Source organism: Beijerinckia sp. L45 (genome assembly GCF_009765775.1).
GTDB lineage: Bacteria > Pseudomonadota > Alphaproteobacteria > Rhizobiales > Beijerinckiaceae > RH-AL1.
On sequence record NZ_LMUU01000216.1, the window covers coordinates 12,555 to 58,660 of the forward strand.

At 64.0% G+C, this 46,106-nt stretch carries 46 protein-coding genes and 1 tRNA gene; 17 read left to right on the plus strand and 30 right to left on the minus strand.

Features of this window, described 5'->3' with window-relative positions:
• The 3 genes from GSQ79_RS22850 to GSQ79_RS22860 form a co-directional block, all read right to left on the minus strand.
• On the minus strand, positions 1 to 402 hold a 402-nt coding region (locus GSQ79_RS22850), incomplete at its 3' end, for a hypothetical protein (protein ID WP_158811086.1).
• Positions 399 to 698, minus strand: a complete 300-nt coding sequence (locus GSQ79_RS22855) for a hypothetical protein (protein ID WP_158811087.1) — start codon at positions 696 to 698, stop codon at positions 399 to 401. The genes GSQ79_RS22855 and GSQ79_RS22850, both read right to left, overlap by 4 nt.
• 78 nt (positions 699 to 776) lie before the next feature.
• Positions 777 to 1,001 carry a helix-turn-helix domain-containing protein gene (locus GSQ79_RS22860; RefSeq protein ID WP_246725518.1) on the minus strand — a complete coding sequence of 75 codons (225 nt, stop codon included), beginning with the start codon at positions 999 to 1,001 and terminating at the stop codon, positions 777 to 779.
• Between the two features lie 122 nt (positions 1,002 to 1,123).
• On the opposite strand from GSQ79_RS22860, the gene GSQ79_RS22865 reads away from it, so the two are divergent.
• The 5 genes from GSQ79_RS22865 to GSQ79_RS22885 all read left to right on the plus strand — a co-directional run bounded on the left by GSQ79_RS22865 (position 1,124) and on the right by GSQ79_RS22885 (position 4,341).
• A complete protein-coding gene (locus GSQ79_RS22865) occupies positions 1,124 to 1,549 on the plus strand; it encodes a hypothetical protein (protein WP_158811088.1) in 426 nt (141 codons plus the stop codon).
• 151 nt (positions 1,550 to 1,700) lie between these two features.
• On the plus strand, positions 1,701 to 1,982 hold the full coding sequence (locus GSQ79_RS22870; protein ID WP_158811089.1) for a hypothetical protein: 282 nt from the start codon (positions 1,701 to 1,703) through the stop codon (positions 1,980 to 1,982).
• Positions 1,982 to 3,187, plus strand: a complete 1,206-nt coding sequence (locus GSQ79_RS22875; protein ID WP_158811090.1) for a tyrosine-type recombinase/integrase — start codon at positions 1,982 to 1,984, stop codon at positions 3,185 to 3,187. The genes GSQ79_RS22870 and GSQ79_RS22875 overlap by 1 nt, the downstream gene beginning before the upstream one ends.
• 104 nt (positions 3,188 to 3,291) lie before the next feature.
• Positions 3,292 to 3,747, plus strand: coding sequence for a helix-turn-helix domain-containing protein (locus GSQ79_RS22880; protein WP_158811091.1), 456 nt, complete (start codon positions 3,292 to 3,294; stop codon positions 3,745 to 3,747).
• A gap of 3 nt (positions 3,748 to 3,750) precedes the next feature.
• On the plus strand, positions 3,751 to 4,341 hold the full coding sequence (locus GSQ79_RS22885; RefSeq protein ID WP_158811092.1) for a PIN domain-containing protein: 591 nt from the start codon (positions 3,751 to 3,753) through the stop codon (positions 4,339 to 4,341).
• 121 nt (positions 4,342 to 4,462) lie between these two features.
• Here GSQ79_RS22885 and GSQ79_RS22890 read toward each other — a convergent pair.
• The 3 genes from GSQ79_RS22890 to GSQ79_RS22900 form a co-directional block, all read right to left on the minus strand.
• A tRNA-Lys gene (locus GSQ79_RS22890) sits at positions 4,463 to 4,538 on the minus strand.
• Positions 4,539 to 5,088: 550 nt separating this feature from the next.
• The gene (locus GSQ79_RS22895; protein WP_158811093.1) at positions 5,089 to 6,660 is read right to left on the minus strand and encodes a 2-isopropylmalate synthase; all 1,572 of its coding nucleotides are present in this window, start codon (positions 6,658 to 6,660) and stop codon (positions 5,089 to 5,091) included.
• A 252-nt stretch (positions 6,661 to 6,912) separates the two neighbouring features.
• A complete protein-coding gene (locus GSQ79_RS22900; protein WP_158811094.1) occupies positions 6,913 to 9,342 on the minus strand; it encodes a transglycosylase domain-containing protein in 2,430 nt (809 codons plus the stop codon).
• Positions 9,343 to 9,544: 202 nt separating this feature from the next.
• On the opposite strand from GSQ79_RS22900, the gene GSQ79_RS22905 reads away from it, so the two are divergent.
• The gene (locus GSQ79_RS22905) at positions 9,545 to 9,877 is read left to right on the plus strand and encodes a hypothetical protein (RefSeq protein WP_158811095.1); all 333 of its coding nucleotides are present in this window, start codon (positions 9,545 to 9,547) and stop codon (positions 9,875 to 9,877) included.
• A 214-nt stretch (positions 9,878 to 10,091) separates the two neighbouring features.
• Here the strand turns inward: GSQ79_RS22905 and GSQ79_RS22910 are convergent, their stop codons facing one another.
• Positions 10,092 to 10,679 carry a hypothetical protein gene (locus GSQ79_RS22910; RefSeq protein WP_158811096.1) on the minus strand — a complete coding sequence of 196 codons (588 nt, stop codon included), beginning with the start codon at positions 10,677 to 10,679 and terminating at the stop codon, positions 10,092 to 10,094.
• 121 nt (positions 10,680 to 10,800) lie between these two features.
• Positions 10,801 to 13,002, minus strand: a complete 2,202-nt coding sequence (gene purL, locus GSQ79_RS22915; RefSeq protein ID WP_246725519.1) for a phosphoribosylformylglycinamidine synthase subunit PurL — start codon at positions 13,000 to 13,002, stop codon at positions 10,801 to 10,803.
• A 235-nt stretch (positions 13,003 to 13,237) separates the two neighbouring features.
• Here purL and GSQ79_RS22920 point away from each other — a divergent pair, with 235 nt between their 5' ends.
• The gene (locus GSQ79_RS22920) at positions 13,238 to 14,233 is read left to right on the plus strand and encodes an SDR family oxidoreductase (RefSeq protein ID WP_158811098.1); all 996 of its coding nucleotides are present in this window, start codon (positions 13,238 to 13,240) and stop codon (positions 14,231 to 14,233) included.
• A 197-nt stretch (positions 14,234 to 14,430) separates the two neighbouring features.
• Here the strand turns inward: GSQ79_RS22920 and GSQ79_RS22925 are convergent, their stop codons facing one another.
• From GSQ79_RS22925 to GSQ79_RS22940, 4 genes are all read right to left on the minus strand, one after another.
• Positions 14,431 to 14,967, minus strand: a complete 537-nt coding sequence (locus tag GSQ79_RS22925) for a L,D-transpeptidase (RefSeq protein ID WP_158811099.1) — start codon at positions 14,965 to 14,967, stop codon at positions 14,431 to 14,433.
• A 235-nt stretch (positions 14,968 to 15,202) separates the two neighbouring features.
• Positions 15,203 to 17,167: an acetate--CoA ligase gene (gene acs, locus GSQ79_RS22930; protein ID WP_158811100.1), complete on the minus strand. Its 1,965-nt coding sequence runs from the start codon at positions 17,165 to 17,167 to the stop codon at positions 15,203 to 15,205.
• A 154-nt stretch (positions 17,168 to 17,321) separates the two neighbouring features.
• Positions 17,322 to 17,885, minus strand: a complete 564-nt coding sequence (locus GSQ79_RS22935) for a hypothetical protein (RefSeq protein WP_158811101.1) — start codon at positions 17,883 to 17,885, stop codon at positions 17,322 to 17,324.
• A gap of 213 nt (positions 17,886 to 18,098) precedes the next feature.
• Complete coding sequence (locus GSQ79_RS22940; RefSeq protein WP_158811102.1) at positions 18,099 to 18,839, minus strand: thioredoxin family protein; 741 nt, start codon at positions 18,837 to 18,839, stop codon at positions 18,099 to 18,101.
• 308 nt (positions 18,840 to 19,147) lie between these two features.
• On the opposite strand from GSQ79_RS22940, the gene GSQ79_RS22945 reads away from it, so the two are divergent.
• Together GSQ79_RS22945 and GSQ79_RS22950 are read left to right on the plus strand one after the other, a co-directional pair.
• A complete protein-coding gene (locus GSQ79_RS22945) occupies positions 19,148 to 19,750 on the plus strand; it encodes a LemA family protein (RefSeq protein ID WP_158811103.1) in 603 nt (200 codons plus the stop codon).
• A 26-nt stretch (positions 19,751 to 19,776) separates the two neighbouring features.
• The gene (locus tag GSQ79_RS22950) at positions 19,777 to 20,571 is read left to right on the plus strand and encodes a YgcG family protein (RefSeq protein WP_158811104.1); all 795 of its coding nucleotides are present in this window, start codon (positions 19,777 to 19,779) and stop codon (positions 20,569 to 20,571) included.
• A gap of 116 nt (positions 20,572 to 20,687) precedes the next feature.
• Here GSQ79_RS22950 and GSQ79_RS22955 read toward each other — a convergent pair whose 3' ends face one another.
• From GSQ79_RS22955 to ftsE, 3 genes are all read right to left on the minus strand, one after another.
• A complete protein-coding gene (locus tag GSQ79_RS22955) occupies positions 20,688 to 21,833 on the minus strand; it encodes a lytic murein transglycosylase (RefSeq protein ID WP_246725527.1) in 1,146 nt (381 codons plus the stop codon).
• Positions 21,834 to 22,052: 219 nt separating this feature from the next.
• The gene (locus tag GSQ79_RS22960; protein WP_158811105.1) at positions 22,053 to 23,030 is read right to left on the minus strand and encodes an ABC transporter permease; all 978 of its coding nucleotides are present in this window, start codon (positions 23,028 to 23,030) and stop codon (positions 22,053 to 22,055) included.
• Between the two features lie 9 nt (positions 23,031 to 23,039).
• On the minus strand, positions 23,040 to 23,702 hold the full coding sequence (gene ftsE / locus GSQ79_RS22965) for a cell division ATP-binding protein FtsE (RefSeq protein ID WP_158811106.1): 663 nt from the start codon (positions 23,700 to 23,702) through the stop codon (positions 23,040 to 23,042).
• Positions 23,703 to 23,867: 165 nt separating this feature from the next.
• On the opposite strand from ftsE, the gene GSQ79_RS22970 reads away from it, so the two are divergent.
• The 4 genes from GSQ79_RS22970 to GSQ79_RS22985 all read left to right on the plus strand — a co-directional run bounded on the left by GSQ79_RS22970 (position 23,868) and on the right by GSQ79_RS22985 (position 28,171).
• Entirely contained in the window at positions 23,868 to 24,554 is a 687-nt protein-coding gene (locus GSQ79_RS22970; protein ID WP_158811107.1) for an MJ0042-type zinc finger domain-containing protein, read from the plus strand.
• 81 nt (positions 24,555 to 24,635) lie between these two features.
• Positions 24,636 to 25,859 (plus strand): signal recognition particle-docking protein FtsY, encoded by a 1,224-nt coding sequence (gene ftsY / locus GSQ79_RS22975; protein WP_158811108.1) that lies wholly within the window; start codon positions 24,636 to 24,638, stop codon positions 25,857 to 25,859.
• Between the two features lie 218 nt (positions 25,860 to 26,077).
• Entirely contained in the window at positions 26,078 to 27,160 is a 1,083-nt protein-coding gene (locus tag GSQ79_RS22980; RefSeq protein WP_158811109.1) for a sensor domain-containing diguanylate cyclase, read from the plus strand.
• Positions 27,161 to 27,217: 57 nt separating this feature from the next.
• The gene (locus GSQ79_RS22985; RefSeq protein ID WP_158811110.1) at positions 27,218 to 28,171 is read left to right on the plus strand and encodes a sterol desaturase family protein; all 954 of its coding nucleotides are present in this window, start codon (positions 27,218 to 27,220) and stop codon (positions 28,169 to 28,171) included.
• Between the two features lie 73 nt (positions 28,172 to 28,244).
• Here GSQ79_RS22985 and GSQ79_RS22990 read toward each other — a convergent pair whose 3' ends face one another.
• Positions 28,245 to 29,600, minus strand: a complete 1,356-nt coding sequence (locus tag GSQ79_RS22990; RefSeq protein WP_158811111.1) for an L-serine ammonia-lyase — start codon at positions 29,598 to 29,600, stop codon at positions 28,245 to 28,247.
• 115 nt (positions 29,601 to 29,715) lie between these two features.
• Between GSQ79_RS22990 and GSQ79_RS22995 the strand changes: the two genes are divergently transcribed.
• A complete protein-coding gene (locus GSQ79_RS22995) occupies positions 29,716 to 30,396 on the plus strand; it encodes a septation protein A (protein WP_158811112.1) in 681 nt (226 codons plus the stop codon).
• Between the two features lie 380 nt (positions 30,397 to 30,776).
• Here the strand turns inward: GSQ79_RS22995 and GSQ79_RS23005 are convergent, their stop codons facing one another.
• From GSQ79_RS23005 to GSQ79_RS23035, 7 genes are read right to left on the minus strand one after another with little or no spacing between them, the layout of a single operon-like run.
• Positions 30,777 to 31,157 carry a type II toxin-antitoxin system RelE/ParE family toxin gene (locus GSQ79_RS23005; protein WP_158811113.1) on the minus strand — a complete coding sequence of 127 codons (381 nt, stop codon included), beginning with the start codon at positions 31,155 to 31,157 and terminating at the stop codon, positions 30,777 to 30,779.
• Positions 31,158 to 31,211: 54 nt separating this feature from the next.
• Complete coding sequence (locus GSQ79_RS23010; protein WP_158811114.1) at positions 31,212 to 31,790, minus strand: DsbE family thiol:disulfide interchange protein; 579 nt, start codon at positions 31,788 to 31,790, stop codon at positions 31,212 to 31,214.
• Positions 31,787 to 31,939: a heme exporter protein CcmD gene (gene ccmD / locus GSQ79_RS23015; protein ID WP_158811115.1), complete on the minus strand. Its 153-nt coding sequence runs from the start codon at positions 31,937 to 31,939 to the stop codon at positions 31,787 to 31,789. Before ccmD ends, GSQ79_RS23010 begins: the two co-directional genes overlap by 4 nt.
• Before the next feature lies 1 nt (position 31,940).
• Complete coding sequence (locus GSQ79_RS23020) at positions 31,941 to 32,711, minus strand: heme ABC transporter permease (RefSeq protein ID WP_158811116.1); 771 nt, start codon at positions 32,709 to 32,711, stop codon at positions 31,941 to 31,943.
• A 54-nt stretch (positions 32,712 to 32,765) separates the two neighbouring features.
• A complete protein-coding gene (locus GSQ79_RS23025) occupies positions 32,766 to 33,065 on the minus strand; it encodes a type II toxin-antitoxin system RelE/ParE family toxin (protein ID WP_246725520.1) in 300 nt (99 codons plus the stop codon).
• A gap of 9 nt (positions 33,066 to 33,074) precedes the next feature.
• A complete protein-coding gene (locus GSQ79_RS23030) occupies positions 33,075 to 33,332 on the minus strand; it encodes a type II toxin-antitoxin system ParD family antitoxin (protein ID WP_158811117.1) in 258 nt (85 codons plus the stop codon).
• Between the two features lie 19 nt (positions 33,333 to 33,351).
• Positions 33,352 to 35,316, minus strand: coding sequence for an alpha/beta hydrolase domain-containing protein (locus tag GSQ79_RS23035; RefSeq protein WP_158811118.1), 1,965 nt, complete (start codon positions 35,314 to 35,316; stop codon positions 33,352 to 33,354).
• 219 nt (positions 35,317 to 35,535) lie between these two features.
• Here GSQ79_RS23035 and GSQ79_RS23040 point away from each other — a divergent pair, with 219 nt between their 5' ends.
• Positions 35,536 to 36,159, plus strand: a complete 624-nt coding sequence (locus GSQ79_RS23040) for a hypothetical protein (protein ID WP_158811119.1) — start codon at positions 35,536 to 35,538, stop codon at positions 36,157 to 36,159.
• A gap of 210 nt (positions 36,160 to 36,369) precedes the next feature.
• Positions 36,370 to 37,197, plus strand: coding sequence for a hypothetical protein (locus tag GSQ79_RS23045; protein ID WP_158811120.1), 828 nt, complete (start codon positions 36,370 to 36,372; stop codon positions 37,195 to 37,197).
• A gap of 2 nt (positions 37,198 to 37,199) precedes the next feature.
• Here the strand turns inward: GSQ79_RS23045 and ccmB are convergent, their stop codons facing one another.
• On the minus strand, positions 37,200 to 37,868 hold the full coding sequence (gene ccmB / locus GSQ79_RS23050) for a heme exporter protein CcmB (RefSeq protein WP_158811121.1): 669 nt from the start codon (positions 37,866 to 37,868) through the stop codon (positions 37,200 to 37,202).
• On the minus strand, positions 37,865 to 38,602 hold the full coding sequence (locus GSQ79_RS23055; RefSeq protein WP_246725521.1) for a heme ABC exporter ATP-binding protein CcmA: 738 nt from the start codon (positions 38,600 to 38,602) through the stop codon (positions 37,865 to 37,867). Before GSQ79_RS23055 ends, ccmB begins: the two co-directional genes overlap by 4 nt.
• 113 nt (positions 38,603 to 38,715) lie before the next feature.
• Here GSQ79_RS23055 and acnA point away from each other — a divergent pair, with 113 nt between their 5' ends.
• Positions 38,716 to 41,445, plus strand: a complete 2,730-nt coding sequence (gene acnA, locus GSQ79_RS23060; RefSeq protein ID WP_158811122.1) for an aconitate hydratase AcnA — start codon at positions 38,716 to 38,718, stop codon at positions 41,443 to 41,445.
• A gap of 134 nt (positions 41,446 to 41,579) precedes the next feature.
• On the opposite strand, the gene GSQ79_RS23065 is transcribed toward acnA, so the two are convergent.
• The 5 genes from GSQ79_RS23065 to GSQ79_RS29815 all read right to left on the minus strand — a co-directional run.
• Entirely contained in the window at positions 41,580 to 41,882 is a 303-nt protein-coding gene (locus GSQ79_RS23065; protein ID WP_158811123.1) for a hypothetical protein, read from the minus strand.
• Positions 41,883 to 41,992: 110 nt separating this feature from the next.
• Positions 41,993 to 42,619: an RdgB/HAM1 family non-canonical purine NTP pyrophosphatase gene (gene rdgB, locus GSQ79_RS23070; RefSeq protein ID WP_158811124.1), complete on the minus strand. Its 627-nt coding sequence runs from the start codon at positions 42,617 to 42,619 to the stop codon at positions 41,993 to 41,995.
• A gap of 1 nt (position 42,620) precedes the next feature.
• A complete protein-coding gene (rph, locus tag GSQ79_RS23075; protein WP_158811125.1) occupies positions 42,621 to 43,334 on the minus strand; it encodes a ribonuclease PH in 714 nt (237 codons plus the stop codon).
• A 402-nt stretch (positions 43,335 to 43,736) separates the two neighbouring features.
• A complete protein-coding gene (locus GSQ79_RS23080) occupies positions 43,737 to 45,227 on the minus strand; it encodes an MDR family MFS transporter (RefSeq protein WP_158811126.1) in 1,491 nt (496 codons plus the stop codon).
• A gap of 92 nt (positions 45,228 to 45,319) precedes the next feature.
• Positions 45,320 to 46,106, minus strand: a 787-nt coding sequence (locus tag GSQ79_RS29815; RefSeq protein WP_246725522.1) for an RQC domain-containing protein, incomplete at its 5' end; no start/stop codon positions are given.

A 46,106-nucleotide genomic window follows, 5' to 3' on the forward strand; every position in this document is an offset into this window, starting at 1 on the left:
GCTGTTCTTGATCGCGGACATCAACCAATCGCCCTGAGCCTCGTGCGGCACGCCCTTGGTGATGGCGTTCAGGGCGTCGATGCCGGCGCGGGTGTATTTCTCGTAGGTGTCGTTGCCGGTTCTGCCGACATCGACGGCGGCACCGATCAAGCCTTGCGCGACGAAGTGGGGGGCGGTCGTTACCGGCCCGGTCCATGTCGTGACAACGCGGAGGCAATGACCGTAGGCCTTCTGTGTTGCGCGCATGAAATGACGACGGTCGCCGCGGTCAAAGCCGCAAACGACCATCAGGTCGTCAAGGCTATGACGTGGGAGTTCAGGGCGGTCGTCGGCGCTGCCGAAGAACCTCAAGGGTTTGCCGTTGATCTCGGCGACGTGGGCGGGGATGACAGCGGCGCTCATTGATGAGCCTCGCTCGGCATGCTTCCGACACATGCAATGCCGCGGTCCGCGAGCGTCGCGATGCGGTTCGAGAATGCCAGTTCGCAGACGAGCTGCGCGGTCGAAGGTGGCAGGCGGAAGCGTCGACGGACCCACTCTTCAGGTCGCGCCGGAATCGGAGTTTGTGCGGTGTATGCTGTGATCATGACGTCTCCAGGTTTGGGAGACGCCGCGGCAGGGAATTGTTGATTTCCACCGTGAAACAAGTCATACAGCGAGTGTCGAAGTCGCTTGTGGTCTTGTTTCGCGCCGTCCATCGGGAATTCCCGTGGGCGGCGTTTCTACGAGTGGGTGGACAATTCCGGGTCGGCGTAGACGCTGATCCGATGGGCCATTTACGCAGCCTCTTTCGGTTCGATCCCAAGCATCTTGCGAAGCGCCGTCGCCGGCACGCGGATCGAGCCGCCGACTTTGATCGTCGGGATGTCACCCTTCTTAGCGGCTGCGTAGGTCGAGTTTCGCGAGATGCGAAGGGCCTGGCCCGTATGCGGCCAGAGCGGCAACGACTGTTCATTGCGAATGGCGGTTTCCAGCTCGGCTGGCGAGATGTGCGCGTTCATAGTGGCAGCCTCATTATCGTTATGCTAACTAACGAATAGCAACCTGCCATGCTCAATCCCTGCTTGTCAAACTTTTCGTTATAGTATCTAACGATATTCGACAGCATGAACGGGGACGCAATATGACGGTTCTTAAGAGGAAGGGCCGGCCGCCTAAGTCCGACAACGGGACGGTGGTCGTCGGCGCGATGCGGATCGACGCCGAGGTCTACGAGGCCCTGAGACTTGAGGCTGAAGAAAATGGGCGGTCGGTCACCGCTCAGGCGGAGCGGCGCCTTAAGCAACGCGAGCCGAACGGCACCGACATCGGTCGAGTGATCGACATGGCGATCGACGCTATCCAGCACCGCGCCGAAGGGAAGACGTGGGCCGATGATGCTGGCGTTAGGCTTCAGTGCCGGGCTGCCATTGATCAACTCGCTGACCTGATGCTGGGAGAGCTCCCGCAAGGCGCGGCCGCCGCATTCGATCAAGACCAGATTGACGGAGCGATGACCGGAGACGAGACGCTGAGGTCCGTCAAAGGAACGACTTTCGAGTTTGATTGATGGATCCCTCACGCCCTCGTCACCGCTCACCATCTTCATCCGCCATTGCGTTAGCGCTACAATGACATTATTATGGTGGTATTAAAAGGTATCATATAGGACTGCTAGGCTTAACAGAGGAAGTTCGATGGGCAGACGACAGGAGAGCGTGATGAGAGAGGATGCTAACCGTCCGCGCACACGTCCGACCTGGCTGCCGATTGGTTGCTGGCCGGCCGAGATGCGAGCCGAGACCGCGGCCGGTTATGTCGACGAACCCTCCGTGAACTCCTTCATGGTGAAGGTTGAGCGCGGCATCTATTGCCAGCCCGTGCGGATGACCGGATGCCTTCCGAAGTGGAATCGCGAGAAGCTGGACACTGACCTACGGCGCCGCCACAATCTCATGGCTGTCGGCGGCGAGGTCGTCGAAGACATCTCGGATCTGATCTGATGCCGAAGCGCAAACCCGCCGGCTGGCCCAGGTACATGGTGCCCAAGCGTTTAGCCTCAGGAAGCGTCGCCTATTACTGGTCGATGCCGACTTGGGCGAAAAAGAATGGATGCACGATCGGCTCGCTCGCCCTCGGCGGCGACTACGGCGTAGCCAAAGCTCGCTGCGATGAGATCATCAACCCCCAGTTCGACGCTTGGCGTTCTAAGGGGGCATTTCCGGCCAACCCCGTCTCGAACCACGGCACATTCGATTGGATGGTCGGCGTCTACAAGCGCAGCCCTCAATACAAGAAGCTGAAGCCGGGTACGCGTGCCGACTACGATCGCGCACTTCAGGACGTCTCTCAGCTGCCCCTGAAGGACGGAAAGCGGCGCATTGGCGAGATGAGCCTCAAGAGCATAACGCCAGGCGGTGCGGACAAGATCTACGATCGCTTGAAAATCAATGCCGACGGCGAAGCGAGAGAACGCTCGGCCAAGGCATCGATCGTGTGCTGCAAGCTCGCTTGGACCACGGCGTGGCGCAGCGAACCGAAGGCGATCCCGTCCATCAATCCCTTCAAGGGTGTGAAGATGGATTACGTAGCGGAGGCAACGCGGCCGGTAACGCATGACGAGCTGTTGCGCTTCGTTGCCGCCGCCGATACGGAAGGCGAGTCTTCGATCGGCACCGCGGCCATGCTGGCGTTCTACTGGCTTCAGCGTCAGACCGACATCCTCAACGGCCTGTCTTGGGGGCACTACAAGCCGGACGGGAAGCCGATCGCCAAGATCTGGCACCACAAGACGGGAGCCGAGGTCGACCTTCCCCTCTTCGACGACGCCGGGCTGCCACTCTGGCCCGAACTTATGGAGCGCCTGGACAGCCTCGAGCGCCGCGGGACGCTGATTGTCATGCGCGACAACGAGGACCGCACCAGGAAGACGTTTCTGCCCTGGAAAGAGGACTATTTCCGGCATCGAGTGGCCGACATTCGCGCCGCCGCCGGGATAGACTCCGACGTGAAGTTCATGGGGCTGCGTCACGGCGGCAATACCGAGGGCGCCGACGCCGATCTATCCGACGCCCAGCTCCGCGCCTTAAGCGGGCACAAGAGCGCGGCTATGGTCCATCTCTACGCGAAGGCGACCATGAAGCAGCGGCGCGAGGGCGCCAGGAAACGGCGTGATGCGCGGGCCGAAGGCCGTTCCAGCGAAAAGTAGGGGATCGGCCACGCTATTTGTTGCGAATATCGCAACTTGCGGACACTGCGCTCGTTGCGTTTATTGCGAATACGTATTAGTTTCTCTGGCCTGGGGAGATAGCTATGACCGTGCCAGCCTTTGCCGAGAAGCTCGGTGATCGTCTGCCGTCCGAGAGCGAAAGGGCGGCTGCAAATCAGCTACGAAAGGTACTGGCTGCGCACGCAGCCGGTGCCGTGCTGAGCGTGCTGGACGAAGAAACCAAGAAGCCTTCTGAGATTACGCTAACGCCGGCCTTGTCCAATTTGCTTACCGAGTTGCTGCGGCATGTCGGGCGAGGCGATGCAGTCACGCTTGTGCCAGTGAGCCAGATGCTCACGACCCAGCAGGCTGCCGACATTCTGAATATATCGCGTCCGTTCTTGATCACGCTTCTTGAGAAAAACGAGATTGCGCACGTTCTGGTGGGCCGGCATCGGAGGATCAAGGCCGAACATTTATTTGCGTTTAAGCGCGCTCGAGACACCAAACGAAGCAAGGCTCTAGACGATCTCGCAGAACTGGACGGGGAGCACCTCTAAGTCTTGTTCGCCAATCGGTTCACGGCTTTCGTAGACGCCTGCGCCCTTACTGGGGCGCTGAAGCGAAACCTCCTCCTGACGCTAGCGGAAGCGGAATTCTTTCGCCTCCGCTGGTCTGGGAAGGTTTTGGACGAAACCCAAGCCGCAATCGAAAAGATACTGGTGGGCAAAGGTGCGCCGGACGCCGTCGTCAGGGCTGGCCGTGCTCGGAGCAGCATGCAGGACGCTTTTGAAGAAGCGTTGGTCGACGACTTCGATACTTTCATGTGCCTCTGTGATGGGCTTCCTGATCCGAACGACGTCCACGTCGTTGCGGCCGCACTCAAGACTCAGGCCGCGATGATCGTCACCGACAATTTGAAGCATTTCCCCGAATCCCTCATGAGCCCACTCAACATAGAAGCGCGATCGCCAGACGCGTTTATCGCGGACACGATTGCACTCGACCCAGGACGAGCAGTGGCCGCGATCAGCCGAATGCGACTGCGATTGAAAAGACCTGAAAAAACGCCCGATATGCTGCTGCTCGATATGGAAGCGTCAGGACTGATCGAAACCGTGGACGCGCTGAGGGCGCACGTGAGGTCCCTTTAACCCGACTTCGAATAGAACAAAGAAAGCCCGTTTGTCGGAATGACCCGCTGACCTCCTGTCGGAATACGACAAAGGGCGACCCGGAGGCCGCCCTTAAGTCTTTGATCTTGCTGGAAGAAAATGGTGGGCGCGCACAGGCTCGAACTGTGGACCCGCTGATTAAGAGTCAGCTGCTCTACCAACTGAGCTACGCGCCCAGCAAGATCATCCGCCGCTCGCGAAGACGTCCGCGGCGAAGGCGTGCCACATAACAAGCGGGGCGGGCCGTGTCCACCCTTGGCAGGGAAAAAGTCCGGGAAATCGCTAGGACGGCTTAGCTTCCGCTGTGACGCGGGCGAACCATGCGTCACGCGGCAGCGGGCGTCGCTGGCGCCCGTCACGATCGCGGGCGACGCGTGTCGAGCCCGGTTCGGCGCCAATGCGGTGGCGCAGACCGACGGCCACCGGACCGCTTGCGGGGGCAAACAAGTCTGTTGCGCCGATCGGTCCGGGCGGCGGGTCTTGCCTTGGCCCGGCGCGGCGCTCATCCTGGCGTGTCGCGACGGGATCGCAGGGCGCTGCAGGCGGTGACGCGTGACGCAGAGTGACACGAAAATGTCGAGTTTCGCGCCGCGGTTTTGCAAACAAGCCACACACGACGTGGCTGGATCCGGTGGGAGCCGCAAGCTGTGGCGCCCCTTGCACCGCCTTCGGCGGTCCCCCTCCCCGGCGCTGCGCGCAGGGGAAGATAAGAACCCCAGCCAGACGTCAACTGGCGAGGGTATCGGGGCGGAGCTTGGCGCGCTTGACCATCAGCTTGTTCAAGGCGGCGATGTAGGCGCGGGCCGAGGCCACCAAGGTGTCTGGATCGGCGCCCCGCGCCGTGACCTGCTTCTCGCCCTCCACGAGGCGCACGGAGACCTCCGCCTGCGCGTCGGTGCCCCGCGTCACCGCGTGGACCTGATAGAGGTCCAGCACGGCGTTGTGCGGCACCAGCGTGACGATGGCGTTGAAGATCGCATCGACCGGGCCGTTGCCCTCCGCCTTGAAGGTTTTGAGCGCGCCGTCGACGTCGAGGGCGATCTCGGCCGACTGCGGGCCGGTGGTGCCGGCGATCACGGCAAGGCTCGCCAGCGTGATGCGCTCGTTCTTGTGGCCGATTTCATCGTCGACGAGAGCCTCGATGTCCTCGTCGTAGACGATCTTCTTCTTGTCGGCCAAATCCTTGAACCGGGTGAAGGCGTCCTGAAGCGCGTTGTCGCCGAGGACGTAGCCCATGTCCTTCAGCTTCTCCTTAAAAGCATGCCGGCCGGAGTGCTTGCCCATCACCAGCGACGTCTTGGCGACGCCGACGCTTTCCGGGGTCATGATCTCGTAGGTCGAGGCATTTTTGAGCATGCCGTCCTGGTGGATGCCGCTCTCATGCGCAAAGGCGTTCCGACCGACGATGGCCTTGTTGTACTGCACCGGAAACGAGGTCACGGCGGAGACGAGCTTCGAAGCGCGCGTCAGCATGGTCGCGTCGATGCCGCTGGAATAGTGCAGCGCGTCGGGGCGGGTCTTGATCGCCATCACCACCTCTTCCAAGGCGGCATTGCCGGCCCGCTCGCCGAGGCCGTTGATGGTGCATTCGATCTGTCGGGCGCCACCGGCGACGCCGGCGAGCGAGTTGGCCATCGCCAGGCCGAGGTCGTCGTGGCAATGCACCGAAAACACCGCCTTGTCGGCGTTGGGCACGCGCTCGCGCACGTTGCGGAACATCGCCTCGTATTCGGCAGGCACGGCGTAGCCGACGGTATCGGGCAGGTTGATGGTGGTGGCGCCGGCCTTGATCGCGGCCTCGACGCAGCGGCAGAGGTAGTCGAGCGGGGTGCGGGTGGCGTCCATCGCCGACCATTCGACATCGCCGACGAGGTTGCGGGCCTGGGTCACCGTGCGGGAAATAATCTCCAGCACCTGCTCCTGGCTCTTGTTCATCTGGTGCGCGAGGTGGATCGGCGAGGTCGAGACGAAGGTGTGGATGCGTGGGCTCACCGCGTGCCGCACCGCCTCGCCGCAGCGGGCGATATCGCCCTCGATGGCGCGGGCGAGGCCAGCGATGGTGGCGCGCTTGGTGGCCTTGGCGATGGCCGAGACGGCTTCGAAATCACCTTCGGACGCGATCGGGAAGCCGGCCTCGATGATGTCGACGCCCATCGCGTCGAGAAGCGCGGCAACTTCGAGCTTGTCCTCGAAGGTCATGGTGGCGCCGGGGCACTGCTCGCCGTCGCGCAAGGTGGTGTCGAAGATGACGATCGGCGACTTGGCGTCGGCAATCGGCGGTTGGGTTGCGGTGGTCATGGAAACGATCCTGAAAGCGGAAGGGGATTCTGGTTGCGAAACAATCCCCTGAGCGCCCAGGCGAAACGCCCGGCCGGCCCTCAGGGGCGGCTAAGAAGCCCGCGCGCAAGCAGGCCGCCGGAGAGCAGGAACTGCTCCAGGACCAGACGGGCGTCGGTGGACGCCAGGATTTCGCGATTCATCCGCATGATGCTCATCATACGCCAGCAGGCGGCCTCAGGACAAGCCGGCTTTCGGCCCTGGCCGACGGACTCAGCGCCGCCGCCGCCAGATGCCGCGCCGCGCCGCCTGCGCGCCTTGCTGCGCCGCCAAAAGATCGGCCGGCGCGTCGTCGGTCGCCGGACTGCCGCCATTCGTCAGGATCGTCGTGGCGAGATCGTCGCCATCGACGGTGCAGCGGTAGGTCGCGCCGGCCGCCGGCGTGCAGACGACCTCGCGGCGGCGGAGGTAGCGCGCGAGACTGCGCACCGGGCGGCCCGTCACCGGCGCAACGCCCTGCAGGCGGATCGGACGGCCATCGATATCGAAGCTGGCCGTGTCCGTCACATCGGCGTCGCCGGTGATGGCGCCGGTCTTGTCCCGGTCAGCGTCCTTGGTCTCCGCCGCGGCTTCGACGATCGGCGCGGGCGCCGTCTTGGACGCGGCCGCCGGCACCGCGACGACGCTCTTTTTCGCCGCCGCGGTTCGGCGCGCGCCCAGGATCTTTTCCGCATCGGCGACGAAATCGTGCCAGATCTTGGCCGGGACGTCGCCGCCGGTCACGCCGTTCATCGGGCTGTTGTCGTCGTTGCCGGTCCAGACGCCGACGGTGATGTCCGGCCCGCTGCCGATGAACCAGGCGTCGCGAAAATCCTGGGTCGTGCCGGTCTTGCCGCCTGTCGGCACCGCGAGCTGCGCGGCGCGCCCGGTGCCCTCGCGGACGACGTCGGACAGCAATTCGCGCATCGCGAGTTTCGCCGCGTCGGGCTCCGTGTCGCCGGCATATTGCTGCGGCCGGTTGAACAAAACCTTGTCGCCGCTGGCGATGCGGCGCACGAGGAACGGCTCGACGCTGTCCTGGTCGGATGCCACGGTGGCGTAGGCGCGGGTCATTTCCATCAGGCTGATGCCGGCTGTTCCCAACGCAAGGCTCGGAACATTGGGCAGATCGGACGTGACGCCGAGCTCGTGCGCGGTCTTGATGACGGTGGGGATCCCCACCTTCTGGCCGAGCTGCGCCGCGACGGTGTTGAGGGAATGAGCGAACGCGAGATGCAGCGGGATCGCGCCGCGATAGCCTTTTTCGAAATTGTGCGGCTGCCAGTCGCCGATCTCGACGGGCTGATCGACGACAGTCGTGTCCGGCGTCGCGCCCTGGCGCAGCGCGGTGAGATAGACGAACAGTTTGAACAGCGACCCAACTTGGCGCTTCGCCATCGTCGCGCGGTTGAAGCCGCTGTCGTCGTAGTCGCGGCCGCCGACCATCGCGAGGATGGCGCCGTCCGGTCCGAGCGCGACAAGCGCGGCCTGGCCGATGTTCTTGCGGACGCCTTCGCCTTCGAGATAGCGATCGATGACCCGCTCGGCGAGCTCCTGCATCGCCGGGACGATGGTCGTGCTCGCGGTAACGTCCACGGCGGCATTGCCGACAAGCGCCTTGATGTCGCCGGCCGCGACGTCGACGGCATAGCCGGATCCCGACGGCGTTTCCGGCAGCACCTTCAGGGTCGCGGGGTGCGCGCGGGCGGCATCCGCATCGGCCTGCGACGCCACGCCTGTTTCGACCATGGCGCGGAGCACGAGGGTGGCGCGGGTCTGCGCCGCTTCGAGATTGCGATGCGGCGCCAATTGGCTCGGGGCGCGGACGAGCCCCGCCATCATCGCGGCTTCCGGCAGGGTGAGATCGCGCGCACTCTTGCCGAAATAGCGCTGGGCCGCCGCGTCGACGCCATAAGCCCCGGCGCCGAAATAGGCGGCGTTGAGATAGCGGCCGAGGATCTCCTGCTTGCTCAGGTGGTGCTCGAGCCAGAGCGCGATCATCGCTTCCTGGACCTTGCGCTTCAAGGTGCGGTCCGGCGACAGCAGGGTCAGGCGGGCCAGCTGTTGGGTCAGCGTGCTCGCGCCCTCCTTGCCGCGCCCGCGGAGGACGTCACGAAAGATGGCGCGGGCCATGCCATGCGGATCGAGCGCGCCATGGCTGAAGAACCGGCGGTCTTCGATGGCGACGATCGCGGTCTTGAGAACCTGCGGGATCTCGTCGGCGGTCAGCTTCTCGCCGCGGGGCGTGCCGCGGGTGGCGAGTTCGCTGCCATCCGCGGCCTGGACGAGAACGCCGCTGCCTGTCGCATCGCCGGACACGCCGCCGTCCGTCGGGATCTCGAAGACGCAATCGGCGAGATAGCCGAAGACCAGGATTAGCAGGACTACGGCAGCCGTCGCGACATGGGCGCGACGCGGGACGAGACGGCGTGCGGCATTCAGCTCAACAGAAGAACCCGTGCGTGGATTGATTGGCGCCGGACGCAGGCGCCGCCACACCGAAACGATCGGAACAGGAAGCACGACAGGGCCGAGCGAGCGCCTGCGTTCCCAAAGCCGCCGCCCCGTCGCCGAGAGCCAGGCCGCCATGCGCTCCAGCCAGGCGGCATCGATCAACCGGTCGACGGCGGATTCGTGAGATTCCGGTTCGAGTTGATCAGGCAACCGGCGTATCCATCGACAGGGCTGGACGTTTATTGCCAAGCTTACGGCCATGGAACGGCGGTGCCGCCTGCATTGTTCCAAATGTGTTTTTTTGAAATGCCGGGACGATCGCGTGCGTGATCTGTGAACGTCGCAAAGCAAGCGATACTCAAATGGTTCGCACCGGTCTAAACTAGGCTGATCTTGGGAGACCATCCGTCATATGACCCGCATTCTTCTTCCCCTCGCCGTCCTCAGCCTCGCCGCCATGCTCGGCGGCTGCAACGAAACCAATGGCGGCGCCGGTCCCGTTGTCTCCGCGCCAATCGGGCCGACCGCCTACAAGCTGCCGCCCGGCGCCGGATGCACCGGGGAGATCAACAAGTACCAGGACGTGCTTAGGGCCGATCTGGCGAGCGGCAACGTCGCGCAGAGCGTCTACGACGCGATCCAGCGCGATCTGACGCGCGCGGCGTCGGCCTGCGAGGCCGGGCGCGAGGGTGAGGCACGCTCGATCATCGCGGCGACGAAAGCGAAGCACGGGTACAAGGCGTAGGGACTTGAGGCTCAGTCAGATCTGCAGAGCTAAGCCCAATGCTGGCTGAGAGCGCCTTACTTTTTTCGTGCACAACAAATGTCCACTTTACCGCCCTTCTATATGCGGCGATAAACTGCCGTATTCAGAAGGTTCGATATCGCTGTTTTAAGATGCTTCACAGGCAACTACTGATCAGCATTTATATTCAATCCATCATTAGCCAATCACTGGTTTAGCCCGCCGAATCAATCATTCCATATCTTCGATTAGTTATACGCTCGAACTGTATACGCTGATCAGCAGGGTCAAGAATTTTCTGCACACAACCTACAAAGTGCCTCTTGGCTACGACAAGTTCGCGCCTGATATTCATGTTGTTTTTAGCATTCAGATAATCAATTTTTCCCAAGCATACATAGGCTTTGACCAAACCGTCTAAAACCTCATGCCGATAGCCCTTAAATCCTTCGTCTTTATCTTTACCATGATCATCAATTTCAATATTTGGAAAAAACCATCTACCTTTATCTACCATTGTCGACAAAGATATCCTTAAACGGTGACGGCGATCGAAATATGATTCTCCGCCAATTTTAGATGGGTCCAAATCGCACAAATGAATAGATTCAGTCAAATTATCAGCTACCTGATCCGCCCACTTTCTGAAATTATCAAAATATTTAATGCGCAAGTCAAACAGATCTCGTTCATCTTTTCGACTCGACAGTATCGAACTCACGATTGCTGATGCGAGCGCGACCATTGCGCTTCCTAGACTTACTAAAACCGTCGGATTTTCTAGTTCTGCTAGCCAGTTCATCCGTACTCAGGCTTGGCCTGTCCCTTGAAAGATTGGTAACGGCAACACCTTTGATTGCAGATCAGAAGTTAAGCAAGACGGCCGAACAACTTAAACCAGATTTGATTGGCCAAATGGCGGGCTAGTGCCCCGCCATATACCCCGGTAGCCATTCCTCGTGCGCCGCGCGGATGGCGGCGAGCGGGACGGCAGGCTCGGCGCCCAGGATCAGAAAATCCCCGCCGGTGCTGCCGATGCGCAGGAACGGCACGCTGGCGGCACCGGCTTCGATCAGCAGCGTCGCGGCCTCGGCCTCCGACGCCACCACGACGTAGCGGCCCTGGTCCTCGCCGAACAGCCAGGCGTGGGTGGCCACATCGGCCGGCACGTCGATCGACGCACCGATCTTGCCGCTCACCGCCATCTCGGCGAGTGCGATGGCGAGCCCGCCGTCGGAAATATCGTGCACGGCGCTGACCCGTTTGCCGAGAATCAGCCCGCGGACGAAATCGCCGTTGGCGCGCTCGGCCGCGAGATCGACGGGCGGCGGGGCGCCCTCTTCCCGGCCGCAAATATCGCGGAGATAGACGGACTGGCCGAGCCAGCCGGCCGTCGCACCGATCAGTAAAATGGCCTCGTCGGCGCGCTTGAACGAAGGCGACATGCTGAGCGCAACGTCACTTATGACGCCGACACCGCCGATCGAGGGCGTCGGCAGGATGCCCTTGCCAGCACTCTCGTTGTAGAGCGAGACGTTGCCGGAAACGATCGGGAAGTCGAGCGCGCGGCAGGCCTCGCCGATGCCTTGGATGCAGCCGACCAGTTGCCCCATCACTTCGGGCTTTTCCGGGTTGCCGAAGTTCAAGTTGTCGGTCGCCGCGCGCGGCGTGGCGCCGGAGGCCGTGATATTGCGCCAGGCTTCGGCCACCGCCTGCTTGCCGCCTTCGACCGGGTCGGCCTCGCAATAGCGCTGCGTCACGTCCGTGGTCAGCGCCAGCCCCTTGGGGCCGTCACCGATGCGGATCACCGCGGCGTCGCCGCCGGGGCGCTGCACGCTGTTGCCGAGGATGAGATGATCGTACTGCTGCCATACCCAGCGCTTCGAGCAGAGGTCGGGCGAGGCCAGCAGCGTCAGCAGCGCCTCGACGTCGCCCATCGGCGCCTTGACCGACGCGGAATCGAGCACCGGCAGCTTCGGCGAGGCGATATGAGGCCTGTCATACAATGGCGCCTCGTCGCCAAGCTCCTTGATCGGCAGGTCCACCTTTACCTCACCGCCATGCTTGACGACGAAGCGCAGCGTATCGGTGGTCTTGCCGATCACCGCGAAGTCGAGCCCCCATTTGCGGAAGATCGCCTCGGCGACCGCGCGTTTGCTGGGATCGAGCACCATGAGCATGCGCTCCTGGCTTTCCGACAGCATCATCTCGTAGGCGGTCATGCCGGTCTCGCGGCAGGGCACGGTGTCGAGATCGAGCTCGATACCGAGGTCGCCCTTGGCCCCCATCTCGACCGCCGAGGAGGTGAGGCCAGCGGCGCCCATGTCCTGGATGGCGACGACGGCGCCGGTCTTCATCAGCTCGAGACAGGCCTCCAGCAGCAGCTTTTCCGCGAAGGGGTCGCCGACCTGGACGGTCGGGCGCTTCTCCTCGGCGTCGGCTTCGAAGGACGCGGAGGCCATGGTCGCGCCATGGATGCCGTCGCGGCCGGTTTTGGAGCCGAGATAGACGATCGGATTCCCCACGCCTGTGGCGGTGGCGTAAAAAATCTCGTCGGTGCGGGCGATGCCGACCGCCATCGCGTTGACCAGGATGTTGCCGTCGTAGCGGCTATGAAAGTTGGTCGAGCCGCCGACGGTGGGCACGCCAAAGCTGTTGCCGTAGCCGCCGATGCCGGCGACGACGCCGGCCACGAGATGACGCGTCTTGGGATGCTCCGGCGCGCCGAAGCGCAACAAATTCAAGCAGGCCACCGGCCGCGCGCCCATGGTGAAAACGTCGCGCAGAATGCCACCGACGCCGGTGCCTGCGCCCTGGTAGGGCTCGATATAGGAGGGATGGTTGTGGCTCTCCATTTTGAAGATGCAGGCATCGCCGTCGCCGATGTCGATCACGCCGGCGTTCTCGCCCGGCCCCTGGATCACCCACGGCGCCTTGGTCGGCAAGGTGCGCAGATGCAGGCGCGAGGACTTGTAGGAACAATGCTCGTTCCACATCGCGGAGAAGATGCCGAGTTCGGTGAAGCTCGGCACGCGCCCGATCAGCGCGAGAAGGCGCTCGTATTCGTCGGGCTTGAGGCCATGGCTGGCGACGAGGTCGGGCGTGATTTCGGGTTCGACAGTCACGGGGCTCTCTGGAACGAAGGGCGGGAGTCCGTGCTCTCTTAGCCAGCCGGGAGCACTTTGTCGCCCCCTCGTGGGCCGATCACCGGCCTGACGAGCGGCCGCTTTTGTGGCGCGTACCGCGATCGCGACGCGCCGCTGCATGGCAGCCGGGTGCGGCGACGATGCAGGCAACTTTGACCGGCATGTCCTGTTGGCCCGTCCAGTCACCTGCACCTGTCGTCAAAGGGAGTTTCCGATGGACACCTACGAGAAGAACGCACCGTCGCGCCGCGCAATTGTCGGAGGTGCCGGGATAGCGCTTGCCGCCTCGGCCGGACAGGCCGGCGCGCAGAGCCCACCGCCCGCCGCGGCCCCGCTGCAGGACCCGACGTCGAAATATCCGAAGCCGCCGTACAAAAAACAGTCCCAGCCCTGGCCCGGCCTCGCCAACAAGATGGATCCCAAACCCGATCACGGGGAGACCTCCTACAAGGGATCCGGCCGGCTCGCCGGCCGTCGCGCGCTGATCACCGGCGGCGATTCCGGCATGGGGCGGGCTGCCGCGATCGCCTTCGCCCGCGAAGGCGCGGATGTCGTGATCAACTATCTGCCGGCCGAGCAATCCGATGCCGATGAGGTCATCGCGCTCATGAAGGCCGCCGGGCGCAACGCCTTGGCGATACCCGGCGATCTTCGTGACGAGGCATTCTGCCAGAAACTCGTCGCCGATGCTGTGCAGGGCCTCGGCGGTCTCGACATCGTCGTCAGCAACGCCGGCCGACAGCAGGCGCACGACTCGATCCTCGACATCTCGACCGAGCAGTTCGACTGGACGATGAAGACAAATATCTACGCGCCGTTCTGGATCATCAAGGCGGCGCTGCCGCACCTGCAGCCGGGCTCCGCGATCATCGCCACGACATCGGAACAGGCTTACGACCCGACACCCGACCTCTACGACTACGCGCAGACCAAGGCGGCGACGATGAATTTCGTGAAATCGCTGGCCAAGCAGCTCGGCCCCAAAGGCATTCGCGTGAACGGCGTGGCGCCGGGCCCGATCTGGACGCCGCTGCAGGTCAGCGGCGGCGCGTCGATGCAGAAGCTGGAAAATTTTGGCTCGATGACACCCCTTGGACGCCCCGGCCAGCCGGCCGAACTCGCGGGCATCTATGTGCAGCTGGCGTCGAGCGAGGGCAGCTACGCCACCGGGCAGGTCTATGGCGCGGCGGGCGGAAGCGGGCAGCCGTAAACCGCAGGGGTTGCAGTCTTCGCGAGCCGGAGGCGAAGCAACCCAGAGCCGCAAACCTCAAGTTGTGCTGAGGCTCCTGGGTTGCTTCGCTTGGCTCGCAAAGACGTTTTAAACCAACCAAATCTCGACCATCTGCCAAACGAAAAGGCCGCTGCTCAGGAGCAGCGGCCTTTTTTTAGCAAATCAACGTCCGTTGCTTACGGGATCGAAACGACCGGCGTTCCGACCTTCACGCGGCTGTAGAGATCCACCACGTCTTCGTTGAGCATGCGGATGCAGCCGTAGGAGGCCGAAGTGCCGACAGAGGCGCGCATCTTGGCGGAGGTGCCGTGGATGGCGATTTCGGATAGCTTGAGGGTGAGCGCCGCGGCACCCATCGGGTTGTTGGCGGCGCCGCCAGCGATCACCGATGGGAGCTCGGGATGGTCGCGCGAGACGCTTTCCGGCGGCGACCATGCCGGCTCGACGAACTTGCCTTCGATGAAGGTCTGGCCGCGCCAAGCCTTGCCGGTCTTGCCGATCGCCACGGGATAGCGCAGCGCGGTGCCGTCGCCATTGGTGAGATACAGCTTCCGCTCGCTCTGCTTGATGATGATCATGCCAGCCGGATAAGTCGGCGGCACGGCGACGGTCTGGCTCGCGCTGGCCGGCGCGGCGGCGCATAGCGTGAGGGCGACAACGCATGACGTAAGGCTCAGACCAGCCACGCGGCTGATGCTCTTCACAATGTCCATGATATCCCCACCGGACGAAAATTTACGGCAGCGCGACGGCGACCGACCTGTGGGGGAACACTAGCAAAGCGAAGTCAAAGCGGGGTTAAAACCTTAGCGAAGGCGGCAAAAGCTTGGGCGTTGTTGCCGCGGAGTCGCACATTGGCCGCGCTGCGATCACGGCTTCGTCATTTTTGCGGGTGTTCCGCAACACTGCCGGTTTTTTTACATCCGGCAGCGTCGCACGTTTTGGCCGCTACGCGGATTTTTGCGTCGGTTTCTGCTCGCTCGGGCGATTCGAAATCAGGTCGTCGACGACCGACGGATCGGCCAAGGTCGAGGTATCGCCCAGCGCACCGATCTCGTTTTCGGCGATCTTGCGCAGGATGCGGCGCATGATCTTGCCCGACCGGGTCTTCGGCAAGCCCGGCGCGAACTGAATGATGTCGGGCGAGGCGATCGGCCCGATGTCGCGACGCACCCAGGCGACGAGTTCTTTGCGCAATTCCTCAGACGGGCTTTGCCCTTCCATCAGGGTGACATAGGCGTAGATGCCCTGCCCCTTGATGTCGTGCGGAAAGCCGACCACCGCCGCCTCCGACACTTTGCCATGGGCTGCAAGCGAACTCTCGACCTCGGCCGTGCCCATGCGGTGGCCGGAGACGTTGATGACGTCGTCGACGCGGCCGGTGATCCAGTAATAACCGTCGGCGTCGCGCCGGCAGCCGTCGCCGGTGAAATATTTTCCGGGATAGGTCGAGAAATAGGTCTGCACGAAACGCTCGTGGTCGCCGTACACGGTACGCATCTGGCCGGGCCAGGAGCGGGCGATGACCAGATTGCCCTCGCAGACGCCGTCTTGGACGGTGCCTTCGGCATCGACCACTTCCGGCAGCACGCCGAAGAACGGCGTCGTCGCCGAGCCTGGCTTGAGCGTCGTCACGCCCGGCAGCGGTGTGATCAGGTGGCCGCCGGTCTCGGTCTGCCACCATGTATCGACGATCGGGCAACGGCCCTCGCCGACGACGTTGTGGTACCACTCCCAGGCCTCCGGGTTGATCGGCTCGCCGACCGTGCCGAGAATGCGCAGGCTCGTGCGGCTGGTCCGCTTCACCGGCTCGTCGCCTGCCCCCATCAGCGAGCGGATGGCGGTCGGCGCGGTGTAGAAGATGTTGACCTTGTGCTTGTCGACGACGTCCCAGAAGCGCGAGATGGACGGATAGTTCGGCACGCCCTCGAACATCAGCGTCGTCGCGCCGTTGGCGAGCGGGCCGTAGACGATGTAGCTGTGCCCGGTCACCCAGCCGACGTCGGCGGTGCACCAATAGACGTCGCCGTCATGATAGTCGAAGACGTACTGGTGGGTAATCGCGGCGTAGACGAGATAACCGGCCGTGGTATGGACGACGCCCTTCGGCGCGCCGGTCGAGCCCGACGTGAAGAGAATGAACAGCGGATCCTCCGCATTCATCTCCGCCGGCGGGCAATCGGGCGAGGCAGCCGCGACGGCTTCCTCGTAAGCGACGTCGCGGCCTTCGGTCCAGGCGACCTTGCCGCCGGTCCGCTTGACGACGATCATCGTCTCGACGATCCCGCCGCTCTTTTCCGCCGCGGCATCGGCGTTGACCTTCAGCGGCACCTTCTTGCCGCCGCGCAGGCCCTCGTCCGCGGTGATGACGATCTTGGACTTGCAGCCGCTGATGCGCCCGGCCAGCGCATCCGGGGAAAAGCCGCCGAACACGATGGAATGGACGGCGCCGATCCGCGCGCAGGCGAGCATCGCGTAGGCCGCCTCGGGGATCATCGGCAGGTAAATGGTGACCGTGTCGCCCTTCTTGACGCCCTTGTCCTTGAGGACATTGGCGAAACGGCAGACGTGCTCGTGCAATTCCTTATAGGTGATGGACTTGGAGTTCTCGGGATCGTCGCCTTCCCAGATCAGGGCGACCTGATCGCCGCGCGTGGCGAGGTGCCGGTCGATGCAGTTCGCCGCCACGTTGGTAGTGCCGTCCTCGAACCACTTGATCGAGACATTTTCGGCATCGAATGAGCAGTTCATCACCTTGGTGAACGGCTTGACCCAGTCGATGCGCTTGCCGTGCTCGGCCCAGAACCCGTCGGGATCGGACAGCGAGCGGGCGTACATGTCCTTGTAGCCCGCCGCGTCGATCAGGGCATGCGCCGCGACATCGGCAGGAACAGGATAGGTTTTCTCGGACACGTCTTGCCTCCCTAACGCTTTTCACAGTGCCCCGCCGCCGACTGCGGGCGAGCGGACTATGCGCCAGACGTTAGGGGGCAAACAAGCGGCAGCAGCACCCTCTTTAGAACGTCCCAGTTGCGGCCGGAGGCCCGGCGTCGCGACGCCGGTTCGCTCAGCGGCATTCCTTCTGGGCGCGATCGAGCGCCTTCTTGAACCCCTCGAGGCCGTAAGTATCGGTGACCAGCGACCCCTTGAGCGGGGGCGCCTTGACGATAAGCACGCCGCCCTTCTTGAGCGTGTCGACGAAGCGGACGTCATCGGCCGGGTTCTTCATGAAGTATGCGTTCGAGACCGCAACGAGGTCGAAGTCGATCTTGCCGGCGCGGGCCTTCGCGGCGCTTCCCTCCTTGATCGGGAAGCCCATGATGATCGACACCTCGTTGTGGACCTTTTCGGCCGGCCGATCGGCGATGAAGACATAGGCCTGATCGCGCTTGCCGTCGGGGCTGCGCTGTTTCGGCTTGGCCAGGGCATAGCAGGTCTTGGCCTTGCCGGCGGCCAGGCTCGCGGTCCAATCGCCATAGGCTTCGAGGAGCTTGCCCCCCGCCTTGTCCTCCTTGGCTGCCGGCTTTTCCGCAGGCGCGGGCTTTTCATGTTTCTTGGCCATCGCGACCGTGGGCACGAGGCCGGCCGCGACGCAGGCGAGGATCAAGCCGACAGGGTAAAGACGTTTCATAACGGCGGTAAACTCCGACTCAAGCCGCAACAGGTATTCGAAAACCTTGATAAACTGTCCCGATAAAGCCGTCCTCGACCATTTCGGTCGAATATCGAGCCTCGATCGGCGCCAGCCACGGCGCGAGCCGCTGCATCAGGCAGGCTTGATCCTAGCCATTCGATCCAGGCGAATTCGGGACGGGAGGTTCGGGGCCCGCGAAAGCGGCGCCGCTCAGAGCCCGGCGGTCTTGGCCGCCGACAGGATTACGGCGGGCTTCGCCGGATCGCCGGCCTGAAGCAGGACGACATAGCCCTCGCCGTCGGCTTTCAGCTCCAGCATGTCGAAATGCGCGGGATGCCCGTCCCAATCGCCGATCTTATTCATCGCGCGAACGACATTGGTGTAGGTGACGCTGCGGCCGGAGTTTTCCCCGCGCCCGATCTCCACGGTGCGCGAGGCCATGACGCGCAACACGTAGACGCCGGCGCCTGTCGTCTGCCCCGCACCGACGTCGACGCGAAGATAACCGTCGCTTTCCTTGATCGTCATCGGCACGCTCATGGCGCCGCCGACACCGGGCAGCGTGCCCATGTCACGCTGGATCGCCGCCTTGTCGCTGCCGATATCAGCCTTGACGCCGTCGATGACGGCTTGCGGCGTGTAGACGCGGCCGTCCTTCGTAGATCGCGCATAGGCCTGCTGACGCGCCGTAAACAGCGGCGAGGCGAAAATGTCTTTCCAGCCGATGTAATCCCAGTAATCGACGGGAAACGACAGAGCCACGGTCTCGGGATTACGCGCCAAAACGGCAAGCAGACGGTCGGCCGGCGGACAGGACGAACAGCCCTGGCTGGTGAACAGCTCGATCACGTGCGTCATCTCGGCCGCACGCCCCGCGGCATAGGATGGCACGAGCAGCGCCGCCGCGACCATCGCGTGATACGCCGTTCTCAACGGGTGGCTGATCATCATCCTCAGGCTCCGAGGCCTCTTCGCGTCATCTGCTCGTTCAGTAAGAGACTCGTCCTATAGGCGATTCCAGTCACATAGCGGTGAAAGCCATCACGTTCCCGCGCAAGAGACGGTTGGGTTGCAGCGCTCAATCGAAGAAGCGTTTTCGGATCAACACGGTAGAGCCGCTGAGCAGAATTTCGGCGAAATCGCGCGCATCGGCGGGTTTTCGCCTTCGTAGCTCTGAAATCCCGTCGTCTTAGCCCACAGTCGCCTTGCAACGGTTCAGCTTGCTCGTCTAACTAGCCCGAGTTCTCGGAGCCCACGCCATGTTCGCCATTACGCCTCGTCTTCGATCGCTTGCCGCGGTCGCTCTCCTTGCGGTTGGCCTGTCCGGCTGCGGCTACAACACGATCCCGACGCTCGACGAAGAGGCCAAGGGCAAGTGGGCCGAGGTGCAGAACCAGTATCAGCGCCGCGCCGACCTGATCCCTAACCTCGTCTCGACCGTGCAGGGCTTCGCCAAGCAGGAGAAGGACGTGCTCACCGCCGTCATTGAAGCGCGGTCCAAGGCGACCTCGATCAACATCGACGCCTCGCAGATCACCGACCCGGAAAAGATCAAGCAGTTCCAGGCGGCGCAGTCGCAGCTGACCGGTGCGCTCGGCAAGCTGCTCGCGGTGACCGAAAACTATCCCGACCTGAAGTCGAACCAGAACTTCCTGGCGCTGCAGTCGCAGCTCGAGGGGACGGAAAACCGCATCGCGGTCGCGCGCCGCGATTATATCAATGCCTCGCAAGCCTATAACATCGAGCTGCGCACCTTCCCGGGCTCGCTTTGGGCGTCACTCTTCTACAAGGACGCCAAGCCGATTGCGCCGTTCACCGCGACGGCCGAAAACGCCGACAAGCCGCCGGCCGTGAAGTTCTAGAGCAGCAAGCCGAAAGGTCGGGCGCGATGCGGCTTCAGCTGACCATCCTGCGCAACTTGGCAGTGCGCTTGGCGCTCTGCGCCGGGCTTGTCGCTCTGGCGGCAGCGCCCGGCCGTGCGGAAATCGCGCCGGAGAAGCTGCCGCTGCTGACGGGCCGCGTCGTCGACGACGCGCATGTTCTGAAGCCAGAGGACCAGCAAGCCCTGTCGGCAAAGCTGAAGGATCTCGAAGACCAGTCCGGCATCCAGTTCGTCGTGGCGACGGTTGCGTCGCTGCAGGGCGAGGAGATCGAACCCTACGCCAACGCGCTGTTTCGCAAGTGGAAGCTCGGCCAGAAGGACAAGAACAACGGCGTCCTGTTCCTCATCGCGCCGACCGAGCACAAGTTGCGATTCGAGGTCGGGTACGGTCTCGAAGGCACGCTGACCGACGCGACGACCAAGCTGATCCTCCACAATGCCGTCGGCCCAAAACTCAAGGCCAATGATTTTGCTGGCGGAATCAATGCCGGCGTCAACGAGGCCATCGCGGTCCTGACAACGGACAAGGCGAGCTGGCAGAAACGCCCTGCCCTGCAGACGGCACCGGCGGACCAGCCGCTCAGCACGACGGCGGTCGTGCTGATCCTGATCGGCGGCCTGATCTTTCTGATCGTGCTCTATCGCTTCCGCGGCTCCATAAACTGGACCTCGCTGGCAGCCGGAACGATCATAGGCAACGCGGGCGGTGGTGGCGGGTCGTCGCCAGGCGGCGGCTCCAGCGACAATTTCTCCGGCGGTGGCGGCGACTCGGGCGGGGGCGGATCTTCGGACAGCTACTGAAGGTAGAGCCATTCCTCGACGGTAACGCCTAACTTTCTGATTGACCGCGGAAAGTCTGAGAAACGGCATGAGCCATCGTAAAGATCGAGCCGAGTCGGTCGATCGAGAGCGAGCCGCTACCGCCGCAGCGCCGTCAGCACCGACACGCTCGCCCGCCCATCCGGCTTCAGCCCGGCCTTGCCCTGAAAATCGGCGATCGCCTCGCGCGTCTTGTCGCCGATCACCCCATCGATCTTGCCCTGCAGGTCGTAGCCGCGCTGCACCAGGCGGGTCTGGACCTCGCGGCGATCGGCCCGCGACAGGCCGGGGTCGTCCGTCGGCCATGGGGTTTTCAAGCCGGGCTGCCCGCGCAGTCGATCCGACAGCAGCGAGATCGCCAGCGCGTAACTTTCCGCGGCATTGTAGCCGTAGATCGCATCGAAGTTGCGGGTGACGAGGAAGGCCGGCCCCTCGGGTCCGGCCGGCAGCAGCAGCCCGGCGGCGCCCTCGCCGAGCGGGCGCCCGTCGACCCGCCGGATGCCGCGCCCGGCCCAGGCCGTCATCGGCTGTTTTTTGGTGCGCCCGGACGGACCGTTGTAGCCTTCCGGCAGCTTGACCTCGAACCCCCAGGTCCCGCCGGTCTGCCAGCCGGCCTTCTTCAGATAATTGGCGGTCGAGGCCAGGGCGTCCGGCACCGAATTGATGAGGTCACGCCTACCATCGCCGTCGCCATCGACGGCGATGCGCAGGAAGGTTGAGGGCATGAACTGGGTGTGGCCGAAGGCCCCCGCCCAGGAGCCCTTGAACTGGGCCGGATCGATATCGCCAGCCTGCAGGATCTTGAGAGCCGCGACGAATTCGGTGCGGAAATAGGCCTGACGGCGGCCGTCGCAGGACAGCGTCGCCAGCGACTGGACGATCGGGCGATTGCCGAAAGCCTGGCCGAAATTCGACTCGACGCCCCAGACCGCGGCCACCGTCGCGGGGTCGACGCCGAAGCGGCTCTGCGCGGAGGCAAACGCCTGTCCCCATTTACGCATATTGGCCTGCCCATCGGCGACGCGCTCGTCGTCGACGAGGCCGGCGAGATAGTCCCAGATCGGCGTCTTGAACTCCGGCTGCGACGTCGAGAAGGTGATGACCTCGGGGTTCGGCTGCAGCCCTTGGGTCGCCTGATCGAACGTCTGCGTCGACACGCCGCCCGCCGCCGCGGTGACGCGGAGCCCGGCGAGGCAGGTCTGGAAATCGGCGCGCGCCGAATGAGCAGCGAAGAAGGCAATCAGGACGGCCCCGAGACCAAGCCATTTGCTCCCCCTCCCCCTTGCGGGAAGGGGAAGGGGTGGGGGTCGACGTGTTCCTTGGGCCACGAGGCGTCCCAAAAACGAAACCCTTGGACCAGTGAAACAGACGGATAAACCGCCACCCCTAACCCCTCCCCGCGAGGGGGAAGGGGGAGCGCCCGCGGCCGTCATGCTCAAACCCTTGCTCATCTCCGCATACCCTCAATTCAGTCGCCGCAGATGGCGGAACACGATGATGCGCGACACGAAGCCGGTGATGACCGCGATGGCTGCCGCAATGACGAGGATCGCCGCGTAGCCCTTGAGATGCAGGCTGAAGGTGCCAAACAACGCCTCGATCTGTTCGCCGCCGGGCGTTGCCCGCCACCAACCAATGACGTGGCCCGTGACAAAGAAGAACAGGATGGCGAGGCCACCCCCGATCGCCCCGCCGCGCAGGCCAAGGCGGAAGAAATGGCGCTGGAACTGGCCGGAAATAAAGCTGTCGGCGGCCCCGACGAAATGCAGGATCTCGATGATCTCGCGGTTGCCCGCCATCGCGCCAAGCGTGGCGAAAGCGACGGCCAACATCATCGCCGTCAAAACCAGCACGAACACCACCAGCCCGATCGCCACCGTCGCGTGGGCCATGCTGGCGAGCCGCGCCATCCACATGCGGTGATCGTCGAGGCTGACGCCCGGCACCTGCGCCTCGAGCGTTTTGCGCAGGGCACCGAGATCGAGCGATGACGCCGGATCGAGTTTTACCACGATCAGCCGCGGCACCGGCAGGTCGCCCAGATCGAGGCCGCTGCCGAGCCATGGCTGCAGCAGCTTTTCCGACTCGGTCTTGGAATAGGGCTCGACGGCGAGAATGCCGCTCGCCTTGCGCGCGATCACGGCGGCGGCGTTGGTCTCGGCTTCGAGATCGTGGCCCGGCGTCGGGCGAACCTGGATCGTCATCTCGTGGGAGACGTCGTCCTGCCAGTCGTGCGAGGCATCGGCGATGAGGATCGCCACGCCCGCGGTCAGCGCAGCAAGGAAGGTCATGATGGCCACCACCGTGACCAGCGCCCGCCCGGCGATCGAGGCGGCCGGCACCAGCGGCATGTCGCGCCGCAAGGCGCGACCGGCCGGCTCGCTCTTGGCGCTCGATGCGCCGCCCTTGGCGCCGCGTGCATCGCCCGTCACGACGACCATAAAACCCCTTCAGTCATAGATGTGCAGCCGGCTGTCGCCGAGCACGAGACGCCGCGCGCCGTCGAACTGGTCCATCAGCGCGAGGTCGTGCGTGGCGATGACCACGGATGTACCCGATTTATGCAGCTCCATGAAGAGCCGCAGCAGACGCCGCGCCAGCGTTGGATCGACGTTGCCGGTCGGCTCGTCGGCGAGCAGCAGCTCCGGGCGCACGATCAAGGCGCGAGCGATCGCCGCCCTCTGCTTCTCGCCGCCGGAGAGCACGGCGGGTAGCACATGCATGCGCTCGCCGAGGCCGACCCAGCCGAGCAGCTCGACCACCTCGGCGCGATAGGTCGCCTCCTCGCGGCCCTGCACCCGCAGCGGCAGCCCGACGTTTTCATAGGTGGTGAGGTGATCGAGCAGGCGGAAATCCTGAAACACCACGCCGATGCGGCGGCGCAGGCTGGTGATCGCGTCCTTGTCGAGGGTCGCGGCATCGCGACCGAACAGGCTGATCATGCCGCGCGTCGGCTTTAACGAGAACAGGATCAGCTTCAGCAGCGTCGTCTTGCCGGCGCCCGACGGACCGGTCAAAAACTGGAACGACTGCGGGGCGATGCGAAAATTGAGGTCCTTGAGGATTTCGTTGCCCATGCCGTAGCGCAGGCCGACATTCTCGAACGTGATCACGCTACCACCCGCTGCCGATCATCCGGCGACTCAGACCTTAGAGCGCTTTCCCCGCGATGGGAATCGCACGGGCTTCCGGCAGGCATGCTTAACGCCCCTTTAAACATAAATGCGCAGGGTGGGATCGACCACCGCGATCCTGCGCCGCCAGACCGACCGAGTTTCATGCAGATCGACTGCCCGACCTGTGCCCGATCCTATCACGTGGCCCTGCACGCGCTCGGCACCAGCGGACGCACGGTCGTATGCCCGGCTTGCGCCACGCGCTGGCATGTCGCGGCGCCGGATGACGATCGTCATCCCATCGCGGCGTCGTCGCGCGGCGTCATTCGGGCGCAGACTGACGATCGGCTCTCGCGCCTTGCGATCGCGAGACCGACCGCAAACCGTCGCAAGTCGGGCGCCCTGCGGCCCGTCGCCGTGAGCCTGGCTCTGGCTTGTCTGTCGATGCTGGTCATCGGCAAGCGAACCGCCATCGTGATGGCCGCGCCGCGCACCGCGGCCCTCTATGCGGCGGTCGGCCTGCCGGTCAACATTCGCGGTCTCGAAATCGGCGGCCTCAAGACCACGCGGCTGGACGATCCGACGCAACGCGTGGAGATTTCCGGTGACATCCGCAATCTTGTCGACGCGCGCACGCCGGTGCCACGCCTCACCTTCGATATTCGCGACATTCACGGCGCGACCCTCGCCACCTGGACGGACAACGCGCCGAAGCGGATGCTCGCCGACAACGAGAGCGTGGCCTTCACCACCCAGTCGCCGGTCCTGCCAGACGGCACCAAGGACGTCGTCGCCCGGTTCGACGCCAATGCGGACCACGACACGCTGTTGATCCACAAGGCCCGCTGAGATCCCGGACGCCGGTTGAACTCGGTCTTCCCATATCGCACAAGGGGCGCTTGATCCGCCGCCGGGCGGGGAAGGACCATCATGGCGAGCGACAAGACCGAGAGCAGCGAGAAGCCCACGTTTTTCGGCCGTCTGTTCGGCCGCAAGGACCGGCCGGGCGACACGCCGGAGGTCGCTGCCGAGGCCCCGTCTGTCGCGCCTCTGGAGCCGCCGAGCGCTCAGCCTGAGGCCGAGCCGGACCTGCCGACGGAAGCGTCGGTCAGCGATGCCGTGCTCGACGCGCTGGCGGCAGGCTCCGGCGGCGAATTTAACCTCGAGCCTCCGGACATCGCACCCGCCGGGCCACTGGCGCCCGCAGAAGCCGCGAACGAAAAACGCTCGTGGTGGACACGCCTCAAGGAGGGCCTGACCCGCTCGTCCTCGGCGCTCGGCACCGGCATCACCGACATCTTCACCAAGCGCAAGCTCGACGACGCGATGCTCGACGAACTCGAAGAGGTGCTGATCCGCTCCGATCTCGGCGTCGCCACGGCGACCCGCATCTCGCAGGCCGTCGGCAAGGGGCGTTACGATCGCCAGGTCTCGCCCGATGACGTCAAGACGATTTTGGCCACCGAGGTCGAGCGGGTACTGAGCCCGCTCGCCGTGCCGATCGCCATCGAGGCGGGCAAAAAACCCTTCGTGATCCTCGTGGTCGGGGTCAACGGCTCCGGCAAGACCACCACCATCGGCAAGTTGGCGGCCAAGTTCACCGGCGAGGGCAAGCGGGTGACGCTCGCCGCCGGCGACACGTTCCGCGCTGCCGCCATCGCCCAGTTGCGCATCTGGGGCGAGCGCTTCGGCTGCACCGTCATCGCCCGAGACCAGGGGTCGGACGCGGCAAGCCTCGCCTATGAGGCGATCGTCGAGGCGCGCACCGGCGACGCCGACATCCTGCTGATGGACACCGCCGGCCGTCTGCAGAACCGCACCGAACTGATGGCGGAGCTGGAAAAAATCATCCGCGTGATGAAGAAGGTCGATGCCAGTGCACCGCATGCCGTGCTGCTCGTGCTCGATGCCACCGTCGGCCAGAACGCGATGAACCAGGTCGAGATTTTTGGAAAGGTGGCCGGCGTCACAGGCCTGGTGATGACCAAGCTCGACGGCACGGCGCGCGGCGGCATTCTGGTCGCCATCGCGGACAAATTCAAACTGCCGATCCACTTCATCGGCGTCGGCGAGACCGCCGAGGATCTCGAGCCGTTTTCCGCGCGGGATTTTGCCGAGGCGATCGCCGGGGTCGAGCGGGCGGATGCCGCGTAGCACTTGAGCATCGGCCCTTTAAGTGGACTTACGGAAGCGATGATAAGCCGCCGCTTTCGTTTCAAGGACTTAGAGCATCGGGTCGCACACAAAAGTCTGCAACTTTTGCGTCCGATGCTCTGAGCCGAGCGCCGCCCCCGCGGTGCCCGGAAAATTTAACATTCTTATGCCCAAGCTTCTCCGCTAAAGACGGTCATGTACGCGGGGACCGTGGAGAGATGCGTGTGTCGGGACGCGAGCATTCGTTCGAGCTGCAGACGCCTGTGCTCCAGCCTGATTGCGTCCGGCCTCTGGAAGCCGACCGCAATTTCGCGGCCCTGATCGCCGATCAGGCTCGCATCATCCAGGAGCAGACAGCCTATATCGCGCGCTACAAGAAGATGTACGACCGATCGTCGGCCCTGGCGAAGATCGGGGTCTGGGAATGCGACCTCGCCACCGAGGCCCTGACCTGGACCGACGGCGTCTACGACATTTTCGAGCTTCCGCGGGGCTTGCACATTTCCCGGGCCCTGACGCTCGATCTCTATCACGAAGCGTCCAGAATCGCGATGAGCGCGCTGCGCCAGAAGGCGATCGAGGCGTGCGGGTCGTTCCAGCTCGATATCCGCATTCGCACCGCGAAGGGCAGCGACCGTTGGGTCCGGCTCAGCGCCGACATCGAATGCGAAGACGGCCGGGCCGTCCGTATCTTCGGTTTGAAACAGGACATCACGCAGGAAAAGGAAGCCACCGACCGCATGCGCGTCCTGGCCGAATCCGACTCGTTGACGGGGCTCGCCAACCGCAGCCTGTTCGAAGTCAAACTCGACCGGTCGTTGAATGCACAGCATCCATCTTCGCTGGCTGCGCTCGTCCTGGTCGATCTCGACGGTTTCAAACAGATCAACGATACCTATGGGCATGCCGCCGGCGACGAATGTTTGAGGCAGGTCAGCGCCCGGATCGCGCGCGCCTGCGGCCGCGACGACGTTGTGGCGCGCATCGGTGGTGACGAATTCGCGATCCTCGTCTCGGGCGCTCGGAACCGGGCGCGGGTCGAGGCCCGCGTCGCCCTTGTTCTCGCCGCCATCCGGCCGCCGATCCTCTGGCAGGCCCAGACATTCGTGATCGGCGCATCGTTCGGGATCGCGATCCCGAACGCGGTTCCCGGGACAAAAGCGTCAACGCTTTTCAACGAAGCGGATGTCGCGCTCTACGCCGCCAAGCATGGCGGCGGCCATAGCTTTCGGATCTTCGATACGGATATGGCTGCCGACGCCAGGGTGCGGCGCTCAGCCTTGACGCCAGCGATCGGCTAGACGCCAAACCGGCGAATTCCGCTTGTCCCCTCACCCCGGCCGCCCGTATCACAGGGCATGACCACGCCGTTCCGCAGCATCGTCGCCTGGGTCGCCTGGCCCGGCATTCTGGCCGCCTGCATCGTCGCGACGCAGGCGAGCTTCGCGCTGGGCCAGCCGATCGCCGGTTTCTACGTGACCTACCTCGCCTTCGCCGTCGGCCTCCTGCTGCTCGAGCGCTGGATGCCGCACGAGCAGGCTTGGACACAGAGCGACGGGCAACTCGGCGCGGACCTCACGCACACGCTGGTCAGCAACGGCGCGATCCAGGGTCTTCTGATGTTCAGCGGCATGATCGGCCTCTCCGCCGCCGGCACCGCGCTCGGCGAACCGAACTTTGGCCTCTGGCCCCGCCATTGGCCGCTGGCGCTGCAGATCGTGCTCGGCCTGATCGTCTCGGAATTCGCGATGTACTGGGCGCATCGCATCGCCCACGAGTGGACGCCGCTCTGGCATTTTCACGCCGTCCATCACAGCGTGGAAAAGCTCTGGATCGTCAATTCCGGACGCTTCCATTTCGTCGACGCGGTGAAGAGCGTGCTGCCCGGCATCGCCCTCCTCCTGGCGTTGGGCGCGCCTATGGACGTGCTGACCTGGCTCTCGGCACTTGGCGCCTTCATCGGCACTCTCACTCACTGCAACGTGGCGATGCGCTTCGGCGTGCTCTCGGCGGTCTTCAACACGCCGGAACTGCACCGCTGGCACCACAGCATGGACCTGCGCGAAGGCAACAAGAACTACGGCGAGAACATCATGCTATGGGACTGGGTCTTTGGGACCTGGTTCAATGCGAACCGCCGCCCGCCGGCGACGATCGGCATCCCGGAGGCTATGCCGGTGCGGTTCCGGGATCAGATCGTATGGCCGTTCCGGCGGGCTTTTCGGGAGGCCCATGGCATGAGTGCGACGGTGGTCGAGACGGCACCCGACCTGCGCGGTCCCCGTCTTTGCGAGCGCAGCGAAGCAATCTAGGAGCCGCAGAAGGCGCTCTCGAAGGAGCAGCGGCCCTGGATTGCTTCGCTGCGCTCGCAATGACGAAGCGGCCTCAACACGCCGAAACGTTCACCGCCAGCCCGCCCTGGGACGTCTCCTTATACTTGTCGTGCATGTCGGCGCCGGTCTGGCGCATCGTCTCGATGACCTGATCCAGGCTGACGTGATGCTGGCCGTCACCGCGCAACGCCAGCGACGCCGCGACGATCGCCTTGTTGGCGCCGAAGGCGTTGCGCTCGATACAGGGGATCTGGACCAACCCGCCGATCGGGTCGCAGGTCATGCCGAGGTGATGTTCCATCGCGATCTCCGCGGCATTCTCGATCTGCTCGGTGTCGCCGCCGAGCGCTGCCGTCAGCCCGGCCGCTGCCATCGAGGCGGCCGAACCGACTTCGCCCTGGCAGCCGACTTCGGCACCCGAAATCGAAGCGCGGCGCTTGATCAGCCCGCCGATCGCGGCGGCGCTGAGCAAAAACACCCGGCCGCGCTCGTCGGACCAGCCGGGACAAAAGTCCTTGAGATAGCGCAGCACGGCGGGGATGATGCCGGCGGCGCCGTTGGTCGGCGCGGTAACGACACGGCCGCCGGACGCGTTCTCCTCGTTGACCGCGATGGCGAACAGGCTGACCCATTCGATCGTGTCGGTGGGCGGGCGGCTGTTGCGCATCTGGTCGGCTTTCAGCGACTCGTAGAGCCGCTTGGCCCGCCGGCGCACTTTCAGTGCGCCGGGCAGCAGGCCGTCCTGGGTCAGGCCCCGCTCGATGCAGGCGAACATCGTGTCGCGGATGACGTCGAGGCTCGCCTCGATGTCATCCTTGGTGCGCCAGGCCAGTTCGTTGCCCATCTGCACTTCGGCGACGGTCAGGCCGCGGGCATTGCAGAGGGTGAGAAGTTCGTCGGCGCTGTCGTAGGCCAAAGGCGCAACGGGCTGCGCGAGTGCCAGCGCTTCGTCGGCCTCGACGACGAAGCCGCCGCCGACGGAATAATAGACACGCTCGTCGAGCACCGTGCCATCCGCCGCAAAGGCGCGAAAGCGCATCGCATTGGTGTGCAGCGGCATCACTTCGTCAAAATTGAAGATCAGATCGGCTTCGGGATCGAAGCGCACGCGCCGCGTCCCGGCGGTGATCGCGCGGACAACCCGCAAGCCGGCGACCAGCCCTGCCACGGCGTCGGGATCGATCGTCGCCGGCACTTCGCCGAGCAGGCCGAGGCTGATCGCGTCGTCCGTGCCGTGCCCACGGCCCGTCCAGGCCAGCGAGCCGAACAGCTCGCCGGTCACGCGGGCCGGAGTCGGTTCGAGCGTCATGAGGCGATCGCGAAACCGTCGCGCCGCGATCATCGGGCCCACGGTATGGGAACTGGAAGGGCCGATGCCGATCTTGAAGAGATCGAAGACGCTGATCATGCTGGGACCTGGGTATCAATGGCTGAAAATGGCCATTCGAGCGTTGCACCGCAACACGTGCGTCCTATGCGCAAAAAGCCTTGCCGGCGCCATACCCATCTGAAACAGAAAGCCCATGACCGAGACCATCGCCCCGACGCCAAACACCCTTCCCGCGCGCTCCATCGCGCCCTGGCTCAAGTTCACCCTCGAACTCGGGCCACTGCTCCTGTTCTTCTTCGCCAATTCGCGGCCAAAACTGTTCGCGCCGCTGGTGCACCCGTTCCTGCCGGCGAAACTGCTCGAGGGCGAAAGCGCGGGCCTGTTCACCGCCACCGCGGTCCTGATGGTGGCGGTCCTGGTGGCGCTGATCGTCAGCTATGCGATCACCCGGCGCCTGCCGATCATGCCGCTGGTGACCGCCATTCTGGTCGTGATCTTCGGCGGCCTGACCTTCTATTTCCAGGATCCGAGCTTCATCAAGATGAAGCCGACGATTCTCTACGCCTGCTTCGGCCTCGCCCTTCTCGGCGGCCTGGTGTTCAACAAGCCGCTGCTGCCGGTGGTGCTGGACAATACGATGAGCCTGACCGAGACCGGCTGGCGCATCCTGACGCTGCGCTGGGGCGTGTGTTTTCTGTTCCTCGCGGTGCTCAACGAGGTGATCTGGCGGACGATGTCGACGGATCACTGGGTGCTGTTCAAATTTCCCGGCACGATGATCCTGATCTTCATCTTCACCTTCTCGCAGGTGCCGCTGATCATGAAGCACGAGCTGCGCGGCGACGCCGCAGCAAAAGCCCCGGAGCATTTGTAGGGCTTCGCCAAGCGTTTGCATTGTAACGGCCGACAAAGCCCCCCTACAAAATGACTTCGAGCCCTTTGCGGCGGATGACGTTGAGAAGGACCAGAATCGCGCCTGTCGGTCGTCTAAGGCCGCGTTCGAGTTGCAAGATGTCGTCGGCAGTAAGATTGAGATAGCCGGCAAAGGCAGCCTGGCTGAGATGATCGCGCTCCCGTAGGGAGCGGATCTCGTCGCCTGACAGCGGACTGACGCGGAAGTCCCCCCCTCGTCAGTCAGTCGCGATGCCATATCGGCATGGGCTGCCTCATCAAGCAGACCGGTATCTCTCAAATCATCTGCGGTTTCGAGCAGCGCATCGGTCAGTCGACTGCGGCCGCTATCCTCAGGTCGCATCACGAGACCTCCTCAGGTCCGATCTCATGCAAAGTTCGAAGCTCGATTGCATGCCGAATGTCGCGTTCCGACGCATCGAGCCAGAGTTTACCAAGATCCCGCAGGCCATTCAATTCGCGCACTGTGATGTTGTCTCGTTCGTTCTTCGCGAAACCGAACAGAAAAACGGACCTGTCCCCGGAACGATACGCGACCAGGACGCGATAGCCGCCCGACTTGCCGGCGCCGGTCCGCGCAACGCGCTGCTTGAAGATCTCGCCACCCCGGTCGGCGTCGACAGCACCCCGGCCAATCGAGGCGATTGCCTCCACCAAGGCCCGGTCCGCGATCTGCTCCTGCCGGGCGAAGCGGTTGAACCACTTCGTCTTGAAAAGACGCACTGAAACGCCTCATGCGCGCGAGTCTTCGCACGATAGTCCAGAAGCGCGATCGTCTCAGCCCTTCGCTTTCTCGATGGCCGGCATCAATTGATCCCGCACGATCTCCTCGCTCAGCGGCCCGACGATCTTGGCGGTGATTGTCCCAGCGCCGTTCACCACATAGGTTTCCGGCACGCCGTAGACGCCGAAGTCGATGCCGGTGCGACCGCTCGTGTCGGCACCGATCGCTTTGTAAGGATTGCCGTCCTGGCCGAGGAAGCGGCGGGTGTTTTCCGCCTCGTCCTTGTAGGCGATGCCGACGAGGTTGACGCCCGCGCCTTGGAGCAGCAGCAGCGTCGCATGCTCCTGGTGGCAGGGCACGCACCACGAGGCGAAGACGTTGACCACAGTCACCTTGCCGGCCTTCAGCTCCGCGCTGGCGAGTCCCGGCACCGCCAGGCCAGGCACCGGGCCGAGCGCGAAGGTCGGCACCGGCTTGTCGATCAGCGCCGAGGGGATGCGCGATGCGTCGCCGGCGAAGAGACGCAGGAGAAATAAGGCCGCAAGCCCGAGAAACAGGACCAGCGGCAGGAACACGAACAATGACCGGCGCCGACGCCCCTCGACGGCCGGAACACCCTCGAAATCGCTCATCCGCGATCGCTCTCGCGGGCGCCGAACCGTTTCAGGCTTTTCTTCAGCGCGCGATGATCGGCCAGGATCGTCACGATCATCGTGACGATGACCACCGCGGCGACGACATAGGCGGCGACGATGAAGCTGGTATGGGGATCGTGTTCCATCTCAGTTCCGCGCCAGAGCGTCGGCGAAGCCGCCGGTCGTCGCGATCGGCGTTTCCGCGGCGCTGGCCTCAAGGATCGACAGCCGGCGCAGGCGGCGGCGTAAAATCTCGTTGCGCACAGCCATCAAATGCAGGGTCAGGAACAAGGTGGTGAAAGCAACGGCCATGATCAGCAGCGGCCACAGCAACGGCCGCGAGATCGCCGGGCCGCCCATGCGGAACACCGACGCCGCCTGATGCAGCGTGTTCCACCATTGCACGGAGAAATGGATGATCGGGATGTTGACCACGCCGACGAGCGTGAGGATCGCCGCGGCGCGCGCCGCACGGCCCTGGTCCTCAAAGGTCTGCCACACCGCGACGAGGCCGAGATAGAGCAGGAACAGCACCAAGACCGAGGTCAGCCGGGCGTCCCACACCCACCACGTTCCCCACATCGGCTTGCCCCAGAGCGAGCCGGTCGCGAGGCAGATGAAGGTGAAACCGGCGCCAAGCGGCGCGGCGGCCTTTTGGGCGGCATCGGCGACCGGATGACGCCAGACCAAAGTCCCCAGCGCCGAGGCCGTCATCACGATGTAGACGAACATCGACAGCCAGGCGGCCGGCACATGCAGGTACATGATCTTGACGGTCTCGCCCTGCTGGTAGTCGGCCGGCGCCAGGACCGCGAGGTACAGGCCGACCGCCAGCAGCCCCGCCGTGACGACGGCGAGCGGCGGAATGAGAAAGCCTGCGAGACGCAGGAAATTGGCGGGATTGGCGTAACGCAGCATGGAATGATTTTAGGGCGCGCGGCAGGGTATGGCAAATAGGCCTTGTGGCGGGACTTAGAGGAAGTCGTCGTCGCCGAAATCGAGAAACCCGCTGAGGACACGAACCACGTCAATTGTCCCTCCGTCGTCGTATCGATAGAACACGATGTACGAACCGGTCGGAAAACTTCTCACTCCGGCGCCAAGTTCGGGACGCGCTCGGCCTGCGAGCGCGTGGTCCGCAAGCATCGCGAAGACCTTATCGATCCGGTCCAATAGCCGGTCGGCGGCATCCGCATCATTGACCGCTACGAACCTCCAGATTTCGAGGAGGTCGTTCTGTGCGCTTGTTCTTACTTTCAGCTTGAGCGTCACGCCGACCCCTTATTCGGCACCGCCCAAACGCCGTCTCGCTTCGGCCTTGATCGCCGCCATATCGAAGGGCTCAGACGGACCACTCGCCAGCCCCTCTTCGATCAACGCTCGCAACGCCGCCAGCTTGGCGCCCCTGGCTTGCTCTCGCGCTTCCATGAGGCGCAAACTATCTCGAACCACCTCGCTCGCAGAGGCATAGCGTCCCGTCTCGACGAGGTTCTGGACGAAACCGTCGAAGTGATCGCCGAGCACATAGTTCGATGACATGTCGCTCTCTTCATTCCGGCTAATGGCGGGCAGCCTCGACGCTTTTTACCGCATCCTCCGGCAACAACAACCGCGCCGCTACCAGCGCATCGGCCGCCGCCTTGACCTTGGCCGCGTAGTCCGCGGACGAGGCATACAGCGCCGCCAGCGAAGGCCGGGCATCGCCGGCCGCCTTCTCCGCGTCGGTCTTCGCCAGCGCGATCATGCTGCCGTCGCGGTCGCAGAGTTCGCCGGTCGGGAATGGCGCGCCGTAAAAATTCCAGCCGGTACGGGTGGCGCGCGGCGCCTCGATCTCGGGCAGGCGGATACCGGGAACATCGTCACCGACCGCATCGACCTTCGGCACCAGCGGGCGATACTGCGGGCCGGCTTCGACCACCGGATCGACATACGTGGCGAAGCGGGCGACGGCGTTGACCTTGTGCGCCACCTCGAAACCGGGGATGGCCGGAAAGCCGGTCGACTCCGGCGGCACCAGGGTGCCATCGGCGAGACGCGGCACCCGGCTCGGCGGTGGCGCCTCGCCTTTCACCACCCAATCCTCGAGATCGACAAGCAGCGCGCGCAGCGCCGGCGCCGGGCTGAGCGTGTTGCGCGGATTGGCGCAAGGACCCTTGGCATCGGTGAGGCCGGGCCGGCCGTAGTGGAAGCCGGAGGAAATCAGATAGGCGCGCACCGTCGGCGGCAGCTCGATATCTTTTGTCCCCAGCGTGTCGGTCGTGAGCAGCGAGGCGCCCTTCTGCCAATATTCCGTCTCGGTGTTGGTCTCGATCAGCAGGGGATCGAAGCCGTCGTGGCGTAGCAGCGAACCGGTCTGCCCCGTCACCGGGTCATGCAGGGTTGCCGACGAGAAGGGGAAGGCATCCTCAGGGTAGAGATGGTCCTCGTGCTGCGTGTTGGTACGCGAGGGCTGGGCGAAGCGCGCGTTCAAAAACACGCCGCCGATCCCGGAGATATGCCCGAGCATGCCGTCGAAGACTTTTTTGCCGTCCTCGTCCTGGTTGAACCCCTGGTGGATCATGTCGCGCAAAAAGCGGCCGCTCTGCGAGATGCCGATTGCGACCGTGTGCTCTATGGCGCCAGCGAGCAGCGCCTTGCCGGCCAAGCCGTCGCCGCGCAGCGACGCCACGATGTCGCGGGTCGCGGCGAAGCCGATGCCCTGCACCTTTGGGCCGATCGCCTCGTAGGTCAGTTCGTAGAGCGCGCCGGGCGACGGCTTGGTGCCGAGCGGCAGCAACGCGATATGGCGATCGTCGCTATAGATCCAACTTGCATCGGGCACCGCCTCGGCGGGGTCCGTCTCATGGCGACGGACCGTCAGATGCGCCTTGTCCTTGTCCGGCGTCGCGACGTGGAATGCCAGGACGAACGGCGCCTCCATGGGCCCGCGCGTCCCGCTGACCAGTTCGTCACGCACGGTGGCGGTAATCGCGGGGCCATTGGCCTTGCCGTTCTGCGTCGCGATCGGCACGTCGATCGCCATGCCGCCGACCTGGCGCAGCGCCTCCGCCTCCCATCCCGTCCACACGATGGTGTCGCCCCGCTTCAGCAGCAGCGCGTCCCCGGCGTCGGCCAGGCTTTTTGGGTCGTTGACCGCCTGCGCCGCCTGGGCTGGCGCATCGAGAACCCAGTTGAACAGAAATTTACGCCCGCGGTTCAGCACCTCGTAGACGAGGGTGTGGCTGCCCTTGGCCGGATCCTTGGGCCGCAGCATGAAGAAATCGGTGGTGTAGGCGACCATGCCCTTGGCGTTACGCGGCGCCAGGGCGATGTCGGCGATGCCGGCATTACGCGGGTCGGCGGGGTCGAGTTCGCCATGGACTTTGCCGATGACCCGCTCGTAGGCGCCGGCCTCGCCGAAGCTGGCACCGGCAGCAAACGGCTCCGGCGGTGCGAGATCGAGGCTGGTGATCCGTGCCGACGCCGGCTGCAGCCCAAGCATCAGAGTCGTCAGGGTAGCAGCCGTTAGCGAACGCAAGACCATGGGGCACCTCATTGAAGCGAGGGAGCTACAGCGTGGTTCGAAGCCCGGCGTCAAGCCCTGCCTTTGTCAGCGGTATCAACGCGTCTCGATCGACCGTGGCAAATGCGGCGCCGCCTGACGCACACGCGTGATTGATCGAAAGCGACGACTCGGGCGCTTGAACGCGGGCCGTCTGTCGCGCCATGGTCCGCAGGCAATTCCTCCCGCGAAAGAGCACCGATGCCCTTCAAACATCCGACCTTCGCTTGCCTGGCCCTCGGCCTCGCTGTCGCCACTGCCGCGATCCCCGCCTTGGCGCAGGACGCGGGCCCCAAGCGCCTGCGCGGTACGATCGAAAGCGTCGACGGCGCAACATTGAAAATCAAGCCCGCCGCCGGCGACGCCGTCACCTTGCATCTCGCCGATGGCTTTAAGGTCGTGGCGGCTGCAAAAGGTTCGCTCGCCGACGTGAAGACCGGCTCTTATGTCGGCATCGCCAACCAGGTGAGTGCCGACGGTAAGCAGGATGCCGTCGAGGTCCACATTTTCCCCGAGGCGATGCGCGGCACCGGCGACGGCCAGCGCCCGTGGGATCTCGGCAAGTCCAGCAAGATGACCAATGGCGCGGTCGGCTCGAAAGTGGCCGGCGTCGACGGCCAGAACCTCGAGATCACTTACAAGGGCGGCACGAGCACGATCCAGGTCAAGCCGACAACGCAGATCATGCTGTTCGGCCCCGGCACGGCAAGCGACCTGATCGCCGGCGCCCACGTCTTCGTCCGTGAGGCGAAGCCCGCCGCCGATGGCGTCCTGCAGGCCGGCTACATTGTCGTCGGCAAGGATGGCCTTGCGCCTGCGATGTAAGGTCCTTCTCATTCATCGCTCGCGGCGCCGTTGTCGCGAGCGACGACAATGTCACCGCCGGCCGCAAGCACAGCTGCACGACAAACGGTTCTTCGGCGAAAGCCAACACAGAGAAACAATCATACTTCGCAAGCGACCAGCTACCTATCTTTAGACCTAAACTAATGCTAAACTGCAACTCTGTCTCGAGCCTGTAAAGCGGAGATACTGATGTGGAAATTTCTGCAAACACTGACACAAGACGTGATTTCTACGAAATCCGCAAAGATTGCAATTTTAGCTTTTGTAATATCAACACTCTGTTTTTCTGTAATTCTTATTGTGTTTGGGTACAGCTATTCAAAGGATTACGGAATTCAAGCCGCAGAGATACCTCTTTGGCTTAGAACAACACTTTCTTTTGGCTTTCTATTGTTTTTTGTACTATTGTGGTTTATTTTGTATATTCAGATCAGCCGTGAAGCTGATGATCTATATTCTGATATTAGGATGAACCTTAAGGGGAACTGGGCCGTAAAATACCAGGCGTCGAATGGCGTTCAAGCAGATCCATTTCTTCCCCCTCTTAGGGTAGACTGCGACATTCACATCAATCCAGAAAATAAGAAGCTTGAGATGGAGTTTAACGTTTCAGACAACCCCATTTATGCGCCAGGAAAACAGATTATCAATTCAGTGGCTCTATCTCACGATTCCGGAAGTCGATATTCTCTTTTTTACTACTACAATGAAAAGCGAAAAATTAACGGACAACTTTGGAGATACCTTATAGAGGATGATGATTTCTCAAAGGTAGAAGGTATAGAAATCGAGTTTTTTGGTATTCTTTACTTCGAACGCAGCCTGACCGAGAAACGTGTCATGCTTATGGAAGGCGAATGGTTCGATCTTAATGGCAAAGTGACGCAACTGTTTTCTCTTGTCGATTTAGTGAGGAAGAACGAAAATCAGCTGGCACAGAAGTTGTCTGCAGCTTACATTAACAATTCAAACTTTGCAGCGAAGATGGGTAAAATTCAATATGAAAGGCTCGGCTGAGCCTACTCGTTCATCGCCCGCAGCGCCGCCGCCGCGGCAAACGGGGCGCCGGCGATCGCGGCAAGGCTGAGCGCGCAAAGCACCAGGAACGGCGTCAGAAACGGGACCGGGTTGCCCTGCCCGGCATTGGCCGCCGCGACCCCAAAGATCAGCACGGGGACGCAGAGCGGCAGGATCAGGATCGCCATCAACAAGCCGCCTTTGCGCAGGCCGACGGTGAGCGCCGCGCCGATTGCGCCCAGCATCGTGAGAGCCGGCGTGCCGGCGGCGAGCGAGGCCGTGGTCTGCCACAGCGCCTGAGGGCTCATCCCCAGCATCAGCCCGAACAACGGTGTCGCGATCACCAGCGGCAGCCCGGTCAGCAGCCAGTGCGCCAGGCATTTGACCAGGACGATGGCCTCGCCCGGCGTCCGGCTCATCAGCAGCAGATCGAGCGAGCCGTCGTCGCGGTCGGACTGGAACAGACGGTCGAGGCCGAGCAGCGTCGCAAGCAGTCCGGCGATCCACAGGATGGCCGGGCCGATGCGCGACAGCACGTTGAGATCGGGCCCGATGGCGAAGGGCATCAGCGCGATCAGGATAAAGAAGAAAACCACCCCCATCGACGCGCCGCCGCCGAGGCGACGGCCGACGCGAAGGTCGCGCCGGAACAGCGCACCGAGGGCGTTCATGCGAGGCCGCCGAGATCGATGCTGCGGCAAGGCAGCCCCAGCGGCGCATGCGAGGCGGCGACGATCGCGCCGCCCTTCGCGACATGCGCCGCCATGATCGCGGTCAACGTCTGCTGCGCGCCGACATCGAGGGCGATGAGCGGCTCGTCGAGCAACCAGATCGGCCGCGGGGTCAGCAACAGGCGGGCCAGCGCGACGCGGCGTTTCTGCCCGGCTGAGAGGTAGGCGGCCGGGAGATCCAGCAGCCGCGCGATGCCGAAGGCGGTGAGAGCATCGCGCGGCGAGAGATCCTCCCTTGCGAAGCGGGAGAGGGGGACCGCCGGAGGCGGTGGAGGGGGCAAGTCTGCAGCAACCTCGGGCGGCGCCCCCTCCACCACGCTGCGCGTGGTCCCGCTCCCCCGCTCTGCGGGAGAGGATGGTCCCAGCATCGCGGCCCAGAAGGTCAGGTTTTCGCCGACCGTCAACGACGGCTTCAGCGCGTCTTCATAGCCAAGATAATGCACCGTCTCGACGCCGCGCACCTCGTCGCTTGCGTCCGCAAAAACGATGCGGCCGCTTTGCATTGGGAGCAGACCGGCGAGTGTCCGCAGCAAGGTGGATTTCCCTGCACCGTTGCGGCCTGTGACCAGCAGAACCTCACCCGTTCCAAGCGAAAATGTGAGGTCGGACAGCACGATGCGCCCGCCGCGTTCGACGGTCAGCGCATCAACGGCAAGGAGGGCGGAATCGATCAACGGCCTGGGCGTCTATCTTGCATTGCGGCAAAGGGGAGCGCATCGCTAGCGCGTCCAGTTTAGATTACCTATAAGCACGACATTCATTACGCGCTACGCCAGGAACGAAATCGATGGCTTCACTCGACAGCTTCAAATGCCGCAAAAAGCTCAACGTGGGTGACAACACCTACCACTACTTCTCGCTCGAAGAAGCCGAGAAGAACGGGCTTGCCGGCATCTCCAAGCTGCCGTTTTCGATGAAGGTCCTGCTCGAGAACCTGCTGCGCTACGAAGATGGCCGCACCGTCAAGAAGGAAGACATCGAGGCGATCGCCGCCTGGGTCAACAACCAGGGCAAAGAAGAGAAGGAAATCGCCTTCCGCCCAGCCCGCGTGCTGATGCAGGACTTTACCGGCGTTCCCGCCGTCGTCGATCTCGCCGCGATGCGCGACGCGATGACCAAGCTCGGCGGCGACCCGCAGAAGATCAACCCGCTCGTCCCGGTCGATCTCGTCATCGACCACTCCGTCATCGTCGACGCTTTCGGCACCGCCGGTGCCTTCAAGACCAACGTCGATCTCGAATACAGCCGCAACGGCGAACGCTACCGCTTCCTCAAGTGGGGCCAGAGCTCGTTCGACAACTTCCGCGTCGTCCCGCCCGGCACCGGCATCTGCCATCAGGTGAACCTCGAATATCTCGCCCAGACCGTCTGGACGCGGGAGGAAGAGCACACCAATTCCGAAGGCAAGACCAAGATGGTCGAGGTTGCCTATCCCGACTCGCTGGTCGGCACCGATTCGCACACGACCATGGTGAATGGTCTCGCCGTTCTCGGCTGGGGCGTCGGCGGCATCGAGGCCGAGGCCTGCATGCTCGGCCAGCCGCTTTCCATGCTGCTGCCCGAGGTCATCGGCTTCCGCCTGACCGGCGAGCTGAAGGCCGGCGTCACTGCGACCGATCTGGTGCTGACCGTTACCCAGATGCTGCGCAAGCTCGGCGTTGTCGGCAAGTTCGTCGAATTCTTCGGCGCCGGCCTCGCCGCGCTGACGCTCGCCGACCGCGCGACCATCGGCAACATGGCGCCGGAATATGGCGCGACCTGCGGCTTCTTCCCCGTCGACAAGGAGACGCTGGCCTATCTCACGACGTCGGCCCGCACCGCCGAGCGCGTCGAACTGGTCGAAGCCTATTCCAAGGCGCAGGGCCTCTACCGCAACAAGCACACCGAAGATCCAGTCTTCACCGACACGCTCGAACTCGACCTGTCGACCGTCGTGCCGTCGATGGCCGGCCCGAAGCGGCCTGAAGGCCGCGTCGCCCTGCCCGACGTCGGCGTCGGCTTCCGCGTCGCGCTCGGCGCAGAATACAAGAAGACAGAGAACCCGCAGCAGCGCTTCGCCGTCGAGGGCAAGGATTTCGATCTCGGCCACGGCGACGTCGTGATCGCCGCGATCACCTCCTGCACCAACACGTCGAACCCGAGCGTGCTGATCGGCGCCGGCCTGCTGGCGCGCAACGCCGCCGCCAAGGGCCTGACCGTCAAGCCGTGGGTGAAGACGTCGCTGGCGCCCGGCAGCCAGGTCGTCGCGGAATATCTCGAAAACTCCGGCCTGCAGGTCGATCTCGACAAGCTCGGGTTCAATCTCGTCGGCTTCGGCTGCACGACCTGCATCGGCAACTCCGGCCCGTTGCCGACGGAAATCTCCAAGACCATCAACGAGAACGGCATCGTCGCCGCCGCCGTCCTCTCCGGCAACCGCAACTTCGAGGGCCGCGTCTCGCCCGACGTGCAGGCGAACTATCTGGCGTCGCCGCCGCTGGTGGTGGCGCATGCGCTCGCCGGCACGGTCTCGATCGATCTCGACGCCGACCCGCTCGGCACCGACTCGAAGGGCAATCCGGTCTACCTCCGCGACATCTGGCCGTCGGGCAAGGAGATCGAGGAGTTCATCGAGAAATACGTCACGCGAAAAGTCTTCAAGTCACGTTATGCCGACGTCTTCCACGGCGACAAGCACTGGCGTGAAGTCGATGCGCCGGAAGGCGAGACCTACAAGTGGGACATGGGCTCGACCTACGTGCAGAACCCGCCCTACTTCGAGGGCATGACGATGACGCCGGTGCCGGTGCAGGACATCGTCAACGCACGCATTTTGGCGCTGTTCGGCGACAAGATCACCACGGACCACATCTCGCCCGCGGGCTCGATCAAGGCGTCGTCGCCGGCCGGCGACTACCTCTCCCAGCATCAGGTCGCGACCAAAGACTTCAACCAGTACGGCACCCGCCGCGGCAATCATGAAATCATGATGCGCGGCACCTTCGCCAACATCCGCATCAAGAATTTTATGATGCAGAAGGACGACGGCGTCGTGCCGGAAGGCGGGATGACCAAGCACTGGCCGGACGGTGAGGCGATGCCGATCTTCGACGCCTCGATGAAGTACCAGGCTGAGGGCACGCCGCTGGTCGTGTTCGCCGGCGCCGAATACGGCAACGGCTCGTCGCGGGACTGGGCGGCGAAGGGCACCAAACTGCTCGGCGTCCGTGCCGTGATTTCCGAAAGTTTTGAGCGCATCCATCGCTCGAACCTCGTCGGCATGGGCGTGCTGCCGCTGACCTTCGAGCCCGGCACGACCTGGAGCACGCTGCAGCTCAAGGGCAACGAGACGGTGACCATCTATGGGCTCGGCGAGACGCTGCGTCCGCGCCAGAAGATGGAAATGCTGGTCAACTACGACGACGGCCGCACCGTCACCGTGCCCCTACTCTGCCGCATCGCGACGCTGGACGAACTGGAGTATTTCAACAACGGCGGCATTTTGAGCTACGTGCTGCGGCAACTGGCGGCGGCGTAGCAATCAACCGTCATTCCGGGGCGCGCCGCTGGCGCGAACCCGGAACCGGGGTGCGCCTACCCTGCGGCGTTCCGTCTCCTAAATCGAAGAAAACCGGTTCCGGGTCCGGCTCCGCCGCCCCGGAATGACAGCGCCTAAAGCGTCGATTTCTCGCGCGAAATCACGCGGCGGCTGGCCTTGCGTTCGACGACGACGGTCCGGATGCCCTTGTCGCGCGACGGCGCGGTGACGATGCGCACGGCGCGACGGTCGGGCGCCATCTTCTGCATTTCGGCTTTAACATCGGCAAGCGGCGCGCCCATCAGACCCGCGGCGATCTCGATCTGCTCGTTGACGTCGTCGGAGAGGCCCTGCGCCGCGGCGATCGCCTCGGCAAGCGTCGGCGGATCATGGCGCACCTTGCGCGACCCATATTTCGTATTCCAGCTCGCGGACATGCCGATCTCCATGAGCGGCCAATCTACCACGCGCTTGCTGCGCCGCAACATAGGGGAGCAAACTATTTTGTGCGCCGGTTAATCGCGGTAGTGGAAATTAGCTCTGATTTTCAACCCAAGCAGGCGCGAGCAAAGTCCTGGAAAGCGCGGGCGCGGTGCGACAGCGCGCGAGACCCATCGGCCGGAATGCCGTGCTTCTCCTCGGACGAGATCTCGCCGAACGTGCGATCCATGCCGTTGGGCAGGAAAATGGGGTCGTAGCCGAAACCAAGCGCGCCGCGCGGTGGGAAGACGAGTGTGCCCTGGATCGTGCCTTCGAACGTCAAGGTTTTCTCCCCGAGCCGCGACAACGCCAGGGCCGAGACGAAATGGGCGGCGTAGGGCGGCTTGGCGCCGGCTTCTTCGAGCCGTCGGTGAATCCCATCCATCGCGGCGACAAAGCTGCCGGCTTCCTTGGCCCAGCGGGCAGAGACGATGCCGGGCTCGCCGCCAAGCGCGTCGACGCACAGCCCGGAATCGTCGGCGAACGCCGGCAACCCCGTGGCATCCGTTGCCGCTTCGGCTTTGATGACGGCGTTGGCAATGAAGGTTTTGCCGATCTCCTCGGGCTCGACGAGACCGAGATCGGACGCCGATACCGCTTCGATGCCGTAGGGCGCCAGCAACTCGCGCATCTCTACAAGCTTGCCTGCATTGTGGGTGGCGATCACCAGCTTGCCGTCGATCAACCGTGCCATCTTATACCAGCGCCTGCTTCTGGAATTCGACGAGCCGGGCGATGCCCCCCTTGGCGAGGCCCAGCATGGTGTTCAGTTCGGCCTCGGTAAACACCGCACCCTCGGCACTGGCCTGCACCTCGACGAGGGCGCCGGCCCCGCTGATCACGAAATTCGCGTCGGTCTGCGCCTCGGAATCCTCGGCATAGTCGAGGTCGAGCACCGCCTCGCCGCCGACGATGCCGCAGGAGACCGCTGCCACCTTGTCGCGCAGCGGGTTCTCCTTGACGATCGAGCGCGAGCGCATCCAATCGAAACAATCGTTCAAAGCGATCCAGGCGCCGGTGATCGCGGCGGTGCGGGTGCCGCCGTCAGCCTGGATCACGTCGCAATCAATGGTGATCTGCCGCTCGCCCATGCCCTGCAGATTGGTGACGGCGCGCAGGCTGCGGCCGATCAGGCGCTGGATCTCGTGCGTGCGCCCAGATTGTTTGCCCGAGGACGACTCGCGGCGGGACCGCGTGTGGGTCGCGCGTGGCAGCATCGCATATTCTGCGGTGATCCAGCCGCGCCCCTGACCGCGCAGCCACGGCGGCGGCTTGTCCTCGAGCGAGGCGGTGCAGAGCACATGAGTGCTGCCGAACTTGATGAGACAGGACCCTTCAGCGTAGCGCGCGACCTTCCGCTCGATCGAGATGGTTCGCAGTTCGTCGGCAGCGCGTTTGGACGGTCGCATGAAGGCTCCAGGGATCTCTGCGGCTGTCTAGGCGGCGCGCGTGCCGCGCGCAAGCCGTTGGGCGCGGGACGCTGTCATGGATCCATCGGTCGGCGGCGGTCGCCCAGCGCTGAACGCAACGTTATCCGCCGAATGGCGGAGGAGAATTCAATCGTTAAGATCGAACGTTGGCGAGGCTTTCACGTTTTGAGTTGATGATCATCGCATGGGAGCACACGCCATGACGCCTACCGGGGCAAACTTCGCATTGATCGGCCGCTCGTATCCGGGCGAGACGTTCGAACTTTTGTCCCAGGCGTCGTTGCCGGCGTCGGAGCGCCGGAAGGTGGCGCGGATGTCCCATCGCGCCCGTGAGCCGGAATGGTCGAAGCGATCGCGCCAGGAAGTCTCCCGCGTGTAACTTTATTCGCCGACGACCGGTGTAAAAGCCTCGGCCGATTTGGACGACGGGCCGTGTAGCGGTCGCTCTTCCATTGCGACCATCGTGCCGAACGCCGCTAAGCTTCCAAGCGCGACGAAGCCGAACACGATCTGGAAGCTTCCGGTAAGCACCGCGTGGTCGACCGCGATGATGTGGCCGACCACGTCATGGGTGCCGGCCCCGATGATGATCGCCCCAAAGATCGCGACGAACACGGCCCCGCCAAGCTGACGGCACAAGTTGGCCGTCGCGAGCGCCGTGCCGAGTTGATACGGCATGACCGCGTTCTGGATCGACAGCGTCGCGATCGGCAGCAGCGTCCCGAGCGCGATGCTGATGACGCTGAGGATCAGGCTCAGGGCCCATACCGGCAGACGACCGGCGCCCGTCATCAGCACCAACGCAGCGCAGATGGCGATGGGGAGAAGGGCAAGCGGCAGCCGCTTGTAATGCTTGAATTTCGCCATCACGCGGCCGGCCGTCAGGGATCCGCCCACCGTTCCCAGCATCAACGGCAACAGGGCGATGCCGGATTCGCTGGCGCTCAGGCCGCGCAGGGTCTCGAACAGGATCGGCGCATAGATCGCCAAGCCGAGGAACAGCCCGACGCTCAAGCTCGCGGCCAGCGTCGCCGTCAGCACGACCTTGTTGCCGAGCACTTCCAGCGGGATCAACGGTTCGGGAACCCGCTTCAGACGATAGAAGAACGCCGCCATAAGCGCCGCGAAGGCCGCGAACGTGCCGAGGATTTCCGGGCTCGACCAAGGGAAGCGCGAGCCGCCCCAGCTCAGGGCCAGTAACAGGCTCGACGTCGACGCGACCAGCAGGACCGCGCCGACGATGTCGAGCTTGTGTGGCCGCTCGTGGCGCGGCAGGCGCTTCAGCGGCCCGTTGGTCATGAAGAACGCCGCAACGCCGAGCGGGATGTTGATCCAGAAAATCATCGACCAGTGCAGATGCTGAGCGAAGAAGCCGCCGAGGATCGGCCCCGCAAGGCTGGCCGTGGTGAAGGCCGTGGCGAAATAGGCCTGGTAGGAGGCGCGCTCGCGCGGGCTCAGAATGTCGCCGGCGATGGTCTGCGACAGTGCCAGCAAACCGCCGCCGCCGACGCCCTGGACGAAGCGTGCCAAGATGAGAATGAGCATGTTGGGCGCCAGCGCGCAGAGGATCGAGCCGACGAGGAAGGTCGAGATCGAGACCAGCAGCATCGGGCGCCGCCCATGGATGTCGCTGAGCTTGCCGTAGAGCGGTGTCGCGCTGGTGGCGGCCAGCAGATAGGCGGTGACCACCCAGGGCAGATGCGCGACATCGCCGAGATCGCGGCCGATCGTCGGCATCGCGGTGGCGACGATGGTCTGGTCGAGCGCGGCGAGCAGCATCGACATCATCAATCCGAAGATGATGCGGCGGATTTCGGCTTTGGACAAAGCTGGAGCGGGGCGACCTGTGACCGGAGATGCGATGGACGACATGGCGACGTTCTCCGCCGCGGAAGCGATCCTTGCAAGCGCCATCTGACGGACCGACCTATGCCGCGGCGCCATGTCCGAACAAAGCCGGCGCGCTAAAAGCGCTCCGCGTGCGAGGCGACCACGTCGAGGATCACCGCGCCATAGGTCTCGACCTTTGTCGGGCCGATCCCGTGGATGCGGGTCAGGTCGTCCGCGTCGCGCGGCCGGGCGCGCGCAATGTCACGCAAACTGCGGTCCGAGAGCACGACGTAGGCCGGCACCTTGCGCTCGCGCGCCAGATCCAGCCGCTTGGCCTTGAGCGCGGCGAAAAGGCTGGCTTCGGCTGACGTCATCTCGTCGTCGCCCGCCGAACTGCTGTAGGCCGTTCCGCGCATAGAACCGTCGCCGTCGATCGAGCGCAGCACGTCGCGCGTGCGCCGCCCCTTCACCGGCGTATCGCCCGACAAAAGTTCGAGAGGCATCGCGCCGCTCAGCACCTTGCGGCCCTCGTCGGTGACGTGCCACCGGCCGCCATCGTCGTCGTCCTGGGCGATCAGGCCGGCGGCCTGGATCTGACGGAAGATGCTACGCCATTCCGGGGCGCCGAACTCGGTGCCGACGCCGAAGGTCGGCAGCGCGTCGTGCCCGTGGCGCGTGATCGCCTCCGTGGTCTTGCCGATCAGCAGGTTGGCAAGGTGACCGGGAAAGAACCGGCCCGAGGTGCGGATCAGCGCCGACATCGCCTTCTGCGCCGCGACGACGCCGTTGAAGCGCGGGTGCGTGCCGTCGCAGAGATCACAAAAGCCGCACGGCACACCCTTTTCGCCGAAGGCGGCGAGCAGCGTCTGCCGCCGACAGCGCGGCGTTTCGCAGAGCGCGAGCAACGCATTGAGGCGGGTG

What these genes read in the sequence shown, in the direction of transcription:
- GSQ79_RS22855 (WP_158811087.1), bottom strand. Translation starts at nt 698, where the DNA reads ATGGACGGCGCGAAACAAGACCACAAGCGACTTCGACACTCGCTGTAT.
- GSQ79_RS22860 (WP_246725518.1), bottom strand. Translation starts at nt 1,001, where the DNA reads ATGAACGCGCACATCTCGCCAGCCGAGCTGGAAACCGCCATTCGCAAT.
- GSQ79_RS22865 (WP_158811088.1), top strand. Translation starts at nt 1,124, where the DNA reads ATGACGGTTCTTAAGAGGAAGGGCCGGCCGCCTAAGTCCGACAACGGG.
- GSQ79_RS22870 (WP_158811089.1), top strand. Translation starts at nt 1,701, where the DNA reads ATGAGAGAGGATGCTAACCGTCCGCGCACACGTCCGACCTGGCTGCCG.
- GSQ79_RS22875 (WP_158811090.1), top strand. Translation starts at nt 1,982, where the DNA reads ATGCCGAAGCGCAAACCCGCCGGCTGGCCCAGGTACATGGTGCCCAAG.
- GSQ79_RS22880 (WP_158811091.1), top strand. Translation starts at nt 3,292, where the DNA reads ATGACCGTGCCAGCCTTTGCCGAGAAGCTCGGTGATCGTCTGCCGTCC.
- GSQ79_RS22895 (WP_158811093.1), bottom strand. Translation starts at nt 6,660, where the DNA reads ATGACCACCGCAACCCAACCGCCGATTGCCGACGCCAAGTCGCCGATC.
- GSQ79_RS22905 (WP_158811095.1), top strand. Translation starts at nt 9,545, where the DNA reads ATGACCCGCATTCTTCTTCCCCTCGCCGTCCTCAGCCTCGCCGCCATG.
- GSQ79_RS22910 (WP_158811096.1), bottom strand. Translation starts at nt 10,679, where the DNA reads ATGAACTGGCTAGCAGAACTAGAAAATCCGACGGTTTTAGTAAGTCTA.
- GSQ79_RS22920 (WP_158811098.1), top strand. Translation starts at nt 13,238, where the DNA reads ATGGACACCTACGAGAAGAACGCACCGTCGCGCCGCGCAATTGTCGGA.
- GSQ79_RS22925 (WP_158811099.1), bottom strand. Translation starts at nt 14,967, where the DNA reads ATGGACATTGTGAAGAGCATCAGCCGCGTGGCTGGTCTGAGCCTTACG.
- GSQ79_RS22935 (WP_158811101.1), bottom strand. Translation starts at nt 17,885, where the DNA reads ATGAAACGTCTTTACCCTGTCGGCTTGATCCTCGCCTGCGTCGCGGCC.
- GSQ79_RS22940 (WP_158811102.1), bottom strand. Translation starts at nt 18,839, where the DNA reads ATGATGATCAGCCACCCGTTGAGAACGGCGTATCACGCGATGGTCGCG.
- GSQ79_RS22945 (WP_158811103.1), top strand. Translation starts at nt 19,148, where the DNA reads ATGTTCGCCATTACGCCTCGTCTTCGATCGCTTGCCGCGGTCGCTCTC.
- GSQ79_RS22950 (WP_158811104.1), top strand. Translation starts at nt 19,777, where the DNA reads ATGCGGCTTCAGCTGACCATCCTGCGCAACTTGGCAGTGCGCTTGGCG.
- GSQ79_RS22960 (WP_158811105.1), bottom strand. Translation starts at nt 23,030, where the DNA reads ATGGTCGTCGTGACGGGCGATGCACGCGGCGCCAAGGGCGGCGCATCG.
- GSQ79_RS22970 (WP_158811107.1), top strand. Translation starts at nt 23,868, where the DNA reads ATGCAGATCGACTGCCCGACCTGTGCCCGATCCTATCACGTGGCCCTG.
- ftsY (WP_158811108.1), top strand. Translation starts at nt 24,636, where the DNA reads ATGGCGAGCGACAAGACCGAGAGCAGCGAGAAGCCCACGTTTTTCGGC.
- GSQ79_RS22980 (WP_158811109.1), top strand. Translation starts at nt 26,078, where the DNA reads ATGCGTGTGTCGGGACGCGAGCATTCGTTCGAGCTGCAGACGCCTGTG.
- GSQ79_RS22985 (WP_158811110.1), top strand. Translation starts at nt 27,218, where the DNA reads ATGACCACGCCGTTCCGCAGCATCGTCGCCTGGGTCGCCTGGCCCGGC.
- GSQ79_RS22990 (WP_158811111.1), bottom strand. Translation starts at nt 29,600, where the DNA reads ATGATCAGCGTCTTCGATCTCTTCAAGATCGGCATCGGCCCTTCCAGT.
- GSQ79_RS22995 (WP_158811112.1), top strand. Translation starts at nt 29,716, where the DNA reads ATGACCGAGACCATCGCCCCGACGCCAAACACCCTTCCCGCGCGCTCC.
- GSQ79_RS23010 (WP_158811114.1), bottom strand. Translation starts at nt 31,790, where the DNA reads ATGAGCGATTTCGAGGGTGTTCCGGCCGTCGAGGGGCGTCGGCGCCGG.
- ccmD (WP_158811115.1), bottom strand. Translation starts at nt 31,939, where the DNA reads ATGGAACACGATCCCCATACCAGCTTCATCGTCGCCGCCTATGTCGTC.
- GSQ79_RS23020 (WP_158811116.1), bottom strand. Translation starts at nt 32,711, where the DNA reads ATGCTGCGTTACGCCAATCCCGCCAATTTCCTGCGTCTCGCAGGCTTT.
- GSQ79_RS23030 (WP_158811117.1), bottom strand. Translation starts at nt 33,332, where the DNA reads ATGTCATCGAACTATGTGCTCGGCGATCACTTCGACGGTTTCGTCCAG.
- GSQ79_RS23035 (WP_158811118.1), bottom strand. Translation starts at nt 35,316, where the DNA reads ATGGTCTTGCGTTCGCTAACGGCTGCTACCCTGACGACTCTGATGCTT.
- GSQ79_RS23040 (WP_158811119.1), top strand. Translation starts at nt 35,536, where the DNA reads ATGCCCTTCAAACATCCGACCTTCGCTTGCCTGGCCCTCGGCCTCGCT.
- GSQ79_RS23045 (WP_158811120.1), top strand. Translation starts at nt 36,370, where the DNA reads ATGTGGAAATTTCTGCAAACACTGACACAAGACGTGATTTCTACGAAA.
- ccmB (WP_158811121.1), bottom strand. Translation starts at nt 37,868, where the DNA reads ATGAACGCCCTCGGTGCGCTGTTCCGGCGCGACCTTCGCGTCGGCCGT.
- acnA (WP_158811122.1), top strand. Translation starts at nt 38,716, where the DNA reads ATGGCTTCACTCGACAGCTTCAAATGCCGCAAAAAGCTCAACGTGGGT.
- GSQ79_RS23065 (WP_158811123.1), bottom strand. Translation starts at nt 41,882, where the DNA reads ATGTCCGCGAGCTGGAATACGAAATATGGGTCGCGCAAGGTGCGCCAT.
- rdgB (WP_158811124.1), bottom strand. Translation starts at nt 42,619, where the DNA reads ATGGCACGGTTGATCGACGGCAAGCTGGTGATCGCCACCCACAATGCA.
- rph (WP_158811125.1), bottom strand. Translation starts at nt 43,334, where the DNA reads ATGCGACCGTCCAAACGCGCTGCCGACGAACTGCGAACCATCTCGATC.
- GSQ79_RS23080 (WP_158811126.1), bottom strand. Translation starts at nt 45,227, where the DNA reads ATGTCGTCCATCGCATCTCCGGTCACAGGTCGCCCCGCTCCAGCTTTG.